Annotated in this window: 60 protein-coding genes (1 of these 60 cut by a window edge); 24 read left to right on the top strand and 36 right to left on the bottom strand. The window is 69.5% G+C overall.

Annotation, left to right across the window (positions count from 1 at the left end; genetic code table 11):
• The 9 genes from guaA to guaB all read right to left on the bottom strand — a co-directional run.
• Window positions 1-953, bottom strand: the 5' portion of a protein-coding gene (gene guaA / locus AB0O24_RS11430) for a glutamine-hydrolyzing GMP synthase (protein ID WP_363374961.1). 628 nt of this gene lie to the left of the window's left edge; the window shows 953 of its 1581 coding nt (coding positions 1-953); it begins with the start codon at window positions 951-953; its stop codon lies beyond the left edge, outside the window.
• A complete protein-coding gene (locus tag AB0O24_RS11425; RefSeq protein ID WP_058614267.1) occupies window positions 950-1471 on the bottom strand; it encodes a DUF3817 domain-containing protein in 522 nt (173 codons plus the stop codon). Before AB0O24_RS11425 ends, guaA begins: the two co-directional genes overlap by 4 nt.
• Before the next feature lie 9 nt (window positions 1472-1480).
• A complete protein-coding gene (locus AB0O24_RS11420; protein ID WP_363374957.1) occupies window positions 1481-2350 on the bottom strand; it encodes an SURF1 family cytochrome oxidase biogenesis protein in 870 nt (289 codons plus the stop codon).
• A 13-nt stretch (window positions 2351-2363) separates the two neighbouring features.
• Window positions 2364-3479, bottom strand: coding sequence for a GuaB3 family IMP dehydrogenase-related protein (locus AB0O24_RS11415; protein ID WP_058597889.1), 1116 nt, complete (start codon window positions 3477-3479; stop codon window positions 2364-2366).
• Between the two features lie 15 nt (window positions 3480-3494).
• Window positions 3495-4166: a TMEM175 family protein gene (locus AB0O24_RS11410; RefSeq protein ID WP_307382646.1), complete on the bottom strand. Its 672-nt coding sequence runs from the start codon at window positions 4164-4166 to the stop codon at window positions 3495-3497.
• Window positions 4167-4203: 37 nt separating this feature from the next.
• Window positions 4204-5892 (bottom strand): ATP-binding cassette domain-containing protein, encoded by a 1689-nt coding sequence (locus AB0O24_RS11405; RefSeq protein WP_363374954.1) that lies wholly within the window; start codon window positions 5890-5892, stop codon window positions 4204-4206.
• A 116-nt stretch (window positions 5893-6008) separates the two neighbouring features.
• Entirely contained in the window at window positions 6009-6221 is a 213-nt protein-coding gene (locus AB0O24_RS11400) for a hypothetical protein (protein ID WP_275797301.1), read from the bottom strand.
• Window positions 6222-6255: 34 nt separating this feature from the next.
• Window positions 6256-7323 carry a hypothetical protein gene (locus AB0O24_RS11395; RefSeq protein WP_363374952.1) on the bottom strand — a complete coding sequence of 356 codons (1068 nt, stop codon included), beginning with the start codon at window positions 7321-7323 and terminating at the stop codon, window positions 6256-6258.
• A gap of 162 nt (window positions 7324-7485) precedes the next feature.
• The gene (guaB, locus tag AB0O24_RS11390) at window positions 7486-8988 is read right to left on the bottom strand and encodes an IMP dehydrogenase (RefSeq protein ID WP_363374949.1); all 1503 of its coding nucleotides are present in this window, start codon (window positions 8986-8988) and stop codon (window positions 7486-7488) included.
• Window positions 8989-9261: 273 nt separating this feature from the next.
• Between guaB and AB0O24_RS11385 the strand changes: the two genes are divergently transcribed.
• The 5 genes from AB0O24_RS11385 to AB0O24_RS11365 all read left to right on the top strand — a co-directional run bounded on the left by AB0O24_RS11385 (window position 9262) and on the right by AB0O24_RS11365 (window position 14092).
• Window positions 9262-10560: a branched-chain amino acid ABC transporter permease gene (locus tag AB0O24_RS11385; RefSeq protein ID WP_307382652.1), complete on the top strand. Its 1299-nt coding sequence runs from the start codon at window positions 9262-9264 to the stop codon at window positions 10558-10560.
• Between the two features lie 11 nt (window positions 10561-10571).
• Window positions 10572-11552: a branched-chain amino acid ABC transporter permease gene (locus AB0O24_RS11380; protein WP_307382654.1), complete on the top strand. Its 981-nt coding sequence runs from the start codon at window positions 10572-10574 to the stop codon at window positions 11550-11552.
• A complete protein-coding gene (locus AB0O24_RS11375; RefSeq protein WP_275799018.1) occupies window positions 11545-12477 on the top strand; it encodes an ABC transporter ATP-binding protein in 933 nt (310 codons plus the stop codon). The genes AB0O24_RS11380 and AB0O24_RS11375 overlap by 8 nt, the downstream gene beginning before the upstream one ends.
• Window positions 12477-13259 carry an ABC transporter ATP-binding protein gene (locus tag AB0O24_RS11370; RefSeq protein ID WP_058597882.1) on the top strand — a complete coding sequence of 261 codons (783 nt, stop codon included), beginning with the start codon at window positions 12477-12479 and terminating at the stop codon, window positions 13257-13259. Before AB0O24_RS11375 ends, AB0O24_RS11370 begins: the two co-directional genes overlap by 1 nt.
• A gap of 146 nt (window positions 13260-13405) precedes the next feature.
• Entirely contained in the window at window positions 13406-14092 is a 687-nt protein-coding gene (locus tag AB0O24_RS11365) for a hypothetical protein (RefSeq protein ID WP_363374945.1), read from the top strand.
• 59 nt (window positions 14093-14151) lie between these two features.
• On the opposite strand, the gene AB0O24_RS11360 is transcribed toward AB0O24_RS11365, so the two are convergent.
• Together AB0O24_RS11360 and rarD are read right to left on the bottom strand one after the other, a co-directional pair.
• A complete protein-coding gene (locus AB0O24_RS11360; protein WP_275799012.1) occupies window positions 14152-15438 on the bottom strand; it encodes an ABC transporter substrate-binding protein in 1287 nt (428 codons plus the stop codon).
• Window positions 15439-15643: 205 nt separating this feature from the next.
• Window positions 15644-16585 carry an EamA family transporter RarD gene (rarD, locus tag AB0O24_RS11355; protein ID WP_275799010.1) on the bottom strand — a complete coding sequence of 314 codons (942 nt, stop codon included), beginning with the start codon at window positions 16583-16585 and terminating at the stop codon, window positions 15644-15646.
• Between the two features lie 288 nt (window positions 16586-16873).
• Between rarD and AB0O24_RS11350 the strand changes: the two genes are divergently transcribed.
• Genes AB0O24_RS11350 through AB0O24_RS11335 form a run of 4 tightly spaced genes read left to right on the top strand, consistent with a single transcriptional unit; the run spans window position 16874 to window position 20587 of the window.
• Window positions 16874-17719, top strand: a complete 846-nt coding sequence (locus AB0O24_RS11350) for a MetQ/NlpA family ABC transporter substrate-binding protein (RefSeq protein ID WP_363374941.1) — start codon at window positions 16874-16876, stop codon at window positions 17717-17719.
• Window positions 17716-18747 carry an ATP-binding cassette domain-containing protein gene (locus AB0O24_RS11345; RefSeq protein WP_363374938.1) on the top strand — a complete coding sequence of 344 codons (1032 nt, stop codon included), beginning with the start codon at window positions 17716-17718 and terminating at the stop codon, window positions 18745-18747. Before AB0O24_RS11350 ends, AB0O24_RS11345 begins: the two co-directional genes overlap by 4 nt.
• Entirely contained in the window at window positions 18744-19412 is a 669-nt protein-coding gene (locus AB0O24_RS11340) for a methionine ABC transporter permease (protein WP_363374935.1), read from the top strand. Before AB0O24_RS11345 ends, AB0O24_RS11340 begins: the two co-directional genes overlap by 4 nt.
• Window positions 19413-19414: 2 nt before the next feature.
• Window positions 19415-20587 (top strand): aminotransferase class I/II-fold pyridoxal phosphate-dependent enzyme, encoded by a 1173-nt coding sequence (locus AB0O24_RS11335; RefSeq protein ID WP_307382665.1) that lies wholly within the window; start codon window positions 19415-19417, stop codon window positions 20585-20587.
• 168 nt (window positions 20588-20755) lie between these two features.
• On the opposite strand, the gene groES is transcribed toward AB0O24_RS11335, so the two are convergent.
• Window positions 20756-21052 (bottom strand): co-chaperone GroES, encoded by a 297-nt coding sequence (groES, locus tag AB0O24_RS11330; RefSeq protein ID WP_013583903.1) that lies wholly within the window; start codon window positions 21050-21052, stop codon window positions 20756-20758.
• Window positions 21053-21184: 132 nt separating this feature from the next.
• Here groES and AB0O24_RS11325 point away from each other — a divergent pair, with 132 nt between their 5' ends.
• Complete coding sequence (locus tag AB0O24_RS11325) at window positions 21185-22372, top strand: class I SAM-dependent methyltransferase (RefSeq protein WP_275797373.1); 1188 nt, start codon at window positions 21185-21187, stop codon at window positions 22370-22372.
• Window positions 22373-22377: 5 nt separating this feature from the next.
• Here AB0O24_RS11325 and AB0O24_RS11320 read toward each other — a convergent pair whose 3' ends face one another.
• Genes AB0O24_RS11320 through tsaB form a run of 4 tightly spaced genes read right to left on the bottom strand, consistent with a single transcriptional unit; the run spans window position 22378 to window position 25236 of the window.
• Window positions 22378-22815 carry a hypothetical protein gene (locus tag AB0O24_RS11320; RefSeq protein WP_275797371.1) on the bottom strand — a complete coding sequence of 146 codons (438 nt, stop codon included), beginning with the start codon at window positions 22813-22815 and terminating at the stop codon, window positions 22378-22380.
• Entirely contained in the window at window positions 22812-23912 is a 1101-nt protein-coding gene (gene tsaD / locus AB0O24_RS11315; RefSeq protein WP_363374931.1) for a tRNA (adenosine(37)-N6)-threonylcarbamoyltransferase complex transferase subunit TsaD, read from the bottom strand. Before tsaD ends, AB0O24_RS11320 begins: the two co-directional genes overlap by 4 nt.
• A complete protein-coding gene (gene rimI / locus AB0O24_RS11310) occupies window positions 23912-24604 on the bottom strand; it encodes a ribosomal protein S18-alanine N-acetyltransferase (protein WP_363374929.1) in 693 nt (230 codons plus the stop codon). The genes tsaD and rimI overlap by 1 nt, the downstream gene beginning before the upstream one ends.
• Window positions 24601-25236, bottom strand: a complete 636-nt coding sequence (gene tsaB, locus AB0O24_RS11305; protein ID WP_363374927.1) for a tRNA (adenosine(37)-N6)-threonylcarbamoyltransferase complex dimerization subunit type 1 TsaB — start codon at window positions 25234-25236, stop codon at window positions 24601-24603. The genes rimI and tsaB overlap by 4 nt, the downstream gene beginning before the upstream one ends.
• A 63-nt stretch (window positions 25237-25299) precedes the next feature.
• Here tsaB and AB0O24_RS11300 point away from each other — a divergent pair, with 63 nt between their 5' ends.
• Entirely contained in the window at window positions 25300-26223 is a 924-nt protein-coding gene (locus tag AB0O24_RS11300; RefSeq protein WP_363374924.1) for an alpha/beta hydrolase, read from the top strand.
• On the opposite strand, the gene AB0O24_RS11295 is transcribed toward AB0O24_RS11300, so the two are convergent.
• The 10 genes from AB0O24_RS11295 to coaA all read right to left on the bottom strand — a co-directional run bounded on the left by AB0O24_RS11295 (window position 26198) and on the right by coaA (window position 34855).
• Window positions 26198-27115, bottom strand: coding sequence for a HAMP domain-containing sensor histidine kinase (locus tag AB0O24_RS11295; protein WP_363374922.1), 918 nt, complete (start codon window positions 27113-27115; stop codon window positions 26198-26200). The two genes, AB0O24_RS11300 and AB0O24_RS11295, sit on opposite strands and share 26 nt — an antisense overlap.
• A complete protein-coding gene (locus AB0O24_RS11290) occupies window positions 27112-27828 on the bottom strand; it encodes a response regulator transcription factor (protein ID WP_363374919.1) in 717 nt (238 codons plus the stop codon). Before AB0O24_RS11290 ends, AB0O24_RS11295 begins: the two co-directional genes overlap by 4 nt.
• The gene (locus AB0O24_RS11285) at window positions 27825-28106 is read right to left on the bottom strand and encodes a DUF4190 domain-containing protein (protein ID WP_363374916.1); all 282 of its coding nucleotides are present in this window, start codon (window positions 28104-28106) and stop codon (window positions 27825-27827) included. Before AB0O24_RS11285 ends, AB0O24_RS11290 begins: the two co-directional genes overlap by 4 nt.
• Window positions 28103-28624 carry a DUF3060 domain-containing protein gene (locus AB0O24_RS11280; RefSeq protein ID WP_363374914.1) on the bottom strand — a complete coding sequence of 174 codons (522 nt, stop codon included), beginning with the start codon at window positions 28622-28624 and terminating at the stop codon, window positions 28103-28105. The genes AB0O24_RS11285 and AB0O24_RS11280 overlap by 4 nt, the downstream gene beginning before the upstream one ends.
• Window position 28625: 1 nt before the next feature.
• Entirely contained in the window at window positions 28626-29831 is a 1206-nt protein-coding gene (locus AB0O24_RS11275; protein ID WP_363374911.1) for an OmpA family protein, read from the bottom strand.
• Between the two features lie 79 nt (window positions 29832-29910).
• Window positions 29911-30414, bottom strand: coding sequence for a tRNA (adenosine(37)-N6)-threonylcarbamoyltransferase complex ATPase subunit type 1 TsaE (gene tsaE, locus AB0O24_RS11270; protein ID WP_363374908.1), 504 nt, complete (start codon window positions 30412-30414; stop codon window positions 29911-29913).
• The gene (alr, locus tag AB0O24_RS11265; RefSeq protein WP_363374905.1) at window positions 30411-31532 is read right to left on the bottom strand and encodes an alanine racemase; all 1122 of its coding nucleotides are present in this window, start codon (window positions 31530-31532) and stop codon (window positions 30411-30413) included. Before alr ends, tsaE begins: the two co-directional genes overlap by 4 nt.
• On the bottom strand, window positions 31529-31909 hold the full coding sequence (locus tag AB0O24_RS11260) for a holo-ACP synthase (protein WP_363375119.1): 381 nt from the start codon (window positions 31907-31909) through the stop codon (window positions 31529-31531). Before AB0O24_RS11260 ends, alr begins: the two co-directional genes overlap by 4 nt.
• A gap of 96 nt (window positions 31910-32005) precedes the next feature.
• Window positions 32006-33856: a glutamine--fructose-6-phosphate transaminase (isomerizing) gene (glmS, locus tag AB0O24_RS11255; RefSeq protein WP_275796169.1), complete on the bottom strand. Its 1851-nt coding sequence runs from the start codon at window positions 33854-33856 to the stop codon at window positions 32006-32008.
• A 54-nt stretch (window positions 33857-33910) separates the two neighbouring features.
• A complete protein-coding gene (coaA, locus tag AB0O24_RS11250) occupies window positions 33911-34855 on the bottom strand; it encodes a type I pantothenate kinase (RefSeq protein ID WP_058597865.1) in 945 nt (314 codons plus the stop codon).
• 51 nt (window positions 34856-34906) lie between these two features.
• On the opposite strand from coaA, the gene AB0O24_RS11245 reads away from it, so the two are divergent.
• The gene (locus tag AB0O24_RS11245; protein WP_363374901.1) at window positions 34907-35836 is read left to right on the top strand and encodes a Ppx/GppA family phosphatase; all 930 of its coding nucleotides are present in this window, start codon (window positions 34907-34909) and stop codon (window positions 35834-35836) included.
• A gap of 100 nt (window positions 35837-35936) precedes the next feature.
• Here the strand turns inward: AB0O24_RS11245 and glmM are convergent, their stop codons facing one another.
• From glmM to AB0O24_RS11220, 5 genes are all read right to left on the bottom strand, one after another.
• Entirely contained in the window at window positions 35937-37292 is a 1356-nt protein-coding gene (glmM, locus tag AB0O24_RS11240; RefSeq protein WP_307382689.1) for a phosphoglucosamine mutase, read from the bottom strand.
• A 14-nt stretch (window positions 37293-37306) separates the two neighbouring features.
• Window positions 37307-37777 (bottom strand): 30S ribosomal protein S9, encoded by a 471-nt coding sequence (gene rpsI, locus AB0O24_RS11235; protein ID WP_058597862.1) that lies wholly within the window; start codon window positions 37775-37777, stop codon window positions 37307-37309.
• A 24-nt stretch (window positions 37778-37801) separates the two neighbouring features.
• A complete protein-coding gene (rplM, locus tag AB0O24_RS11230; protein ID WP_058597861.1) occupies window positions 37802-38248 on the bottom strand; it encodes a 50S ribosomal protein L13 in 447 nt (148 codons plus the stop codon).
• Between the two features lie 187 nt (window positions 38249-38435).
• Window positions 38436-39203, bottom strand: coding sequence for a type II CAAX endopeptidase family protein (locus AB0O24_RS11225; protein ID WP_363374898.1), 768 nt, complete (start codon window positions 39201-39203; stop codon window positions 38436-38438).
• A 148-nt stretch (window positions 39204-39351) separates the two neighbouring features.
• Window positions 39352-40188: an alpha/beta hydrolase gene (locus AB0O24_RS11220; protein WP_363374895.1), complete on the bottom strand. Its 837-nt coding sequence runs from the start codon at window positions 40186-40188 to the stop codon at window positions 39352-39354.
• A 143-nt stretch (window positions 40189-40331) separates the two neighbouring features.
• Between AB0O24_RS11220 and AB0O24_RS11215 the strand changes: the two genes are divergently transcribed.
• From AB0O24_RS11215 to AB0O24_RS11195, 5 genes are all read left to right on the top strand, one after another.
• Window positions 40332-40820 (top strand): hypothetical protein, encoded by a 489-nt coding sequence (locus AB0O24_RS11215; RefSeq protein WP_363374893.1) that lies wholly within the window; start codon window positions 40332-40334, stop codon window positions 40818-40820.
• Between the two features lie 48 nt (window positions 40821-40868).
• Window positions 40869-41348: a MarR family transcriptional regulator gene (locus tag AB0O24_RS11210; protein WP_363374890.1), complete on the top strand. Its 480-nt coding sequence runs from the start codon at window positions 40869-40871 to the stop codon at window positions 41346-41348.
• Between the two features lie 37 nt (window positions 41349-41385).
• On the top strand, window positions 41386-41805 hold the full coding sequence (locus tag AB0O24_RS11205) for an organic hydroperoxide resistance protein (protein WP_275796187.1): 420 nt from the start codon (window positions 41386-41388) through the stop codon (window positions 41803-41805).
• Between the two features lie 76 nt (window positions 41806-41881).
• A complete protein-coding gene (locus AB0O24_RS11200) occupies window positions 41882-42529 on the top strand; it encodes a response regulator transcription factor (protein WP_275796189.1) in 648 nt (215 codons plus the stop codon).
• Window positions 42526-43656: a histidine kinase gene (locus AB0O24_RS11195; protein WP_275796191.1), complete on the top strand. Its 1131-nt coding sequence runs from the start codon at window positions 42526-42528 to the stop codon at window positions 43654-43656. Before AB0O24_RS11200 ends, AB0O24_RS11195 begins: the two co-directional genes overlap by 4 nt.
• A 34-nt stretch (window positions 43657-43690) precedes the next feature.
• On the opposite strand, the gene AB0O24_RS11190 is transcribed toward AB0O24_RS11195, so the two are convergent.
• The gene (locus AB0O24_RS11190; RefSeq protein ID WP_363374887.1) at window positions 43691-44755 is read right to left on the bottom strand and encodes a PIG-L family deacetylase; all 1065 of its coding nucleotides are present in this window, start codon (window positions 44753-44755) and stop codon (window positions 43691-43693) included.
• A gap of 217 nt (window positions 44756-44972) precedes the next feature.
• Here AB0O24_RS11190 and AB0O24_RS11185 point away from each other — a divergent pair, with 217 nt between their 5' ends.
• Window positions 44973-45254, top strand: a complete 282-nt coding sequence (locus tag AB0O24_RS11185) for a hypothetical protein (RefSeq protein ID WP_363374884.1) — start codon at window positions 44973-44975, stop codon at window positions 45252-45254.
• A 15-nt stretch (window positions 45255-45269) separates the two neighbouring features.
• On the opposite strand, the gene AB0O24_RS11180 is transcribed toward AB0O24_RS11185, so the two are convergent.
• Window positions 45270-46349, bottom strand: coding sequence for a PIG-L family deacetylase (locus tag AB0O24_RS11180; RefSeq protein WP_363374882.1), 1080 nt, complete (start codon window positions 46347-46349; stop codon window positions 45270-45272).
• Between the two features lie 242 nt (window positions 46350-46591).
• On the opposite strand from AB0O24_RS11180, the gene AB0O24_RS11175 reads away from it, so the two are divergent.
• The 5 genes from AB0O24_RS11175 to AB0O24_RS11155 all read left to right on the top strand — a co-directional run bounded on the left by AB0O24_RS11175 (window position 46592) and on the right by AB0O24_RS11155 (window position 52696).
• Entirely contained in the window at window positions 46592-48151 is a 1560-nt protein-coding gene (locus AB0O24_RS11175) for a sugar transferase (protein WP_275796199.1), read from the top strand.
• A 74-nt stretch (window positions 48152-48225) separates the two neighbouring features.
• A complete protein-coding gene (locus AB0O24_RS11170) occupies window positions 48226-49551 on the top strand; it encodes a UDP-glucose/GDP-mannose dehydrogenase family protein (RefSeq protein WP_363374878.1) in 1326 nt (441 codons plus the stop codon).
• Window positions 49552-49890: 339 nt separating this feature from the next.
• A complete protein-coding gene (locus AB0O24_RS11165) occupies window positions 49891-51885 on the top strand; it encodes an AarF/UbiB family protein (protein WP_275798423.1) in 1995 nt (664 codons plus the stop codon).
• A 111-nt stretch (window positions 51886-51996) separates the two neighbouring features.
• Window positions 51997-52155, top strand: a complete 159-nt coding sequence (locus tag AB0O24_RS11160; protein ID WP_275798425.1) for a hypothetical protein — start codon at window positions 51997-51999, stop codon at window positions 52153-52155.
• Window positions 52156-52381: 226 nt separating this feature from the next.
• A complete protein-coding gene (locus AB0O24_RS11155) occupies window positions 52382-52696 on the top strand; it encodes a VanZ family protein (protein WP_363374876.1) in 315 nt (104 codons plus the stop codon).
• Window positions 52697-52718: 22 nt separating this feature from the next.
• On the opposite strand, the gene AB0O24_RS11150 is transcribed toward AB0O24_RS11155, so the two are convergent.
• From AB0O24_RS11150 to AB0O24_RS11140, 3 genes are all read right to left on the bottom strand, one after another.
• The gene (locus tag AB0O24_RS11150; RefSeq protein ID WP_275798429.1) at window positions 52719-53375 is read right to left on the bottom strand and encodes a hypothetical protein; all 657 of its coding nucleotides are present in this window, start codon (window positions 53373-53375) and stop codon (window positions 52719-52721) included.
• Between the two features lie 219 nt (window positions 53376-53594).
• Window positions 53595-53945: a hypothetical protein gene (locus tag AB0O24_RS11145; protein ID WP_275798431.1), complete on the bottom strand. Its 351-nt coding sequence runs from the start codon at window positions 53943-53945 to the stop codon at window positions 53595-53597.
• A gap of 83 nt (window positions 53946-54028) precedes the next feature.
• Window positions 54029-54304 (bottom strand): helix-turn-helix transcriptional regulator, encoded by a 276-nt coding sequence (locus AB0O24_RS11140; RefSeq protein ID WP_275798433.1) that lies wholly within the window; start codon window positions 54302-54304, stop codon window positions 54029-54031.
• Between the two features lie 345 nt (window positions 54305-54649).
• On the opposite strand from AB0O24_RS11140, the gene AB0O24_RS11135 reads away from it, so the two are divergent.
• On the top strand, window positions 54650-56122 hold the full coding sequence (locus tag AB0O24_RS11135) for a sugar transferase (protein ID WP_307382708.1): 1473 nt from the start codon (window positions 54650-54652) through the stop codon (window positions 56120-56122).
• Window positions 56123-56251 lie beyond the last annotated feature (129 nt).

Raw genomic sequence — 56251 nt, 5'->3', positions numbered from 1 at the left:
GCCTGCACCTTCTCGAACGCGCGGATGAACTCGCGACCGATGATCTTGCGCTTCTGCTCGGGGTCGCTCACGCCTGCGAGGGCGTTCAGGAAGGTCTCGCGCGCGTCGACCGTGATGAGCTTCACCCCGGTGGAGGCGACGTAGTCGTTCTCGACCTGTTCGCGCTCGCCCTGGCGGAGCAGCCCGTGGTCGACGAACACGGCGATGAGCTGGTCGCCGACGGCCTCGTGCACGAGGGCGGTCGACACGGCGGAGTCGACGCCGCCCGACAGTGCCGAGATGACGCGCGATGATCCGACCTGCTGGCGGATGCGCTCGACCTGCTCGGCGATCACGTTGCCGCTGTTCCAGTCGGCGGGGAGACCCGCAGCCTTGTGCAGGAAGTTCTCGAGCACGTGCTGGCCGTGGTCGGAGTGCTTGACCTCGGGATGCCACTGCACTCCGTACATACGACGTGCGTCGCTCGCGAAGGCGGCGACGGGCGTGTGCGCGGTGCGAGCGAGCACTTCGAAGCCCTCGGGAGCCCGCGACACCTGGTCACCGTGGCTCATCCACACGTTCTGCTCGACCGGCTGCCCCTCGAGCAGGGTGCCCTCGGTCACGATCGTGGCGTCCGTCGCCCCGTACTCGCGCAGGCCGGTGTTCGCGACCTCGCCGCCGAGGGCCTTGGCCATGACCTGGAAGCCGTAGCAGATGCCGAGCGTCGGCACGTCGAGATCGAAGACTCCGGCGTCGAGGCTCGGGGCTCCCTCTTCGTACACCGACGAGGGCCCGCCCGAGAGGATGATGCCCACGGGGTTCTTGGCCGCGATCTCTTCCGCCGAGGCGGTGTGCGGCACGATCTCGCTGTAGACGCCCGCTTCGCGGACGCGGCGGGCGATCAGCTGCGCGTACTGGGCGCCGAAGTCGACGACGAGGACGGGGCGCTGGGACGTTTCGGTCTGTTCGGTCACCGGTTGCCTTCCGGGGCGGGAACGGGAGCGGATGCCAGGGCGGCTTCGCGCTCGGCGAGGTAGGCGCGTACGCCGCGAGCGGTACGCACCTCGAGGATGAAGGAGAGGAACGGGACGACGCCACCGAGGGCCAGGAAGACGAACCGACGGAACGGCCAGCGCATCAGGCTCCACACGCGGAAGCACGAGATGAGGTACACGACGTAGAACCAGCCGTGCACCACCAGGATCGCCAACGAGATGTTGACGCCATCACCCGTGGAGATCATCTCGCACCCGTCGCCGCCGGGGATGAAGAGGGAGAACCACTGGCATCCGGGGCCGGCGATGGCATCCGCGAACCACAGGAACCCCCCGGATCCGCCCAGGAACAGCTCCACGTGGATGGGCGTGTACTTCAGGATCATCTCGGTGACCAGCAGCAGAAGGCCGATACCGGTGATGATCGAGCAGATCTGGTAGAAGGTCAGGGCTCCGCGGATCGCCGGGAAAGAGGCGAGTTTCGGGGGACGCGGCATGCGCCAAGTCTAGTCGCGAGGAACCGGCGGCCCCGCCGCCTGCGCCTCTTCCTGGGCGTCTTCGAGGTCTTCGACCTCTTTCTCCCACGCGTCGCGGGCCAGGCGGTACCAGAGGTACAGCGCGAAGCCCGCGAAGATCGCCCACTCGGCCGCGTAGAAGATGTTCAACCAGTTCACGCGGGAACGCTCGTCCGGAGCCGGCGACGAGATCGCTTCGAGCGGCCCGATCGCCGTCTGCGAGGCGACGTACTGGCGGTACACCGCGACGCCGTCGACGTCGTGCCAGCGCCCGAGCAGCATCGCGGGCGACATCCGCGTGAGCGTCTGAGGATCGACCCCGGCGGAGGGACGCGCCGGCCCCTCGTCGGAGATCAGGCGCCCCGTGACCTCGACCTCGGCGGTGGGATCCGCCTCAACCCCGGTGCGCAGGTCGTCTGCGGCGGCCTGGGCCGCCTCGAGCGTCGGAGCCCAACCGAGAGCGACGGCGAGGGATGCCGGCTTCCCTGCGCCGTCGACCCGCAGCTGACCCGTGACCCAGTACCCTTCGACGTCGTCGTTGAAACGCGACGAGACGACGATGAAGTCCGAGGGGATCCACCGCCCGCTCGTCTCGACGCGTTGGCCGACGAGGGGCTCGGCGAGATAGGCGCCCGGCTGCACGACCTCGTCGAGGGGGCGCACCACCTCGGTCATCCCGGGCTCGGAGGGCGCGGTGTCGACCGCGCGCCCCAGCTGCCACTGTCCGAGCCATGCGAGGACCCCGGCGACCACCAGCGAGAACGCCAGCAGCGCGAGCCATCGCGGACGCAGCATCACCTCGCGCAGCGTCGGCGGGAAGACCTCGGGGATCTCCGGAGCAATGGCGGGCGACGAGGTCACGCAGACTCCGGCATCAGTGTCCGTACGGGGCCACGACGACCTCGACGCGCTGGAACTCCTTGAGGTCGGAGTAGCCGGTCGTGGCCATCGACTTCTTCAGAGCGCCGATCAGGTTCGCGGTGCCGTCCGCGACGGGCGCCGGCCCGTAGAGCACCTGCTCGAGCGGGCCGACGCGGTCGACCGCGACGCGACGCCCGCGGGGCAGCTTGGCGTGGTGCGCCTCGGGCCCCCAGTGGAAACCGCGGCCGGGAGCGTCCGTGGCGCGCGCCAGGGCGACGCCGAGCATGACGGCATCCGCGCCCATGGCGAGGGCCTTCACGATGTCACCGGAGGTGCCGACACCGCCGTCGGCGATGACGTGCACGTAGCGTCCTCCCGACTCATCGAGGTAGTCGCGGCGAGCGCCGGCGACATCGGCGACGGCGGTCGCCATCGGCGCGTGCAGGCCGAGCGTGGCGCGCGTCGTGGACGCCGCTCCCCCACCGAAGCCGACGAGCACGCCGGCCGCTCCCGTGCGCATGAGGTGCAGGGCCGCGGTGTAGGTGGCGGCGCCGCCGACGATGACGGGAACGTCGAGGTCGTAGATGAACTTCTTCAGATTGAGCGGCTCGGCCACGCTCGATACGTGCTCGGCCGACACCGTGGTCCCACGGATGACGAAGAGGTCGACGCCGGCGGCCACGACCGTCTCGTACAGGTCGTGGGTACGCTGCGGCGTCAGGGCTCCGGCCACGGTCACGCCCGCGGCGCGGATCTCGGCGAGACGATCGCGCACGAGTTCGGGTTTGATCGGCTCGGAGTAGAGCTGCTGCATGCGGCGGGTGGCATCGGCATCCGGCAGCCCGGCGATCTCGGCGAGGAGCGGCTCGGGGTCGTCGTACCGCGTCCAGAGACCCTCGAGGTCGAGCACGCCCAGACCGCCCAGACGACCGAGCTCGATGGCCGTGCGGGGGCTGACGACCGAGTCCATGGGGGCGCCGAGCACCGGGATCTCGAACGAGAAGGCGTCGATCGTCCACGCCGTGGACACGTCTTCGGGGTTGCGCGTCCGTCGCGACGGCACGACGGCGATGTCGTCGAAGGTGTAGGCGCGGCGGGCGCGCTTGGCGCGGCCGAGGTCGATCTCCATGGTCACCCGCCCAGCCTACCCGCGACCTCCGACCTCGCCGCCGGTCGCCGGTGGACCGTCGGCCGAAAGCGGGGCATCGGCTCCGCGCAGGAGGCGCGTCAACAGTCCGTCGACGGCGAAGAGGAGGAAGGCGAGCGATCCGATCCAGGGGCTGAGCGCCACGGCCGCGGCACTGATGATCACCGCGCTGAGGCCGGCCCTGCCCAGTCGCCGCGCGTCGTCCTCCGACAGATCGGCGACAGCCCCCGACCGCACGGCCCAGGCCCACTGCAGCCAGCCGACCACGATCGCGAGGAAGAAGTTGACGGGCAGCAGGATCCGACCGAGCAGGAGGTCTTCGTAGGACGTGTTCAGCGACGAGGTGAAGGGGACCAGCACGATCAGGAGGAGGCGGATGTTGTTCAGCCACATCCCCGTGTCGTCGATCCGGACGATCCACTCGAACTGCCGCACGTGCGTCATCCACATCACGCACAGGATGAGGAAGCTGATGACGAACGAGAACACCGGATGCGAGAGCGCGAGGAGACTCTGCGCGAGGTCGTCGTTGGTGCGCACCGTGCCGAGGGACTGGTCGGTGAGACCCAGGACGAGGAGGGTCGCCGCGATCGCGAACACCCCGTCGGTGAACGCCTCGGTGCGCCGGGCCGAGACGGACGTCTCCGGGTGAATCCTCCGCCGGATCATTCGCACAGCGTAGCCGTGCCGACCACCGGTGCAACGGTCATCGCGCCCGCACCACGCGCTGCTCGTCCCACACCGGCTCGGGCGACTCGTACACCTCGCCGTCCGATCCGAACACGAGGAATCGGTCGAAGGACCGCGCGAACCACCGGTCGTGAGTCACCGCGAGCACCGTCCCCTCGAATCGCGCGAGGGCGTCTTCGAGGGCCTCGGCTGACGCGAGGTCGAGGTTGTCCGTCGGTTCGTCGAGCAGCAGCAGGGTCGTTCCCGACAGTTCGAGGAGCAGCACCTGGAACCGAGCCTGCTGCCCACCGCTCAGCGTGTCGAAGGCCTGTTCCGCCTGCGCGACGAGACCGTACCGGTCGAGGGCCGAGCTCGCGGCATCCCGTGGCATCCCCCTTCTGTTGTCATCACCGCGGTGAAGCAGATCGAGGAGCGTTCGCCCGATGAACTCCGGATGCCGATGGGTCTGGGCGAACCATCCGGGCACGACGCGCGCCCCGAGGATCGCTCTGCCGGTGTGGGCGACCCGGTCGAGTCCGGATCCGACGGTGGTCACGTGCCCCAGACGCGTGTCGGGATCGGTGCCGCCGCCGGCCAAGAGCCGGAGGAAGTGCGACTTGCCCGAGCCGTTGGATCCGAGGACCGCGACGCGATCACCGAACCAGACCTCCAGGTCGAACGGCTTCATGAGCCCGATCAGTTCGAGCTTCTCGGCGATGACAGCGCGCTTACCCGTGCGTGCGCCCCGCAGGCGCAGCTGCAGATCCTGCTCGGGCGGGCGCTCCTGGGGCGGACCGGCCGTCTCGAATTTCGTCAGTCGGGTCACCGCGGCGTGGTAGCGCGAAGCGAAACCGTCGTTGGCGGCGGCGGCGATCTTCATGCGCGCGACGAGGGCTCGGAGCTTCTCGTGCTCCTCATCCCATCGGCGGCGCAGCTCGTCGAGCCGCGCCATGCGGTCCTCGCGGGCCTCCGCGTACGTCGCGAAGCTGCCACCGTGCACCCACGCGGTGCTGCCGGCGCTGCCCATCTCGAGGGTCACGATGCGGTCGGCCGCGCGAGCGAGGAGCTCGCGATCGTGAGAGACGAGGAGAACGGTCTTCGCGGTGGCGCGCAACTGGTCCTCGAGCCAGCGCTTGCCGGGGACGTCGAGGTAGTTGTCGGGCTCGTCGAGCAGCAGCACGTCGTCGGGGCCGCGCAGCAGCGCCTCGAGAGCGAGTCTCTTCTGCTCCCCGCCCGACAGTGTGGAGAGCTCGCGGAACCGCGCGCGCTCATACGGCACTCCGAGCGCGGCGATCGTGCAGGTGTCCCACACCGTCTCGTGCTCGTACCCGCCCGCGTCGGCGTAGTCGGCGAGCGCCGCCGCGTACCGCATCTGCGTGTCGAGATCGTCGCGTTCGATGAGGGCGTTCTCGGATGCCTCGAGCTCGAGCGCCGCGTGACGGATGTGCGCGGGCGACACCGCGACGAGGAGGTCGTGGACGGTCTCGCCGACCTTCCCGTGGCCGATGAACTGATCCATCACCCCGAGGGACCCACCGATCGCGATCGCACCGCCGTGAGCCTTCTCGTCGCCGCGCACGATGCGAAGCAGCGTCGACTTGCCCGCCCCGTTCGGGCCGACGAGCGCGGTCGTCACCCCTTCCCCCACGCGGAAAGTCACCTCGTCGAGGAGGGGCCGCCCGTCGGGGAGGGTGAACGAGATGGCGGTGAGGTCGAGGTAGCCCATGGGGAGATTCCGGTCGACCGCTCGTGGCGGTGGCGTCGACCTTCGAACGCGCGTGCGCCGTTCGCCGGTCGGCTCGCCGACAAGCGAGCCGACCAGCTTAGCGGCAACTCCGCCCGTCAATGACGACGCGGCCTGGGAACCGCGACGAAAGCCGCTGCGATCATGCCGAGCGATCCCGTTCCGAGCAGGACGAGTCCCGCCGGCCATACGGCTAGCCGGTCACGAGGCTCACCGGAGAACGGACCCGGGTCGTAGACCAAGACCGAGTTGAGCACGAGCAGCACGACTCCCGCCATGACGCAGGCCGCCGCGACAATCGCCGGGATCACGCGCCACGCCCACGTCGCCGCGTTGACTACCGGCTCACTGCCCAACGGCGAACCCGACTCGAGGGTCGAAAGCCGACAGCGTTCGCGATGTCGCCTCGAGAGTCCATACCGGGTACCTCATCCCGAGGGTCTTACGACCCACCCATTTCTGGATCTTATACGTCACCAAAGTTCCGACCGCCCACGCCTTGTAGGAGCTCCCGGCGGGGGCTGAGGGCGACGTCCAACTCACGCTCCCCTTCACGGTCCGCGACTCGTGGACCCCAATCGTGGCGCCGATGCCGCTTTTGCTCGCGCCCAACGTCGCGTCGATCGCGGACTCCACCTCGTAGCTCGCCGACATCGCGCATTTCCCGCGGGCCGCACCATTATGCACTTTGCAGATCGCGAGCTGAACACCGCGGTTCGTCCAGTTCATCGTGCGACGCACGTCGATGACGTCATACCGGTAGTAGGTGACCGATACCCCGGGATCGGCCACGACCGGATACGTCACCTTCGCCGCGGCCGCGGTATCGATGACCTGCGTGAGTCGATCGCCGTCGATCTCATAGTGCGTCGGGACACTCCGCCCGTCGGCGTCCAACGCCCACGGCGGAGCGACCGTCGCCGCTTCCTGCCCGTCGCGATCGAGGACACTCGCTCCACCGTCGGGCTGAGCGACGAGCGAGCCTCCGTCCCCCGCGGCTACCTCGTAGGTGAAGGTCGTCGGCGCCGCCGCATCGCTCGTCACGGACATCACCTGTAGCACGCCGTTGCTGCGCACAGCGGGGATGATGCTCGACCCGTCTCCGAGTTCGTGCTCGACGGCCCCGTCTCCGACCCGCTTCGTCGCTGTGGTCCCTCCATCCGACGGCAGCGTCACGCTCACCTCCTGCCCTCCGGGTGTCGACAACGTCACGGGTTGCTCGACATCTGCGGGCAGCACAGCGGTGACGTCGCCTGTCCGGGCGACCACATCGTCACCCTCGAGGCGCGCGGGCGCCGTATCGTCGAGAATCTGCTCCAGGACGTCTGGCTCGGGTGCCTCCGCAAAGGCGGGTGTCACCCCGCCGATCGCGATGAGCGCGACGGCGACGACGCCGGTCAGCAGACGTTTCATGATCTCTCCCTGTCTCGATGCGCATGTGTACATGCTTCTTCAGGGATGCTATGGATCGACGAGCGGATTCAAATGTCTACATGATCATTCTCATCTTCTCTCTCACCCGCGCACGAGAAAGGGCCGGGCAGTCACCTGCCCGGCCCCCCTCGAAACGACACGTTACTTCTTGTAGTTCGGCGCCTCGACGACGATCTGCACGTCGTGCGGGTGCGACTCCTTCAGGCCAGCCGAGGTGATGCGGACGAACTTGCCCTTGGTCTTGAGCTCTTCGACGGTGCGCGCGCCGACGTAGAACATCGACTGACGCAGACCACCGATGAGCTGGTAGGCGACCGCCGACACGGGGCCGCGGTAGGGCACCTGGCCCTCGATGCCCTCGGGGATGAGCTTGTCGTCGCTGGGGACGTCGGCCTGGAAGTAGCGGTCCTTCGAGTACGACGTCTTCTTGCCGCGCGTCTGCAGCGCACCGAGCGAGCCCATGCCGCGGTACTGCTTGAACTGCTTGCCACCCTGGAAGACGATCTCGCCTGGCGACTCGTCGGTGCCCGCGAGCAGCGAGCCGAGCATGACGGTGTCGGCACCGGCGACGAGCGCCTTGGCGATGTCGCCCGAGTACTGCAGCCCGCCGTCGGCGATGACCGGCACTCCCGCGGGGATCGCGACCTGCGCGGCCTCGTAGATCGCGGTGACCTGCGGCACACCGACACCGGCGACGACGCGGGTCGTGCAGATCGAGCCCGGTCCGACGCCGACCTTGACGGCATCCACGCCCGCGTCGATGAGCGCCTGAGCGCCTTCGCGGGTCGCGACGTTGCCGCCGATGACGTCGATGTGCGCGAACGACTCGTCGGCCTTGAGGCGCGTCACGATGTCGATGACACCCGCGGACTGCCCGTTAGCGGTGTCGACCACGAGAACGTCGACGCCGGCATCGCGGAGCGCCTCGGCACGCTGCCACGCGTCGCCGAAGAAGCCGATGGCGGCACCGACGCGCAGGCGACCGTGGTCGTCCTTGGTCGCGAGGGGGTACTTCTCGCTCTTGTCGAAGTCCTTGATGGTGATGAGGCCGGCGAGCTTGCCCTCGTCGTCGACGAGCGGCAGCTTCTCGACGCGGTGCTTGGCGAACGTCGCGATGACGTCGTTGGCGTGGATGCCGACGGGGCCGGTGATGAGGCCCTCTTTCGTCATCACGTCTTTGACGAGGGTCGTCTGGCGCTCGAAGCCCGAGACGAAGCGCATGTCGCGGTTGGTGATGATGCCGACCAGCACGCCGTCGGGGTCGACGACGGGCAGACCCGAGATGCGGTACTGCGCGCACATCGCGTCGACTTCGGCCACGGTGGCATCCGGAGTCGTCGTGATGGGGTTCGACACCATTCCCGACTCGCTGCGCTTGACCTGATCGACGATGCCCGCCTGGTCTTCGATCGAGAGGTTGCGGTGCACGATTCCGATGCCGCCCTGGCGAGCGATCGCGATCGCCATGCGCGCCTCGGTCACGGTGTCCATGGCGGACGAAAGAAGAGGCGTGGCGACGGTGATGCGACGGGTGAGGCGCGACGACGTGTCCGCTTCGCTCGGGATGACATCGGTGTGCCCGGGAAGGAGCAACACGTCGTCATACGTCAGTCCGATGAAACCGAAGGGGTCGTGCTGCTCCATGGATCCTCCTGCGCCGTAGCGCCTGTGTGAAAGGGACGTCCGATGGAATTCTAAGCGTCGGGAGCCTGGGAATTGTTCCCGAGCGCTCTGGCCGCCGTGCGCACTCGTGATGACACGGTTCGCTAACGAGGCAGTCGGGGAAACACCCTCGACACATTACGCTCGTAGCGTCGACCGTCGAAGCTGACGGGACGACTTCGTCAGCGTTGCCGAACTGGAGACTCCGTGGGTTATCCCTCCCCCACCGCGACACGATCGCGCACCATATCCCGCATGGCCATCCTCGTGGCGTTCCTCGCGAGCGCCGTCGCCGTCCTGAGCATGTTCCTCGCGTCACCCGCGAGCGCCCAGACGACGACCGCCCCGACCCCGGTCGCTTCGACCGGAACCGGCGACGTTTCGACTCAGTACACGATCGGCGGCATCATCCGTGCCGGCGACGACCCCCTCGAAGGCGTCGAGGTGGCCGTCGAGGGCTCGGGCTTCTCCGAGGTGGGCACCACCGGCGCCGACGGCCGCTGGTCGGTCTCGGTCCCCGGGCCCGGCACTTACACCGCCGAGCTCAAGGTCGACACGCTCCCGGACGGCGTCGTCCCGCGCGACCCCGACAACGTCACCCGCGACGTGACGATCGGCACGACCAACACGGTCAACGTCCTATTCCCGACGGGCGAGGGGACGGCGGCATCCGGATCGATCTGGGACACGCTGTTCTCGCGCTTCTTCTACGGCCTCAACTTCGGCCTCCTGCTGGCCCTGGCCGCGATCGGCATCTCCCTGATCTTCGGGACGACGGGCGTCAACAACTTCGCCCACGGTGAGATGCTCACCTTCGGCGCGATCATCTTCTACGTCTTCACCGCGATGGGCTGGAACCTCCTGCTGGCGGTGGTGCTGACCGTCGCCCTCTCGGCCGCGCTCGGCTGGACACAGGATGCCGTGCTCTTCAAACCCCTGCGCAAACGCGGGGTCGGCCTGGTCCAGGTGCTGATCGTGACGATCGGTCTCTCGATCGTCCTGCGCTACCTGTACCTCTACTTCTTCGACGGCGGCACCCGGAACATCACGACCGGCATCACCGACAACGTCACGATCGGCCCCGTCACCGTGACCCTGACCTCGATCATCAGCATGGGTGTCAGCATCGTGATGCTCGCCGCTGTGGGGTACTTCCTCACCCGCACGCGAATCGGCAAGGCCACGCGCGCCGTGAGCGACAACGCCTCGCTCGCCGCAGCCTCCGGCATCAACGTCGACCGCGTGATCCGCATCGTCTGGGTCATGGCGGGTGCTCTCACGGGCCTGTCGGGCGTGCTCTACGGCCTCTACCGCGGCGTCACGTGGGACATGGGCTTCGCGATCCTGCTGCTCCTGTTCGCCGCGGTGACCCTCGGCGGTCTCGGCAGTGCTTTCGGAGCCCTCGTGGGATCGCTGATCATCGGCATCATCACGGAACTGTCCACCATCGTCATCCCACCCGACCTGCGGTACGCGGTGGCCCTGATCGTGCTCATCGGCGTGCTGCTCTTCCGGCCGCAAGGTGTGCTCGGTCGTAAAGAGCGGATCGGCTGAGGAAAGACGACATGGACTGGCTTTCGATCTTCAACAACGCCGCGGGCGAGCTCATCAGCCCGACCACCGCGGCCTACGCCCTCGCCGCCATCGGCCTCAGCGTGCACTTCGGCTATGCCGGACTGCTCAACTTCGGTCAGGCGGGCTTCATGGCCGTCGGTGCCTATGCCTTCGCCATCGCGACCCTCTCGCTCTCGGCCCCCGTGTGGCTCGCGATCCTCATCGCGATCGCCGCATCGGTGCTGTTCGCCTTCATCCTCGGCATCCCGACGCTGCGACTGCGCGCCGACTACCTCGCGATCGTCACGATCGCGGCGGCCGAGATCGTGCGCTACGTCGTCTCGACGGTCGGTCTGACCGACATCACCGGCGGATCGCAGGGTCTGAACGGCTACAACCGCGAGTTCCAGGCGCTCAACCCCCTGCCGGGCGGCACCTACGGCATCGGGCCGTGGACCTACTCGGCGAACGACTGGTGGGTGCGTCTGTTCGGCTGGGGCCTCGTCATCGTCGCGACGCTCCTCGTCTTCCTGCTCATGCGCAGCCCGTGGGGTCGCGTCGTGAAGGGCATCCGTGAAGACGAGGATGCCGTGCGCAGCCTCGGCAAGAACGTCTACGCCTACAAGATGCAGGCGCTCGTGCTCGGCGGCGTCATGGGCGGCCTCGCGGGCGTGGTGTTCATCCTCCCCCGCGCAGTGCAGCCCGGTAACTACGGCACGGCGCTGACGTTCTTCATCTGGACCGCTCTCCTCCTCGGAGGCGCGGCCACCCTGCTCGGGCCGATCGTCGGCGCGATGCTGTTCTGGGTTCTGCTGTCGCTGTCCAACGGCATCATCGTGGGACTGCGCGACGTCGGCATCCTGGGGTTCATGTCCAGCACCCAGACGGGCCAGGTGCGCTTCATCCTCGTCGGCATCGGACTGATGCTCCTCGTGATCTTCCGGCCACAGGGCATCTTCGGCAACAAGAAGGAGCTGTCGTTCAATGTCTGACACGACCGTCACCCACCCGCTCGTCAAGGGCGAGGTCGGACCCGGCTGCGCCAAGGTCGACCCGATCGTCGTCGCCGACAACGTCACTCGTCAGTTCGGCGGCCTGAAGGCCGTCGACGTCGACCACCTCGAGATCCCGCGCGGACAGATCACCGCCCTCATCGGCCCGAACGGGGCCGGGAAGACGACGCTGTTCAATCTGCTCACGGGCTTCGACAAGCCCAACACGGGCAGCTGGAGCTTCGAGGGGTCGAACCTCGCCGGTGTGCCGGCGTTCAAGGTGTCTCGTAAGGGCATGGTGCGCACGTTCCAGCTCACCAAGTCGCTCGGGCGCCTCTCGGTGCTGCAGAACATGCTGCTCGGCGCCCGCGGGCAGAAGGGCGAGAACATCTTCCGCGCCCTGATCCCGGGGATCTGGCGCTCGCAGGAGTCCGAGAACACCACGCGAGCCGACGACCTGCTGCGTCGGTTCAAGCTCGACGCCAAGCGCGAGGACTTCGCCGCATCGCTCTCGGGCGGCCAGCGAAAGCTCCTCGAGATGGCGCGCGCGCTCATGAGCGACCCGAAGCTCGTCATGCTCGACGAGCCCATGGCGGGCGTCAACCCGGCGCTCACGCAGAGCCTGCTCGGGCACATCCTCGACCTGAAGAAGGAGGGGATGAGCGTGCTGTTCGTCGAGCACGACATGCACATGGTCCGTCACATCTCCGACTGGGTCGTCGTCATGGCCGAGGGCCGCGTCGTGGCGGAGGGGCCGCCCGAGACCGTCATGAGCGACCAGGCCGTGATCGACGCCTACCTCGGCGCCCACCACGACACCGATCTCGGCGACATGACCACGTCGCAGCTCGAGACCATCCAGGCCGAGGCCGCCGCCGAGGCGGAAGCGGAGCTCATCGCCGACGAAAAGGACGGGAAGCTCTGATGACCGACACCGCCACCACCACCCGCACCGCGGTGCTGCGCACCGACGACCTCGTGGCCGGCTACCTGCCGGGCGTGAACATCCTGAACGGGTGCACGGTCGACGCGTACCAGGGCGATCTCATCGGGATCATCGGCCCGAACGGCGCCGGCAAGTCGACGCTGCTGAAGGCCATCTTCGGCCAGGTGAAGATCCGCGGCGGCGCCGTGCTGCTCAACGGCGAGGACATCACCTCGCTCAAGGCCGACAAGCTCGTCGGCAAGGGCGTCGGCATGGTCCCGCAGAACAACAACGTGTTCCCGAGCCTGTCGATCGAAGAGAACCTGCAGATGGGACTCTTCCAACGGCCCAAGGTCTTCGCGGAGAGGTTCGAGTTCGTCAGCGGCCTGTTCCCCGAGCTCGCGAAGCGGCGCCGTCAGCGTGCGGGCTCGCTCTCGGGCGGCGAGCGGCAGATGGTCGCCATGGGTCGCGCACTGATGATGGACCCGTCGGTGCTCTTGCTCGACGAGCCGTCTGCGGGTCTGTCGCCCGTGCGCCAGGACGAGACGTTCCTCCGGGTCGCCGAGATCAACCGTGCCGGAGTGACGATCATCATGGTCGAGCAGAACGCTCGCCGCTGCCTGCAGATCTGCCACCGCGCCTACGTGCTCGACCAGGGCAAGGACGCGTACACCGGTACCGGCCGCGAGCTGCTCACCGACCCCCGTGTCATCGAGCTGTACCTGGGCACCCTCGCCGCCGATGAGGATGCGAAGCGCGACAACCGGGAGTCTCCCGCCTGATCCGACGCCGATATGCCGCGAGCGCGGCGCTCACCCTCGTGGGCGTCGCGCTCTCGTCATGCGCGAGCAGTGCCCCGCCGACACCCGTCTCGGTCGCCCTCGTACAGCAACGCGGCGATATCGCTCCGGGGCGCGTGCAGCTGCGCGTGACGAACGACGGCGACTCCCCTGTCGTCGTGACGTCTGCGACGCTCACCTCCCCCGTCCTCGCGGAGGCGGGCGGCGGCGAGACGAAGCGACCTGTGCCGCTCTCCCCGGGCCGGACGGTGGACCTCCCGGTGGCGCTGCCCGCTCTGCGGTGCGTCACGGAAGATCCGTCCGTCCGGGCGGTACTGCGCCTCGAAGAAGACGGGGAAAGCCGTGACGCGACGCTGGACGTCACGGACGAGCTCGGAGTGCTCACTCGTCTGGCTGAGACCGAATGCGGCCAGGAGGCCGTGGCATCCGTCGCCCGGATCTCGGCCGCGTCGGCGGCAGTGGGTGAAGGCGGAACCATCGATCTCGAGGTCTCGATCGAGCCGACCGGCGATGCCGGGGCGGGGACCGCCGAACTCCGCGCCCTGCGAGGCACTCCCCTGCTGCGCTTCCCCGCCGGCACCGAGACGCCGCTGGACGTGACCGTGCGCCCGGACGACCCTCCCTCGACGGTGACGATCGCTCTGACGCCGCAGCGCTGCGATGCGCACGCGATCGCCGAAGACAAGGTCGGCACCCTGTTCGACCTCGTGGTCCGGGTCGAGGATCGCGACGTGGTCATCCCGCTCGAACGATCGCCGTCGGTCGCCGCCGCGATCCTGTCGGCCACAGCCGCCGTCTGCGGCCTCACCCCGTAGTCACGACATGCGAAAGGGCCCGGATCCTTTCGGATCCGAGCCCCTCGCGTGGTGTCAGGTCACTCGTTGAGCGAGCCGAACTCCGTGTTCAGCAGGGTGTACTTGTTGTCGGCACCGTACTGGTAGATGCCGATGTACGCCTCGGTCGGGTCACCGTTCGCGTCGAACGTGATCGGGCCGGAAACACCGTCGTAGTCGATGTCCTTGCCCTCGTTGATGAGCTTCAGGCAGTCGGCGAAGGTCGTGCACTTCTCGCCATCCTCGGAGACCGACTGCAGGTTGTCACGGATCGCCGTGCCCGAGTCGTCCTTGGCCTGTGCCGCAGCGAGAGCCGCGACGATGACCGCGTCGTAGGACTCCGGCGCGTAGCTGAAGTCGGTGAGGGCGGGGTCGACCTCCTTCAGGCGAGCCTGGAAGTCGGTGTCGGCCGGGTTGCCGGGGAGGGTTCCCTTGGCGCCCTGCAGAGTGCCCGCCGGGAACTCGTACGAATTCGACAGGTTGCCGTCGACGAAGTAGACCTTCGACGCCGGGTAGCCCTGGGTGCTGACGAGCTGCGGGATGATCGACGACGTCTCTTCGAAGGCGATGACCGCGACAGCGTCGGGCTTGGCCTGCAGCAGCTGGTCGACCTGCGAGGTGAAGACCGTGTCACCCGGGTTGTAGGGGACCGCGACCGAGACCTCGCCACCGGCGGCCTCGACGGCCTTGGTCGCGTTGTCCTTGAGGCCGATGCCGTAGGGGTCGTTGATGTAGATGATGCCGACGTTGGCGGCGCCGTCACCGGTCATCAGGTTGCCGAGCACGCGGCCCTGCAGCACGTCGGAGGGAGCGGTACGCCAGTAGTAGCCGTCGTCCGCGTAGGTCGTGAAGTCGGGCGACGTGTTGGCCGGCGAGATCTGGACGATGCCTGCGTTGACGAGCTGGTCGATGAAAGTGAACGAGACACCCGAGGATGCCGCACCGATGACCACGTCCGCACCGGCGTCGACGAGCTCGGTGGCGGACTGGGTCGCGATGTCGGTCGTGGTGTCACCCGAGTCGCGCTCGGTGAGCTCGACCTTGAAGGGGAACTCGGAGCCCGTGGCCTCGATGTCCTTGATCGCGAGCTTGACACCGGCGACCTCGGGCGGGCCGAGGAACGCGAGGTTACCCGTGGCGGGGAGGATGGTTCCGACGTGGAACGTGCCGTCGGCCGTGGACACGGCGCCGCCGCCGGAGGAGGCGCTGGGCGCCGCGGCGTCGTTGCCGCCGCCACCCGAACAACCGGCGAGGACGAGCGCACTGGCACCAACCAGGGCGATACCGCCCAGGACCTTGCCTGCGCGGCTACGCGTGAAGACGTTCATAGTGCTCCTTGCTGTGAATGAACGTTGGGCGACACAAGAGGTCGCCTGGTGACCCAAACCTAACCGGACGCACGTTTTCGTCGTGTTGCCGTTCGTTAACGATGTGCGTCGTCGCGGTCACAGCCCCATAACGACCCTGGCGCTCTCATCCGCGATGGCGTAGGCGCCTCGTGCGGTCGGGCCGGATAGCGCAGAAAGTGGCCGGTCAGACCGGTTCTGCGACGTCGGAGACCGAGCGACGGTGGCGACGCGACATCACGATCGAGTCCACGCTCAGCACGATGAGCGCGACCCAGACGAGACCGAAGCCGATCCACCGCTCGAGCGTCATCGGCTCCCCCAGCACCCACACGCCGATGGCGAACTGGATGATGGGTGCCACGAACTGCAGCAGGCCGATCACCGTGAGCGGGACGCGCCGGGCACCCGAGGCGAACAGCAGCAGGGGAATCGCGGTGACCGCTCCCGCGAGCAGCAGGAGGACGGTGTGCAGCGCGCCCGCCGTACCGAGCGTGATGCCGGTCAGGTTCGCGACGAACACCAGCTGGACCGCCGCGACCGGGAGGAGCCAGAGCGATTCGAGGGTCAGACCGCTCACGGCATCCACGGCCGGGCCGATCTGCTTCTTCACGAGCCCGTAGAAGCCGAACGAGAACGCGAGCGTCAGGGCGATCCACGGGAACGCCCCGTAACCGATGACGATCACCGCGACGGCGACGACCGCGAGGCCGATCGCGATCCACGGCACGAGCCGCAGGCGCTCGCGCAGCACGATGACGCCGAGCAGCACCGTCACGATCGGGTTGATGAAGTACCCGAGACTGGTCTCGATGACGTGGTTCGTCAGGGCGCCGTACAGGTACGTCTGCCAGTTGATGTAGATGAGCACGCCCGCGACAGCGGTGAGGCCCATCAGGCGGGGCTGCCGGACGATCGCGAGGAACGGCCGCCACGCGCGGAGGACGGTCAGCAGGATCAGGCAGAAGAGGAAGGCGAGGATGATCCGCCACGCGACGACCTCGAACGGGCCGGTGGGCTTGAGCTGCAGGAAGTAGATCGGCAGGACGCCCCAGAGCAGGTAGGCGCTTAGGGCGTACACGGCACCGCGGGTGCTCCCCCCGGTCGGGGCGGAAGGAGCGGCAGTCACCGACCCAGCCTACGCGTGCCGTCGTACACCGGACGGCCGAACGCCGTCCGTTGCCTGCCACGCGGAGTCGGGGAGGACGACGGTCGTCCCCGAGACGGAACTCGAGCTCCGGGTGCCACCGCCGCTGCCTCACCGTCCAGCGGGTGAACTGTTGCCGCGTGTGACACAGCGTTTCGTGATCGACGAAGACCTCTCGCTACCGTCCCCGAGGGGCTCGGCGCCTGACAGCCGGCCCCTCGCACAGCACGCGATCCACTGCCACGCACCATCCGAGCACCCGGAGAGTCCATGAGTTTCGCACGTACCGCCGCCGCCGTCCTGGCCGCCACCGCCCTCGCCGTCTCACTGACCGCGTGCGGCGCATCGTCGTCCCCGGCATCGACCGAGGCGTCCACCGACAAGACCGACATCAAGATCGGCTTCAACCCCGGCCCGTACAAGGAGATGTTCCAGGGTGGCATCCAGCCCATCCTCGAGTCCGAGGGCTACACGGTCGAGCCGGTCGACTTCACCGACGGCATCGTCGTCAATGTCGCGGTGAACACGGGCGAGATCGACGCGAACATCATGCAGCACCCCGTCTACCTCTCCTTCGTCAACGCGAAGGAAGGGATCGACAACGCCCCGCTCGTACAGATCCCGACGCCGCGCATGGGGCTGTTCGGCGGGAAGAAGAAGAGCCTCGCCGAGGTCGCGGACGGCTCGACCGTCACCGTGCCGAACTCGCCGTCGAACCTCTACCGCGGTCTGTTGATCCTTCGCGACGTGGGGTGGATCGACTTCGCCGACGTCGACGACCCCAACACCGCCGACCTGTCGATCATCACGTCGAACCCGAAGAACCTGAACATCACGCCGATCGACAACGCCCAGCAGGTTCCGGCCCTGCAGGACGTCGACTTCGCCACCATCCAGGGCAACTTCATCGTCTCGGGCGGCCTGAACTACGACGATGCCCTCGCGGTCGAGAACCAGCCGGTGCAGTTCTCCAACGTCGTCGCGGTCCGTTCGGTCGACGTCGACACTCCGTGGGCCCAGGCGATCAAGTCGGCCTACGAATCGCAGGAGTTCATCGACTACATCAAGGCGAACCCGCAGTACTCCGGCTACCAGCTCCCGGCCTGGTTCCAGTGAGCGGCACCGCGGGCGGAGGCGTCGTCTTCGACGCGGTGACCAAGAGCTACACCCGGAGGGCCGTCACCACGACGGCCCTCCGGGACGTCTCGCTCGAGGTCGCCCCGGGGACGATCTTCGGCGTCATCGGATACAGCGGCGCGGGGAAGTCCACCCTGATCCGCACCGTCAACGGACTCGAGAAGCCCACCTCGGGCCGGGTGCTGGTCGACGGCGTCGACATCTCGTCTCTGCGGGGGCGTGACCTGCGCGCGGCACAGAAGAACACCGGCATGATCTTCCAGCAGTTCAACCTGCTGGAGACCCTGTCGGCGCGCGACAACGTCGCGCTCCCCCTGCGCCTCGACGGAGTCTCCCCCGCCGAAGCCCGCCGACGCGCCGACGAGGTGCTCGCCTTCGTCGGGCTGGGCGGCAAAGCCGGAAACCACCCCGGCGACCTGTCGGGCGGGCAGAAGCAGCGCGTCGGCATCGCGCGCGCCCTCGCCCGCAACCCGAAGATCCTGCTGTCGGACGAGTCCACGAGCGCGCTCGACCCCTCCACGACCGCGCAGATCCTCGATCTCCTCCGCCGGATCAACCGCGAATACGGCACGACGATCCTCGTCGTCACGCATGAAATGGACGTCATCAAAGACCTCGCGCACGAGGTGGCCGTGATGGCCGAGGGAGAAGTCGTCGAGCACGGGAGCGTGCTCGACACCTTCATCCGTCCTCGCGCCGCCGCGACGCGCGATTTCGTGGACACCATCGTCCCGCGCGGGCTCCCGCGGCGCGTCGTTGAGCACCTGGGCGGCGACGGACTCTGGCGCATGCTGCTCCTGGATGCCGAGGTCGAGCAGCCTCTCATCACGGGCCTGATCCGCCATGTCGGCGTCGACGTCAACATGCTGCACGCCGACATGACGCAGATCCAGGATCACACCGTCGGGCAGCTGATCGTGAAGGTCACCGGCTCCCCGGAGAAGGTCCGCGAAGCGCACGGCTATCTCGCCGCGCGCGTGGTCGAGCTCGAGGAGGTGGCCGGATGAACGGCGACAAGTGGACGCTCGTCACCCCCGACATGTACTTCCGTGCCCTCGGCGAGACGCTGCAGATGCTGGGCGTCTCGCTCGTGCTCGGATCGATCCTGGGCGTCGTCCTCGGAGCGATCCTCGCGCTCACACGCCGAGGCGGGGTTCTCCAGAACACCGCCGTCAACGTGGTTCTCGCGACCGTCGTCAATCTCATCCGATCGCTGCCGTTCATCATCCTGCTCGTGGCGATCCTGCCGTTCACCCGGCTGCTGGTGGGCACGAGCATCGGCGTCTGGGCCGCGATCGTCCCTCTCACCGTGATGGTCGCGCCCTACATCGGACGCCTGGTCGAGAACTCTCTGCTCGAGGTTCCCGCGGGGGTCGTGGAGGCGGCGCGGTCGATGGGCGCCTCTCCGCTGCAGATCTTCTGGCGGTTCCTCCTCCCAGAGGCGCGCGGCTCCCTCATCCTCGCCATCACCATCGCCACCGTCGGCCTCATCGACGCCACCGCGATGGCGGGCGTCGTCGGCGCCGGCGGCATCGGCGACCTCGCGCTGTCGTACGGTTACGAGCGGTACGACGGATTCGCGATGGTGATCACCTGCGTGACCCTGATCGTGCTCGTCCAGGGCATCCAGGCGCTGGGCTCCGCGCTCGCTCGGCGCTACCGGCGGCGCTGACGGTGGTGGACTTCGAACCCGCAGCCCGGGTCGACGCCCTCCCTCCGAACTTCTGGGGGGCGATGGATGCCGAGAACGCCCGGATCGCGGCTCTCCCGGGGCCGCGGTTCATCGACGTGTCCAAGGGCAACCCCGATCTGCCGACGCCCGAGCGCATCGTCGAGGCGATGCAACGGTTCGTCGCCGATCCCGTCAACCACCGCTACCCGTCGTACGCAGCGCGCCCGTCGCTGCGGGAGGGCGTGGTGCAGCGGTACCGGGAGGACCACGGGCTCGATCTCGACCCCGACTCCCAGGTGGCGGTCTTCCACGGTTCGCACGAGGCGCTCATGGCTGCGGTGCTCGGACTCGCCGATCCCGGGTCGACGGTCGTGCTTCCCGACCCGGGCTATCCGATGTACACGTCGGCGGTGGACCTCGCTCAGGCGCGGGCGGCGACGCTCCCGCTCGTCGGGCCGGATCATCAGCCCGACTTCGCGGCGCTCGCGCACCTCGACCGTGCGCGCGTGCTGCTGCTGAACTACCCGAACAACCCGACCGGGGCGGTGGCGACCCCGGCGACATTCGAGGCGGCGATCGCCTTCGCCGACCGCGTGGGAGCCGCCTTCGTGCACGACTTCGCGTACTCGTCGCTGGGCTTCGAGGCGCGGCCGCTCTCGGCGCTGGAAGTCGACGGCGCCGACGGGCGCACCGTCGAGGTGCAGACGCTGTCGAAGACCTACAGTATGGCGGGATGGCGGGTCGGTTTCGCCGCCGGCAATGCCACGATCATCGCGGCCATGCGCCGCTACCAGGCCCACGCCTTCAGTACGATGTTCGGCGCGACGCAGGAGGCCGCGGCCGCGGCGCTGCGCGGCGATCAGTCGGCCGCCGCCGACCTGGTCGAGGTCTATCGTCGTCGGCGCGACCTCGTCGTCGCGGGTCTGCGCGCGATCGGGTGGGACGTCATCGAGCCGCGGGGGACGTTCTTCGTGTGGGTGCGCCTTCCCGCGCGCACCGACGCCGTCGCGTTCGCCCGCCGCCTGCGGGAAGAGGCCCGCGTCGCGGTGGCACCCGGCGACGGCTTCGGTCCGCGCGGACGCGGGCATGTGCGGCTCGGTCTCGTCGTCGACGACGCCACGCTGCACGAGCTCGTGGAGCGCCTCGCCTCGTTCTCGGCCGATCCGTCCGCGTAGAGCTTGCGCACGTCTTCCCGATGCAGGGGGTCGACAGGCCATACCCCGACAGCGCATCGCAGATCAGTGACGCGAAAAGCGCCGAGCGCCATCGTGTGACGGTGCTCGGAAACGACGAAGGTCCCGGATGCCGTGGCATCCGGGACCTTCAGACGATCTCGCTCGGGATCAGCGGACGACGACCGCCAGCACGTCGCGAGCCGAGAGCACGAGGTACTCCTCAGCGCCGAACTTGACCTCGGTGCCGCCGTACTTGCTGTAGAGCACGCGGTCGCCGACGGCGACGTCGAGGGGGACGCGGTTGCCGTTGTCGTCGATGCGGCCGGGGCCGACGGCGACGACTTCGCCCTCCTGCGGCTTCTCCTTGGCGGTGTCGGGGATGACGAGACCACTCGCGGTGGTCTGCTCAGCCTCGACCTGCTTGATGACGATGCGGTCCTCGAGCGGCTTGATGGAAACCGACACGGTCTACCTCTTCTTTCTCGTTACAGAAGACTTGTCAGCACTCACGCGGGGAGAGTGCTAATCCGAGTGTAGAGAAGCGCTGGCACTCACGCAACGCGAGTGCCAACACAATCGCACACCTAGGCTGAATCGGTGGATACCCGCGAGCTGACCGCCCTCCTCACGCCCGAAGGCCTGCGCCTGCTCGACGAGGTGGGCCGGATCGAGTCCACCGACGACGCGGCGCGGGCGGTGTCGCGACTGCGTGCCGCCGGCCACTCCCCCGACCTCGTGTCGGCGGTCGTCGGTCAGGCGCGGCTGAGGGCGCGCGCGACGACGAAGTTCGGACCCTTCGCCGAGCGGATGCTGTTCACCCGGGCGGGCCTCGAACAGGCCACGCGCCTGTCGATCGCCGCGCGCCACGCCGGTCGGTTCCGTGCCGCGGGGATCACCCGCGTCGCCGATCTGGGATGCGGCATCGGCGGGGACGCTCTCGGGATGGCGGGTCTCGGCATCCGGGTCCGGGCCGTCGACGCCGATGAGGTGACGGCCGCGATCGCCGCGTACAACCTCGCCCCCTTCGACGACGCCGTGACCGTCGCGCACGCGCGCGCCGAGGACGTCGACCTCGAGGGAACGGATGCCGTGTGGCTCGATCCCGCGCGACGGACCGCCGGGCATTCCGAGACGCGACGGGTGTCGTCGGCCGAGTGGTCCCCTTCACTCGATTGGGTTTTCGCGCTGGTGAAGGAACGGTCCGGCGGGGTCAAGCTCGGACCCGGGTTCGACCGGGCGCAGATCCCCGACGACCTCGAGGCACAGTGGATCAGCGCGGACGGCTCGACCATCGAGCTCGTCCTCTGGTCGGGAGCGCTCGCGCGCGAGAACGTGCGCCGCGCGGCGCTGGTCGTGCGCGGAGACGATGCGTGGGAGCTCACGGCTCCGGCCGACTCCCCCGACGTCGAGCCTCGCGAACTGGGAGCCTTCGTCCACGAACCCGACGGAGCGGTCATCCGCGCGCGGCTCATCGGCGAGGTCGCCCGCGCGCTCGAGGCGGGAATGCTCGCTCCCGGCATCGCCTACCTGACCTCGGACGCGCCGCTCACGAGCCCGTTCGTGTCATCGTTCCGCGTGCGCGAGCAGCTCCCGGCGGACCCGAAGAAGCTCGCGCAGGCGCTGCGGACGCGCGGCATCGGGACGCTCGAGATCAAGAAGCGCGGCGTCGACCTTGATCCCGCGGTGCTGCGCAAGAAGCTGTCCCTGCGCGGCGACGAGGCGGCGACGCTCATCCTCACGCGCATCGGCTCGAAGCGGCTGGCCCTCTTGGCCGATCGGGTCTGAGCCCGTCACGCGGCGAGCTGCGAGAAGCCCCAGACAAGCCACCCGGCGCTGAAGACCCCCGACACCAGCGACAGCACCAGCGCCCATGTCGCCGCGCGTCGACCATCGTGGGCGCGACGCAACGACATCGTCGCGACGATCGCGGCCACCGCGCTGAGCGGGAGCAGCCACCCCCAGAAGAACGACGACGCCAACGACGCGATCGCGAGCAGCAGGGCCCACGGGGCGAGCGAGGGCGGCGGCTTCGGTGTCGGGAGAACGTAGGGGATGACGTGGTCGCCGAAGGCCGCCATCTCGAGTTGCGCCGTGGCGAGGCGGCCCTCCTCCGCGCCCGAATCGACGGACTCGGCCTCGGCGGACTCGGTCACGACGGGTTCGGGGAGGACGGGCTGACCCTCGACCGCCTTGCGCGCGCGCCGGGTCGGCGGCGACGCCTCGCTCACGCGGGCGCTCCGGAGCGGGATGCCGAAGGCTCGGCATCCGAATCCTCCGCCACCTGGATCTCGGTGACGGGGAGCGTGGAGTCGGCGCCGAAGGCGAGGGTCGAGGGACGGCGGCCCGAGGCGATGAGCTCGGCGGCGAGGGCGGCGATCATCGCGCCGTTGTCGGTGCACAGCCGAAGGGGAGGGATCCGGACGGCCACGCCCGCGGCGGCGGCCCGTTCGAGGGCGACGTCGCGCAGGCGCTTGTTGGCGATCACACCGCCGCCGAGGAGCAGACGCGGCACGCCGTAGCGCTCGCAGGCGTCGAGGGCCTTGGTGACGAGCACGTCGACCACGGCTTCGCGGAACGAGGCTGCGACATCGGCGACCGGGACGGGCTCGCCCGCCGCCTCGTGCTGCTCGACCCACCGGGCGACGGCGGTCTTGAGGCCCGAGAACGAGAAGTCGTAGCGGTGGGATGCCATGTCGGAGGCGCGCGAGAGCCCGCGCGGGAAGCGGATGGCGGTCGGATCGCCGGAAGCCGCAGCGCGATCGATCTCGGGACCGCCGGGGTAGGGCAGCTTCAGCAGGCGCGCGACCTTGTCGAAAGCCTCGCCCGCGGCGTCGTCCATCGTCTCGCCGAGCAGTTCGACGTCGCTCGTGAGGTCGCGGACGAGGAGCAGCGACGTGTGCCCGCCGCTCACGAGGAGGGCGACCGTGGGGTACTCCAGCTCGCCGGCATCGGCGTCGAGGATGTCGGCGGCGATGTGACCGACGAGATGGTTGACGGCGTAGAGCGGCTTGTCGAGGGCCACCGCGAGACCCTTGGCCGCGCCGACACCGACCATCAGGGCCCCGGCGAGACCGGGGCCGCTCGTGACGGCGACGGCATCGAGGTCGGCGAGCGTCACTCCGGCTTCGGCGAGCGCCGCATCGATCGAGGGCTGCAGCGCCTCGAGGTGAGCGCGCGCCGCGACCTCGGGGACGACGCCGCCGTAGCGCGCGTGCTCGTCCATGCTCGACGCGATCGTGTTGCTCAGGAGCTGTCGACCTCGGACGATCCCGATGCCGGTCTCGTCGCAGCTGGTCTCGATGCCGAGTACGAGGGGGGCGTGCATCAGCACCAGCCCTTTCCGGTCGGAGCGGTGGGGGTACCGGTCCCTTCGACAGGCTCAGGGACCTCGGGGCGGGCAGGGACCTCGGGGCGGGCAGGGACCTCGGGGCGGGCAGGGACCTCGGGGCGGGCAGGGACCTCGGGGCGGGCAGGGACCTCGGGCCGGGCAGGGACCTCGGGCCGGGCAGGGACCTCGAGCCGGGCAGGGACCTCGGGCCGGGCAGAGGTCTCGGCGCGCCGCGCCGCCCAGCCGCGCAGGTCGAGCTGCATCACGATCGCGTCGACGTCGTCGGGCTGGTAGTACCGCGGGCGACGCCCCACCTCGACGAACCCCTCGGACGCGTACAACGTCTGCGCGACGGGGTTGTCGGCGCGGACCTCGAGGAACACGTCGTGCACTTCCCGACGCCCGGCCTCCTCGAGCAGGGCCGTGAGCAGCGCTCGCCCCCGCCCGCGACCGCGCGCGGCCTCGGAGATCGTGATGGTCTGGACGTCGGCATCCCGAGCCCCGCGCACTGCACGCAGCCCCGCGTACCCGATCACGCGGCCCGCTTCTTCGACGACGACGTACCATCCGTGGGGCGAGGCGAGCTCCTCGCGCATCATCGCCGCGCTCCAGGCGTCGGTCGGGAACGAGGCGTGCTCGAGCGCCATGATCGCGTCGAGGTCGTCGAGGGTGGCCGCGCGCGTCGTCATCCGCTCACCCGCTTCGGGGCGTGCGCGGCGACGACGTCGGGGCTGCGAAGGTAGAGCGGTTCGGGACCCGCGAGGGTGCGCCCGGCGTCGAGGGCTCGGGCTGCGGCGAGGGCGATCATCGCGGCCGACACGCTCGTCGCGTCGACGCGGGCCGCACCGAGCTCGGCCAGGCGGACATCGAGGTCGTCGCGCGGGCTGAGCGCGGCATCCGAGACGCGGACGGGAAGGCCGTCGTCGTCGATGCCGTCGTAGAGGCTGTAGGCGAACTCCCGTCGGCGTGCGTCGGTCACGACCGCGAAGCGCGGCGTCTCGACGTCGATCAGCGCGTCGGCGAGCAGGATCCCCAGCGCGATGCCGTCGTGGCTGGGCACGGGCACGACCGGGACACCGCGTCCCAGCGCGTACACCCGCGCGGTCGCGATCCCGACCCGCAGTCCCGTGAAGGGGCCCGGTCCCATCCCGATCGCCACGTGCGTCGGGGCCGGGGCCGCGGACGTCGCGCGCCGCAACAGATCACCGATGACCTCCGCGTGACCGAGGGGATTCGCGCTCTGTTCGTCCGCGAGCACTTCACCGTCGCGCGTGATCGCCGCGACGGCGGTGCCGAGCGAGGTGTCGATGCCGAGGATCACCGTTCCAGGGTATCCGCCGCAGGTCGTGGCATCCGATCGGGCCCCGTGTTCCGAAGAAGGATCATGGATGCCACCGAGCTCGGCCTGCGAAGGCTCGTCGTTCCCACCGCGGTGGGACCGATCGTCGTCCACGCGGGCCGAGCGTCGGGGAGCCCGGTCGCCACCGTGCTGCTGCACGGCGCAGCCGGATCGTGGCGGACGTGGATTCCGCTGATCGCGGCGTCGGACGAGATGCGGCGCCCCCTGTCGGACATCGTGGCGATCGATCTGCCCGGTTGGGGCGAGTCGGCCGGACCCGTTCCCGACGCGGGAGACCTCGCCGTGGCCATGGCGGCCGTCGCGCGCGCACTCGGGTACCCGCGCTGGCGCGTGGTCGGGCACTCGCTCGGGGCGGTGGTCGCGCTGGATGTCGCCGCGCGCTTCCCCGCGGCGACGGTCGCCGTCGGCGTGGTCTCGCCGAGCGGACGGGGGGCGCGGATCGTGGCACGGCACCCGGTCCGCGGCATCCTGACCCTGCCCGGGCTCAGCGGCATGATCCTGGCGATGCGCGTGCTCCGCGGCCTCGGGCCCCTGTCGCGACCGCTGCTCTCCCTGCTGGCGCGAACGGGCCTGCTGCGCGTGCTGGCGCGGCCGCTGTTCCGGCATCCCACGCGCGTCAACCGTGCGGTGAGCGACGCCCTCGCGTCCGACATCCGCCCCGCCTCGTTCCTCGCCGCCGCTCGCGGGGGGCGCACTCACGACGACGCCGTCTGGAGACGTGTCGCGTGCCCGGTCCGCGTGGTGAGAGGGCGCCACGACGTGTTCGTCGCGGCGCGCGATGGTCAGCGATGGCGGCGGCTGATCCGCGATCTCGACGAGGTCGTCCTCGACGACAGCGGTCATTTCGCACACGTCGAGCAGCCGGTCCTCACGCTGCTGGCGCTCCGCGAGGTCTGGGTCGCCGACCGTGTGCCGGCGCCGGTCAGGCGGTCGGCAACCGCAGCGTGACGACGGTCCCCGCGCCCTCGCGCGAGCGGAGCTCCACGCCCCCGCCGTGGCGGTGCAGGATCGTCCGCACCAGCGAGAGACCGATCCCCGAACCGGGCACGTCGCGGGCGTTCGCCGCGCGCGCGAGGTCGTCGAAGACGAGCCCCTGGGCGTCGGCCGGAACACCGCGTCCGGTGTCGGCGACCTCGATGACGGCGCCTCCGGCGTCCTCGCGCAGGCGGACCTCGATGGGTCCGGATGCCGAGAACTTGACCGCGTTGGCGAGGACGTTGTCGAGCGCCAGAGCGAGCAGATCGGGGTCTCCCGGCAGCACGGGAACCGACCACGGCACCCGCTCGGCGATGACGCTGATGCGTCCGCGCGCCTCGGGGCGCTGCTGTTCGATCGCGTGCACCGCGTCGCGAGCGAGCGCCTCGAGGTCGACCGGCTCGGTCTCGAGCGGTCGCGTCTCGATCTCGGAGAGCTTGCGGAGGTCGCCGACGAGGGCTGCGAGCCGCCGCGCCTGCGCGTCGATGACCTCGACGTGCGCGGGGGCGGCCGCGGGATCGACTCCCGCCAGAGTCGCCCGGATCGCCGTGATCGGGTTCTTCAGCTCGTGATCCAGCCGCGCGAGGAAGCGTCGATGCGCATCGCGCTCTTCATCGCGCCCCGCGCGGTATCCCTCGTCCCGCGCGATGGCGCGCGCTGCTTCTGCCCGGCCTCGCCGCGCCACGCCGATCACGATGACCGCAGCGACGATCGCGAGACCCGCGCCGACGTACACCACGACGAGGGGCAGGGCCGTGCTCACCGTCAGCGCTCTGCGCTCCCCGGCGACGAACAGCACCAGCGCCGCGATCGCCGCGAGAGACACGGGCAGCGCAATCGCGAGCGCCGCCGTCCGCCGGCTCACGCGGCACCGACCGGGTGCACGAAGCGGTATCCCGCGCTCTGCACGGTCTCGATGTAGCGGGGCGCACCGGGGTCGTCCCCGAGCACGCGCCGCAGCTCCGCGATGCGGTGATCGATCGCGCGGGTCGAGGTGACGAAATCGAAGCCCCACAGCGCCGTCAAGAGCCGATCGCGCGTGTGCACCTCCCCGGGATGGGCCATGAGGTAGTCCAGGAGCATCACGGCCTTGGGCGTCAGGGTCACCTCGGCGCCGTCGCGCCAGACGCGGCGAGCGGACCGGTCGAGCTCGAGGGATCCCGCCCGCAGTCGCGGTGCCGCGCTCAGCGGACGCTCACCCGGCACGCTGCGCCGCAGCACCGCCCGGACGCGCGAGAGCAGCTCCTGCGGGTCGAACGGTTTGTTCAGGTAGTCGTCGGCACCCTCGTCGAGGGCGGCGCTGCGCTCGTACGACTCGCCCACCTGGGTCAGCAGGATGATGGGCAACCACCGCCCCTCAGCACGCACGCGCCGGACGAACTCGCGCCCGTCGATGCGCGGCATGATGACGTCGCACACGGCGAGCGCGATATCTCCGGTAGGCAGCACATCGAGCGCCTCCTGCCCGTCCGCGGCGACGACGATGCGATAGCCGCTGCGTTCGAGGAAGGCGCCGAGGCCGGCGCGGATCGTCTCGTCGTCGTCGACGAGCAGGATGCCGGGACGTTCGTCGCTCACGACGACACCCACGTGGCGAACACGGGGACGCCGACCGCGACGGCGATCAAGAGCCCCACGCCGATGATCGTCGCGGCGAGCGCGAGGTAACCCAGCACGAGACCGACGATCGCGAGCGTCGCGCCGCGGTCGCCGGTGCGACGGATCTGTCCGAGGGCGATGTGCCCGAAGATCACCGGCAGGATGCCGAATCCGCACAGGCCCAGGACGAGGGAGGCGATCGCGAGACCGTTCGTCCGCGGCGCTGCCGGCGCCCACGCGGGGACCGGCGCGCTCATCGCTCGTCCCGCACGGAGGTCGTCGCCACGCCCGTGTCGTCGAGGCGCGGCGCGCTCCCCCGCCAGAGGATCGTGTTCACGTCACCGCTGACGACGAGATCGCCCACCTGCTGGGCGTACACGACGATGCCGTCGCCACTCACGGTGAGCGTCGAGACGTCGTCGAGCACGACCACCGTCGCGAATCCCGACACGGTCACGTCGTCGCACGCTCCCTCGACCCGGACGACCTTGCCGTCGTCGGCGATGACGAGACCGGGGGTGCAGGCGACGGTGGTGCCCGCGAGCGAGATCGCCTCGTCGCGGGTACGGAGGTTCGACGGCGCCTCGGGCGCGTCGGAGGCGGGCGGCGCGATCACCTCGGGCCGCGGATCGTCCGTGGCCATTTCGAGAGTCGAGGCGTCGGTGGGCGAGGCGACGGGGCCGGCGGCATCCTTGTCCGTGATGCTCACGGCGCAGCCGGTGAGAGCGGTCAGGGCGAGGCCCAAGGCCAGGGCGGATGTTGTGATTCTGCGCATGTCAGCCTCCGAGAGTGGGGACGAGGATCTCGACCCGGCGGTTGAGTTGGCGACCGGCGGGGTTGTCGACCCCGCCGATCTCGTTCGCGGCGACGGGCCGGGATTCTCCGTACCCTTCCGCCGTCCAGCTGGTGGGCGTTCCCCGTTGGCGGAACGCCTCGACGACGGCCTGCGCCCGGCGCTCCGACAGCACCTGATTCTCGGCGTCGGTGCCGATGGCATCCGTGTGTCCCGAAACCGTCGCCGCCGGGACGGCCGCTCGGGTGAGGACGGTCGCGAGCGCGTCGAGTACGGATGCCGCGTCGGGACGGATCTCCGCCGAATCGAAGTCGAAAAGCACCGCGTCGGACAGGGTCAGGGTGGTGCCGCAGCTGGCCACCGGCGCGAGCGCCGTGAGAGGCGGGAACACGCCCAGCTTCGGGACGGGCGGCAGCGGGTCGACCGCAACCGCCATCCCGTCGACCGTGCCCGTGCCGTCGCCGAAGTTCTGGATCTCCACGACGCCGTCGCGGTACGACCCGGAACCGTCGCCGGAGTTCTGGATCTCGACCGCTCCGGCGCGGTAGGTCCCCGAACCGTCGCCGAAGTTCTGGATGCTCTCGTCGCCGCGGGTGCTCGTGCCCGACCCGTCGCCGAAGATCTGCACGTCGCGGGTCGCGTCGCGATACGTTCCCGAGCCGTCCCCGAAGTTCTGGATCGCCACGTCACCCGAGGTGTACGACCCCGAACCGTCGCCGAAGTTCTGGATCTCGACGCCCCCGATGGTCGTGGCGCCCGACCCGTCGCCGAAGTTGCGCACGGTTCCGTCGGCCGCGGTGTAGGCGCCAGAGCCGTCGCCGTACAGCACCGCCGTGCCGGCTCCCGCGCTCACGCTCTGCCCGGCGTCGCACGGCGCGGAACCGACCGTCACGCCGGGCAGCGACGCGAGCGACGACGACGCCTCGATCGTGAAGGCCGAGGCCGAGTCGTCCAGCAACGCCAGGTCGGGCAGGGTGAACAGGGGCACCGGTGGGAACTCGCCCACGTCGTATCCGGCGACCCGGGCGACGTCCGGCTCGGGCGTCGGTGTCCCCGCATCGATCGACGGCGAAGGGGCGGAGACGGATGCCACCGGCTCCGCGCTGCACCCGACGAGAGCCAGCGCGGCGAGAGCGGCGGAAACGCCGAGGGCCCGCCGGGCCGAGAGAGAGCGGGGGGATGGACTCATGGCATCCACCGTATTGACCCGGTGTCGCAGGCGTATCGCCGAGGTGTCGCGGTTTCGCGACAACCTTCGCGCCGCCGGCTCACGGGCGGCGCGAGATCGTCACCGTCCGCGGAGCGTCCGCGTCGAGGTCGAGCGTGTGCGGCGCGATCTCGCCGCAGGCGTTGTCGACACCGCGACCGCCCACCTCGCGGTCGATCTCGATCTCCCACCAGGAGTCGGCGAGGTGCTCGGCGACGCCGCGTCCCCACTCGACGATCACCGCGGACCCCGCCACGTCGATGTCGAGGTCGTCGAGTTCGACCGCGGCTCCCAGGCGATACGCGTCGACGTGAACGAGAGGCGTCCCCCCGACCAGCGAGGGGTGCGTGCGCGCGATCACGAAGGTCGGGCTCTGGACGGGACCCCGGATGCCGAGCCCCTCGCCGATCCCCCGGGTCAGGGTCGTCTTCCCGGCGCCGAGCGGTCCGGTCAGCACGACGACATCGCCCGGCTCCAGCGCGCGACCGAGGGCGCGGCCGAGCTCCTCCATGTCGCCCGGACCGTCGATCCGCCGTTCCCCGAGCAGGTCGTCGGGCACGCTCATGCGCCGACCTCCCTGCGCGGCACCCGGGCGCCGATGCGCGTGACGATCTCGTAATCGATCGTGTCGGCGGCGTCGGCCCAGTCGCGAGCCGCCGGGACGCCCAGCGTCGGGTCGCCGAACAGCACGACCTCGTCGCCGACCGACACCGGGTGGTCGCCGACGTCGACGACGAACTGGTCCATCGCGATGCGTCCGGCGACCGTGAAGCGGCGCCCTCCGATCACGACGGGACCTCGGTCCGAAGCCTGTCGGGGCACACCGTCCGCATACCCGAGGGGCACGAGCGCGAGGGTCGTGTCGCGCTCCGTGCGGTAGGCGTAGCCGTACGACACCCCTGTCCCCGCTGGAACGCGGCGAACGGCCGACACCGCTCCGCGCAGGGTCATGGCCGGGCGCAGGCCCAGATCCGCCGACGTGCGGTCGTGGAACGGCGAGATGCCGTAGATGCCGATGCCGATGCGCACGGCGTTCAGACGCGTCTGCGGGAGCGCGATGGCGGCGTGCGTCGCGGCGATGTGCCGGAGCGGCGGATGCAGACCCGCGGATGCCGCGAGAACGACGCCCTCCTCGAAGCGAGCGAGCGCGGCGAGATCGTCCGCCTCGCTCGTGTTCGACAGGTGCGAGAACAGCCCGACCACGCGCAGCCGTCCGATGCGCTCGAGGCGCGCAGCCTCGGCGAAAACGGTTCGCCAGTCGGCGGGCGCGACGCCGTTACGCGAGAGGCCCGTCTCGATCTTGAGGTGCACCGCCGCGGGGCGGTCGCCCTGAGCCGACTCGGCCGCACGCAGCAACTGGTCGATGTCGGAGATCCCGAGCTCGATGTCGTGGCGCACCGCCTCGACGAACGACGCCCCCGGCGCGTGCAGCCACGCGAACAGCGGCGCGTGGATCCCGGACCGGCGCAGAGCGAGAGCCTCGTCGATGTCGGACACACCGATCCGCGTCGCTCCTCCGCGCAGGGCAGCCGCCGCCGCGCGGTGCGCCCCGTGCCCGTACCCCTCGGCTTTGACGACCGCGATGACCTCGACCCCGGTGAGACGTCGGAGGTGTCGGACGTTCTCCGCGATCGCGTCCACGTCGATGAGGGCTTCGCGGAGCACTCCCGGTGCCATTCTCATGCGGTGTCTCCTGGAGGGGTCTGCGTTCCGGCTTCGGCGATCACGTAGGCGGTGGCGAGCCCCGCGTCGTGCGACATCGAGAGGTGCAGCGCGGTGATCCCCCGCGCGGCGACGGTGCGCGCGGTCTCGCCGCGCAGGGCGAAGACCGGACGACCCGAAGGCTCGGACGCCACCTCGATGTCGGTCCAGTGCACGCCGTCCGACCCGCCGAGCGCCTTGATGAGCGCTTCCTTCGCCGCGTAGCGCGCGGCCAGCGAGCGGGGCTTGAGCAGGCGTTCCGCCGGACCGAACAGGCGGAGCAGCAGCCGCGGAGTCCGCGCGAGGTGCTCCTCGAAGCGCGGCACGTCGACCAGGTCGACGCCGATTCCGACGATCATGCGTCCTCCCCTCCTGGCATCCTGTCCATTCTGCCCGGTGACGCGGAGCAGGAAGGGGCCGGATGCCACGGCATCCGACCCCTTTCCCGATCCGGCTTACTCGACCGTGACGGACTTCGCGAGGTTGCGCGGCTGGTCGACGTCGAGGCCCTTGGCCTCGGCCAGGCCCATCGCGAAGATGTGCAGCGGCACGACGGCCAGCAGCGGCTCGAAGAGGGGAGCGGCGAGCGGGATGCGAAGGACCTCGTCGGCGGCGGGGAGAACGGCCACATCGCCCTCTTCCGCGATCGCGATCACGCGAGCGCCGCGAGCGCGGATCTCCTCGATGTTCGAGACGACCTTCTTGTGCATCTCACCCGACCCACGCGGCGAGGGCACGACGACGAACACGGGCTGCCCGGGCTCGATCAGGGCGATGGGGCCGTGCTTGAGCTCGCCGGCAGCGAAGCCCTCGGCGTGGATGTACGCCAGCTCCTTGAGCTTCAGCGCACCCTCGAGCGCGATGGGGTATCCGACGTTCCGCCCGAGGAAGAGGACCGAGCGGGTGTCGGCCATCCAGTGGGCGAGCTGCTCGATGCGCGCCTGCTCGGTCTCCAGCACGCGGGCGATCTTGCCCGGCACCGCCTCGAGCTCGGTGACGGCCTCGACGGCGACCATGGGGTCGATCGCCCCGCGAACCCGACCGACGTGCAGGGCCAGCAGGTACAGCGCGGTGATCTGCGCGACGAAGGCCTTGGTGGAGGCCACGGCGACCTCGGGGCCGGCGTGCGTGTAGACGATGGCATCCGACTCGCGCGGGATGGTGGCACCCTGCGTGTTGCAGATCGACAGGGTCTTCGCGCCGCGCGAGCGCGCGTACTTCACGGCCATGAGGGTGTCCATCGTCTCGCCGGACTGGCTGATCGAGACGACGAGGGTGCGCGGGGAGAGCACCGGATCGCGGTAGCGGAACTCGTGCGCGAGCTCGACGTCGACGGGAACACGCGTCCAGGTCTCGAGCGCGTACTTGCCGACCATGCCGGCGTACGCGGCGGTGCCGCAGGCGATGACGAGGATCCGGTCGATGTCGGCGAGGAACTCGTCCATACCCTCGAGCTCGGGGATCTCGACACGGCCCTCGTGGATACGACCGCGCAGCGTGTTGGCGACGGCCTCGGGCTCTTCCGAGACCTCCTTGGCCATGAACGACGACCAGCCGCCCTTCTCTGCCGCGGACGCGTCCCAGGTGACCTCGAACGCCTCGACCTCGACGGGAGCGCCCGAGAAGTCGGTGACCTCGACGCCGTCGGGGGTGATGGCGACGATCTCGTCCTGCCCGATCGCGAGGGCGTTGCGGGTGTGCTCGACGAAGGCGGCGACGTCGGAGCCGAGGAAGTTCTCGCCCTCGCCGAGGCCAATGACGAGCGGCGAGTTGCGCCGGGCGCCGACGACGAGACCCGGGTGGTCCTCGTGCATCGCGAGGAGCGTGTACGCCCCCTCGAGGCGCGACACGACGGAGCGGAACGCCTGTACCAGGTCCTTGGTCCGGGCGTACTCCCGGCCGATCATGACCGCGGCGACCTCGGTGTCGGTCTCGCTGCGAAACGCGAAGCCGTCGCCCACGAGCTCGCTCTTGAGCTCGGCGAAGTTCTCGATGATGCCGTTGTGGATGACGGCGAGCTTGTCATCGTCGGCCAGGTGCGGGTGCGCGTTTGCGTCCGTCGGGCCGCCGTGGGTGGCCCAGCGGGTGTGACCGATACCGGTCGTGCCATTCGGCATCGGCGAGGCTTCCAGGTCGTCGCGCAGCACGGCGAGCTTTCCCGCGCGCTTGCGCATGCCGAGGCCCCCGTCGCCGTCGATCACGGCGATGCCCGCGGAGTCGTAGCCCCGGTATTCCAGCCGCGACAGACCCGCGAGAAGGATGTCCTGGCTCTGCCGAGGACCCACGTAACCGATGATTCCGCACATAGCTTCCGAGTCTACGGGGCCGCGCCTGAACGAACTCCCGTCGGGCGGGAGGGGTCAGAGCTTGCGCAGCAGCACCGACTCGACCGTGTGGTCGGCACCCTTCTGCAGGACGAGCTTCGCGCGGTGCCGCGTGGGCAGGACGTTCTCCTCGAGGTTGGGGAGGTTGATCTCGCGCCAGAAACCGAGCGCCCGCTCGACCGCCTCTTCGTCGCTGATGTCCGCGAAGACGCGGAAGAACGATGACGGGTTCGTGAAGGCGTTGTCGCGCAGCGCCAGGAAGCGGTCGACGTACCAGCGCTCGATGTGGGCGGCATCGGCGTCGACGTAGATCGAGAAGTCGAACAGGTCGCTGACCGCGACCTCGTTCGGCGAGGGCGGCGGCTGCAGCACGTTGAGCCCCTCCACGATGACGACGTCCGGGCGGTGCACGGTGACGTGCGCATCGGGCATGATGTCGTACCGCACGTGGGAGTAGAACGGAGCGCGCGCCTCCTCGGCCCCCGACTTCACCTCGCTGAGGAACTCGACGAGAGCTCGCCGATCGTAAGACTCCGGGAATCCCTTCCGATCCATGAGGCCCCGCCGCTCGAGCTCGGCGTTCGGGTAGAGGAAGCCGTCCGTGGTCACCAACTCGACCCGCGGGGTGTCGGGCCAGCGACTCATCAGCTCGCGCAGCAGGCGCGCGATGGTGGACTTGCCCACCGCCACGGATCCGGCGACCCCGATGACGAACGGGGTCGTGGCATCCGGTTCTCCCAGGAAGGCGCTCGTGTCGGCCCCCAGCCGCCGCGTGGCGCGCGCGTAGAGGCTCAGCAGGCGACTCAGCGGCAGATAGACCTCGGCGACCTCACGCTGGTCGAGCCGGTCGCCGATGCCGCGCAACTGCACGACCTCGGTCTCGGTGAGCGGCTGTTCGATCCCCCCGGCCATGCGGGCCCACTCGGCTCGATCGATCTGTCGATAGGGGCTCAGCGACGGTGCGGCGGCGGTCTCGGACACGCGGCAATGCTACTCGCGGGCCGATCGGTGCCTTCCCACTACGCTCGGACCGTGCGTCTCGGAGTCCTCGACATCGGCTCGAACACGGTCCACCTGCTCGTCGCCAACGCGCGCGCCGGGGGCCGTCCCACAGCCACCACGTCCCATCGCTCGGTACTGCGCCTCATGCGCTACCTGCAGCCCGACGGGTCGATCTCGCCCGAGGGCGTGAAGGGGCTGGTGGATGCCGTCGCCGCGGCGCGCGCGACGGCTGAGGCCGAGGGCGTCGACGAACTCCTCGCGACGGCGACGTCGGCGGTCCGCGAGGCGACCAACGGCGATGCCGTGATCGCGCGGATCGAGGAAGCCCTCGGCCAGCCGCTGCAGGTGCTCGGCGGCGAGACCGAGGCGCGCTTCACCTATCTCGCGGTGCGGCGCTGGTTCGGGTGGTCGGCGGGACAGATCCTGCTGTTCGACATCGGCGGCGGATCGCTCGAGATCGCCGGCGGTGCCGACGAGCTGCCCGATCTCGCGGAGTCGGTCCCGCTCGGCGCGGGACGCTCGACCGTGCAGTTCCTCCCCCACGATCCGCCCAGCGCCGACGAGATCGACGCGCTGCGCCAGCACGCCATGTCGGTCTTGGCACCGGTGGCCGAACGTTTCGCCGCGCTCCCCCGACCCGACCACGTGGTGGGGTCGTCGAAGGCGATCCGCTCTCTCGCGAAGCTCGCGGGGTACCCGGTGCCGGGCTGGTCGGGGATCGACCGCATGGTCCTGCCCCGCCGGCAGCTGAAGGACTGGATCCCGCGTCTCGCGCAGATTCCCGCCGACGCGCGCGAGGCACTGCCCGGCATCACCGCGGATCGGACGTTCCAGATCGTCGCCGCCGCGATCGTGGTTGAGCGCGCGATGAAGGCCATGGACGTCGAAGAGCTCGAGGTCTCACCCTGGGCTCTGCGCGAGGGCGTGCTGCTGCGCTACATCGAGTCGCTGGAGTACTGAACGACGAAGGCTCAGCGACTCCGATGAATCGAGGTCCCTGAGCCTGTCGAAGGGACCGGACGCGCGCGGAGGTTCTCGAACTCGTCGAGGGGACGAGCGCCTACAGCGCGAGGCGCTCCCGCACGACGTCGGCGAGCCGGTCGGCGTGGGCCCGAGCGACATCCTCCGACGCCGCCTCCACCATCACGCGGACCAGCGGTTCGGTCCCCGAGGCGCGCAGCAGCACGCGCCCGGAGTCGCCGAGCTCGGCCGTCGACGCGGCGACCGCCGCTTGCACGCCCTCATCGCCGACACCGTCGCGGTCGACACCGCGGACGTTCACGAGCACCTGCGGGTACACCGTCATCAGCGACGCCAGTTCGGCGAGGGTCTTCCCCTGCCGCGCCATCTCGGCGACGACGTGCAGACCCGTCAGCAGTCCGTCGCCGGTCGTGGCGAAGTCGCTCATGATGACGTGCCCCGACTGCTCGCCGCCGAGGGAGTATCCGCCCTCGTTCATGGCCTCGAGCACGTAGCGGTCTCCGACGCCGGTCTGGAGGACCCGGATGCCATGGGCCTCCATCGCCCGGTGGAGACCGAGGTTGCTCATGACGGTTGCGACGAGCGTGTCGTCGACGAGCGTCCCACGCTCCTTCATCGCGACCGCGAGGATCGCCATGATCTGGTCGCCGTCGACGACGTTGCCCTGCGCGTCCACGGCGAGGCAGCGGTCGGCGTCCCCGTCGTGGGCGATGCCGACGTCGGCGCCGAGGCGCACGACGGTCTCGGCGAGCACGTCGAGGTGCGTCGAGCCGACGCCGTCGTTGATGTTCAGTCCGTCGGGGTCGGCGCCGATCACGGTGACCGTCGCGCCGGCGTCCTTGAACGTCTCGGGAGAGACACCGGCGGCTGCTCCGTGCGCGCAGTCGAGGACGACATGGATGCCGTCGAGCGGGTGCGGCAGCGAGCCCAGCAGGTGCAGCACATACCTGTCCTCGGCATCCGCGAAGCGACGGATACGGCCGACACCGGCGCCCGTGGGCTGCAGACGCTCCCCCTCGAGAGCGCGCTCGATGCGCTGCTCGACGATGTCGGGGAGCTTGGTGCCGCCACGGGCGAAGATCTTGATCCCGTTGTCGGGAGCGGGGTTGTGCGAGGCCGAGACCATCACGCCGAAGTCGGCGTCACGGTCGGCGATGAGGAACGCGGTAGCGGGGGTCGGGATGACGCCGGCGTCGAGGACGTCGACACCGGAGGAAGCCAGCCCTGCGGAGACCGCGGCTGCGAGGAACTCCCCCGAGACGCGAGGATCGCGCGCGACGACGGCCGTGAGGCGACGCCCCTCGGCCTTGCGCGCCTCCGCAGAACGGCCCTGGCCCAGGACGACGGCAGTCGCCTGGGCCAGGTGCAACGCGAGCTCGGCGGTGAGGAGGCCGTTGGCCAGCCCCCGCACCCCGTCCGTGCCAAAAAGAGGCATACGGAGTTTCGAACTCAGCGCTTGGAGTACTGAGGCGCCTTGCGGGCCTTCTTGAGACCGGCCTTCTTGCGCTCCTTGACGCGAGCGTCGCGCGAGAGGAAGCCGGCCTTCTTCAGGGTCGGGCGGTTGTTCTCGGCGTCGATCTCGTTGAGCGCACGGGCGATACCCAGGCGCAGTGCGCCGGCCTGGCCCGAGGGGCCGCCGCCGGAGATGCGCGCGATCACGTCGTACGAGCCCGCGAGCTCGAGCACCGTGAACGGGTCGTTGATCAGCTGCTGGTGCAGCTTGTTCGGGAAGTAGTCCTCGATCGTGCGGCCGTTGACCGTGATCGTGCCCGAGCCGGGAACCAGGCGCACGCGGGCGATGGCCTGCTTGCGGCGGCCGACGGCTGCGCCGGGGACCGAGAGCACGGGGCGCTCGGCGGCGACGACGGACTGCTCGGCCGGCGTCTCGGTGCTGTAGTTGCTGGAGTCGATGTTCGACACTGTTTCGTCCTTATCCGGCGGCGCTTACTGGGCGACCTGGTCGAAGGTGTATGCCGTGGGCTGCTGGGCACCGTGGGGGTGCTCCGCGCCGCGGTAGACCTTGAGCTTCTTGAGCTGCGCCGCGCCGAGGCTGTTCTTGGGCAGCATGCCGCGGATGGCCTTCTCGACCGCGCGGACAGGGTTCTTCTCGAGGAGTTCGTCGTAGGTGACGGACTTCAGACCGCCCGGGTAGCCCGAGTGGCGGTACGCCTTCTTGTTCTGGAGCTTCTGACCCGTGAGCGCCACCTTCTCGGCGTTGATCACGATGACGAAGTCGCCGGAGTCGATGTGGTTGGCGAAGGTCGGCTTGTGCTTGCCGCGGAGGAGGACCGCCGCGTGCGAGGCCAGGCGGCCGAGAACGACGTCGGTGGCGTCGATAACGACCCACTCGCGCGTGACCTCAGCGGCCTTGGGGGTGAAAGTGCGCGTCACAGTAGTGCTGCTTTCTTGATCGAACGGAGGAGTTCGTGAATCCCGCTCCGGTGGTCCGTTCCCGTGTCGAAGACCGGGGAACAGGGCCGGTGGAGGGCTCACGTTCGGGCAACCTGCTCGCAGAGAGGCAGGCACCAAAGATCAAGACTACGACATTCGGATGCCGAGACCAAACGCGGGCGATCCGTCACCCCCAGAGGGTCCCGACGGCGACGAGGACGATCCCGGTGGCGTTGAACACGATGTGCGTGGCGACCGCCCCCCACAGCCTGCCGGTACCGAGCACGAGCACGGCCGTGACGACCCCGACCAGCGCGAGAGCCCACACATCCGGAACGGACAGCGTCGCCGCGAGAAGGTGCGCGGAGACGAACAGCGCCGCGGATATCGCCGTCGCCGCGATCCCTCCGGCGACGCGCCCCGCCCACCGGCGGACAATCGTGTAGGCACACACGAGCACGACACCGCGGAAGAGGAGTTCTTCGAGCACGGGGGCGACGACGACAGCGGAGATCGCGTCGACGACGAAACCGTCGGGGAGGGCCCCATCGACGCTGGGGGTCGACGGCCACGGCAGCGGTCCGCTCTCGGCTTGCGCCAGGGCTCCCTGGACGAATCGCAGGGTGACCCCGAGGACCGCCCCGTACAGGACGTCGACGGCGCGGAAGGCGAGAAGACCGCGAGGGCGAGAGCGGCTCCACGCCCAGACCACGGGGACAGCGAGGCTGACCCAGATGACCGCCTGCGAGACGATCGCAGAGCTCAAAGCGGGCAGGACGGGTGCGAGAGCCCGCGCGACCAGGGCACCCGCACCCGCGGCGGCCGTCGCCCACCCCAGCAGCTCCAGCCCCCACGGCGCCGTCGTCGCCCCGCCCTCACGCCAGGCGCGGTGGGGACGACGACGTCGTCGTCGCATCGGGGCGCCGTCGAGGGATTCGGCATCGCGGGCGCTCATGATCGCCACCGTAGAGGCGTGATTCCGCGGCATCCCGGGAACGTCCGACACCGCCGGGGCGTCTCGCGTCGTGCCCGCCCACCGCGTCACCCGATGAAGGTGAGGGATTCACCTGCGCGGCCGGGCGCGCATCCGGCCGCGCAGGAGATCAGCGCTGCAGGAAGCCGATGAGCACGCGGTTGAACTCGTCGACGTGGCTGACATTGACGCCGTGCGGAGCACCGGCGACGACGTGCAGCTCGCTGCCCGCGATCGCGGCGTGCGTGCGCGCACCCGACCCTTCGAAGGGAACCGTCGCGTCACTGTCGCCGTGGATGACGAGCGTCGGGACGGTGACGTTAGGCAGGTCCTCGCGGAAGTCGGTTGTCGCGAACGCCTCCATCGCCTTCAGCGCCGCATGGTGGTCGGCCTGGTTCGCGAGCCGCTCCGCCTCGGCGCGGTCCGCCTCGGAGACGACGAGCGTGCCGTCGACCGAGAAGAAGTCGGTCGTGAACTGGTGGTAGAACGCCTTCTCGTCGTCCTTCAGGCCCTGCTTCATGCCGTCGGCGGTCTCGTCGTCGAGCGGACCCTCGGGGTTGTCGTCGGTCTTCGCGAGATACGGCGGCACCGCCGCGGCGAAGACGACGCTGCGCACGCGGTCGGCGCCGTGCCGCGTGAGGTAGCGGGCGACCTCGCCACCTCCCATCGAGAAACCGACGAGAGTCGCGTCGCGCAGATCCAGGGCGGTCAGAACCGCTTCGAGGTCGTCTGCGAACGTGTCGTAGTCGTATCCCGTGCGGGGCTTGTCGCTGCGACCGAAGCCGCGGCGGTCGTAGGTGACGACGCGGTAGCCGGCCTCCTCGAGCGCCGGAACCTGGTGGGCCCAGGACTCCCCCGAGAGGGGCCAGCCGTGGATGAGGACGACGGGACGACCCGTGCCGCCGGTGTCGTCGACGTGGAGGTCGATGTCGGTCAAGAGTCCGTGGTGTGCAGTGATCTCGCTCATGCCGACCATCGTTCGACTCGAATCTGGACGGACGGGGACGGTTGACGTCATGCCGACGAGTTGATACCTCCGCGCATGAACACGAACGTCGTCCCGAGCGCAACGCCGGGCGTGCGCGGCGAGCCTGTCACTAGCCTCCCGGCATGACTTCTCTTCGTCTCCCGTTCGCGATCCTCACGGCCGCGCCTCTCGCCCTGGCACTGACGGGCTGCGCCCCCTCCACGACGGGCGCGGGCACCTCGGAGACGGTCGTCGCGGCCGTCGTGCGCGCGGAGTCGGACAGCGGCGGGCGCGCCGTCGATCTCGAGCGCGAGGACGACGGCTCGTGGGAGGTCCGCGTGGCCATGAGCGGGCGAGCCGAGGATCTGCGGATCAGCGCGGACGGAGGGCAGGTGCTCTCGCGGGGCGAGGCGGACACCCTCGACGCCGAGGATCGCGCCGCGCTCGAGAGCGCGGGGACGACGATGGCGGATGCCGTGCGGACCGCCGTCGCGGCCCACGGCGACGGCAGCGTCGAAGAGGTCGGGATCGAACGCGCCGAGGGCGGCTCGGTATGGCGGGTGTCCTTCGACACGGGTGCGGACGTCACCATCTCGCTCGCGGACGGGAGCGTCGTGCCGTCCGCCCCGTGACGAGTAGGTTAAGTTGTGCACAATTAAATTGTGTGCAACCCTTATCGCATGCCCGCTGTCGATGCCCTCGTCTGCTTCGCGCTTTACGCCGCGAACCGCACGACGACCCAGGCCTACCGCGCTCTGCTCGAGCCCTGGAACCTCACGTATCCGCAGTACATCGCGCTCGTGACCCTCTGGAACGACGGCGACCAGACCGTGAGCAGCCTGGGCGACGCGCTCCAGCTCGACTCGGGAACACTGTCGCCGATGCTCGCGCGCCTGCAGACCGCCGGGTACGTGACGCGAACGCGCGACGGCCGCGACGAGCGCGTGGTCACCGTCTCCCTCACCCCGAGAGGTCACGAGCTGCGCACCGAACTCGCGCACGTGCCGCGGTGCATCGCGCAGGGCTCGGGACTCCCCGACGCCGACAGCGCTCGAGACCTCATCGATGCACTGCACCAGCTGACGGCCGCGATGCGCGACCTGCGCGACCACCCGGATGACGCCGTCGCCGCCGAACGCGCGACGCGCGACGCCTCCTGAACCGCCCGACACCCCGTCCCCAGAAAGGAACACACTCATGGACGTTCTCTACACCGCAGAAGCGCTGTCCACCGGTCAGGGCCGCCTCGGCCACGTCTCGGCCGGCGAGTACATCGACCTCGAGGTCGCACCGCCCAAGGAGCTCGGCGGATCCGGCCAGGGCACCAACCCCGAGCAGCTCTTCGCCGCGGGTTACGCGGCCTGCTTCCACAGCGCGCTGCACTCCGTCGCGCGCGCACAGAAGGTCACGATCGAGGACTCCTCGGTCGGCGGCCGCGTGCAGATCGGGCCCAACGGCCAGGGCGGCTACCAGCTCGCCGTGCTCCTCGAGGTCGTTCTGCCCGGCATCGAGCACGAACTCGCTCAGCAGCTCGCCGACGCGGCACACCAGGTGTGCCCGTACTCCAACGCCACGCGCGGCAATATCGACGTCACCGTCACCGTCTCGGACGACTGATGACCACGGGCGGGGGCGCTCGTCACCAACGCCCCCGCCCTTCGCGTCGCCCGGCGGGCGTCGTAGGGTGTGAGTCGTGATCCGGGTCGTAGTCGTCGATGATGAAGCCCTCGTACGCTCCGGTTTCGAGTTGATCCTGGGCGCTGCGCCCGACATCCGGGTCGTCGCGGCCGTAGACGGAGACGTCGCCGTCGACACCATCCGCCGCGAACGCCCGGACGTCGTCCTCCTCGACATCCGAATGCCGGAACGCAGCGGCCTCGACATCCTGGGCGACCTGCGACACGACGCCCACCGCCCGGTCATCGGCATCCTGACGACCTTCGACACGGACGAGTACATCGCTCGCGCACTGTACGACGGTGCGGCGGGGTTCCTCGTCAAAGACACCGCGCCGGAGAACCTCGCGGCCATGGTGCGCACACTCGCCGCCGGCGGAGTGGTGCTGTCACCGCAGGTCTCGCGCACCCTGGTCGACGGCTACACCGGCGCACCCGACCACGACGCCGTGCGGCGGATCGCCCTCCTGACGGATCGCGAGCGCGACGTCCTGGCCTGCCTCCCCACGGGTGAATCCAACGCCGAGATCGGCCGAAGACTGCACCTCAGCGGCGCGACCGTGAAGGACCATGTCAGCGCGATCCTGTCGAAGCTGTCCGTGTCGACGCGGCTCGAAGCGGCTCTCATCTCGGAGCGGGCACGCCCCCGTCGGCGCCGCGCATGACGCGCTTCGTCCCGCGGGCCGTCGAACGACTCAGCGGAACGCGCGGCTTCGCCGTCGTCGTCGACCTCACGCTCGCCGCGGCGGCCTTCATCGACGTCGCCGTCTCGATTCCCTCGTGGTCGACGATCGAGACCGCTCTCGCTCTCGTCGCGGTGGCGGGGCTCCTCGTGCGCCGCCGCCTGCCCTGGGTGTCGTTCGCACTCGTGCTTCCCGGCCTCGTCGTGGATTCCATGACGATCGCCGCCCCGATCGCGCTGTACTCGGTCGCGGTGCGGACCCGTCGCATCCCTCTCCTGGTCGCTGCGGGAGCGGTGACCTTCGGCTGCTTCCTCCTGCCCGACTGGCAGCTGCCCGAGATGGACTTCCTCGCGCCCGCCTTGCTCTACGCCCTGATGTACGCCGCGACGCCCATCGCCCTCGGCGCCCTCGTCCGCACGCACCGCGAACTCTCCGACCGTGTCGCAGAGTTGTCGCTCGCGCGCGAGGCGGGGCGCGAGAGAGAGAGGGAGGACGTCCTCCGGCGCGAGCGCGTCCGCATCTCACGCGAGATGCACGACGTCGTCTCTCATCAGGTCAGCCTCGTCGCCGTCCAGGCCGGGGCCCTCCAGGTCTCGTCTCCCGATCCCGAGTCGCGACGGATCGCCGGGGTCATCCGCTCCCTCGCGGTCCGGACGCTCGATGAGCTCCGCCAGATGGTGGGGGTCCTGCGCGCCGACGGAGCGCGCACCGATTCCGCCGAACCGCAGCCCACGGTCGACGACCTCCCCCGACTCGTGCGCGAGAGCGGCCTCGAGGCGGAGCTGGACATCTCTCTCCCCGCCGATCTCGCTCCTCCCCTCCAACGCGCGGTCTACCGCACCGTCCAGGAAGGCCTGACGAACGCCCGCAAGCACGCGCCCGGAGCGCGCGTCCAGGTCACCGCGACCGCGGACACCGCCGCGATCGACGTCGTCATCGAGAACGACGCCGCGACCGAGCACGGTATCCACCTCCCCTCGAGCGGGACGGGCCTGCTCGGTCTTCGCGAGCGCGCCGAGCTGCTCGGCGGCCACCTCGACGCCGCGGCGCGCAGCGGCGGAGGCTATCGACTGCGCGTCACGATCCCCCGGCGTGACAGCGAGCACTGACACCGCTGCCGCCGCCGACCACGGCCGGGGGCCCTCAGCTCACGCGGAGCTCGGACTCGCCCTTCGGGTACGAGCGGCGCAACCACGCCCCGAACCCCGGCTGCGAGAGGCATGCCGAGGCATCGGCGCAGGTCACGACGGGGTCGTCCGCGGCGTACGTCTCGTAGATCCGCACCTTCGTGTCGAGCACCGCGCCGTCGACGTTGGCGGGCTCGTCCTGCGAGGGGTACCCGATGTAATAGGACATCGCCTCCGGTCCGATGCCCGCCTGCGGCGCGAGGGCTCGCACGAGCGAACCCACCGCCGAGTGATCGGGGTGATCGCCGCGCGCGAAAGCGCTCTCGTGAGGGATGTTTGTGGTCACGTGGGTCGGCTGCGCCGCAGCCAGGAGCTCGACGATCGTCGCCGATAGGCGCGCGCGGTCGTAGACGGTCGAGCCGTCCACCGATGTCAGCGTCGCCGCGGAACCGTTGATGAGCCGCGTCAGGCACACGTTGCCCGTCGCGACGAAGCCCTCGGCATCCAGACCTCCATCCGGCAGCCGCATCATCGTGAGTGAGAGGCGCGGCTCGTCCGAGGGGGTGAACCGCATGACCTGTGCGCCCGAAAGCAGCGTGAGCTTCTCCTCCTGCCACGGCGCGGTGCTGCCGCGCATCTCGTCGTACGCGGCGCGGATACCGGCCTCCCGCTGTTCCGCGTACTCGAGGCCCTTGCCCGCGTCACCCGCTGTGACGAACACGGCACGAACGGTACGCCCCGAGGCGATCTCCTCCGACAGCGCCGGGTTGGCGAAGATGATGTCGTCGTCCGCGTGGGCCCAGATCGCCATCGCGGTGTCGGTGCCGGCAGCCTGCGCGGCCGGAGAGGGCGGCAACGGGGAGGGGAGGGATGCCGGCAGGATCGGCGCGAGCGAGACCCAGGTGCCGACAGGGCCGGAACTCCGTCGGACGTTGCGGTAGACCAGCGCACCCGCCCCGAGTCCGACGACCGCGATCCCACCGATGAGCAGTCCGCGCCGGGTCAACCGGGCGCGGCGCGCGCGATCGACAGCGGAATCGTCGGGTGCCGTGTCGGGCGAGGGATCGTCGTCAGTGCGCACGGCGGTTCCGTCCTCTTCTCCTGCACCGCGCCGGTCGGGCCGCGTGACCCCCGGTTCGGTTCTTCGTCTTCCGTCTCGACGCTATCGCGGCGACCCCGGGTATCCCTGTCAGCGCCCGAGAGTTCCCCCACTCGGCGGGGTTGAGCACCTACGGCGACTCATCCGGTCCATCGACAACGCTCAGCCGAAACCGAGGGAGCGCGGCCACACTCGCCCCATGCAGACGTCCTCACCGCCGCGGTCGCTGTCGCCGGCTGCTCTGCGCGTACGCGCCGTCCTCTGGGAGTGGGACCCGATCGGGGTCCGCGACATCGGCGACGGGTGGCCCGACGACGAGTACGACGACCTCATCGTGCCGATCCTCGAGGCCCTGGCATCCGAGCCCACCGCCGAAGAGCTCGCGGCCGACCTGCGTTCGGTGGTCGAGATCGACTACGGCCTGCCCACGCCGGACGGATGCCACGAGGTCGCGGTGTCTCTGCTCCGCATCCGGGACTGAGCCGTACCGGCCGACTCAGGGCATCTGCAGTTCGGCCTCGGTCTTGGGATAGGACCGCCGGAGCCACTCGCCGAACTTGCGCGTCTTGAGGCACCCATCGCGGTCGGCGCACCGGATGACGTCGTCCTGTTGGCTATAGACCCGGTAGATCTCCACCTTGGCGTCGAGGGCCGCCCCCTCGATGTTGCGGGGCAGGTTTTCCGACGGGTAGCCGACGAAGTAGCGCAGCCCCGGGCCGGCATCCGCGATCGGTCCGATCGCGTCGCGCACGAGTGTGCCGACGACCGAGTGGTCAGGATGATCGCCGGGCGCGAACGCGCTCCCCCGCGGAATGTGGGTCAGCGTCTGGGAGGGGTGGAACGCCTCGGCGAGCTCCGCGAGACTCGCGGTGAGCTGAGCGCTGCTCAGCGCGGGGCCGCCGTCGATGGGAGCGAGCGAGGCGATCGACCCGTCAAGCAGTTTGCTCAGCGTCGCGTACCCGGTCGCCGCGAACCCTCCGTCGGTGATGTTGCCGTCGGGAAGACGGACGAAGAGGACGGACACACGGGGGTCCCCCTGCGGCGTCAGACGATCGACGCGCATTCCCGCGTCCAGGGTGATCTCGGTCTCGTCCCAGAGCCCCTCTTCTCCTCGCATCACGTTGTAGGCGCGCAGGATGCCGAGCTCTCGCGATCGGGTGTAATCCATGCCACGGCCGGCGTCGCCCGCGGTGACGAAGACCGTGCGGACGCAGTCGCCCGCCGCGATCGCCTCGGAGATCGTCGGGTTGGCGAAGATGATGTCGTCATCCGGGTGCGCCCAGATCGTGAGAAGGGTGTCCTCACCGACACAGGGCTGGGCGACCGGCGACGTCGGGGTCGGGGTCGGGGTAGGGGGCGGGGTCGGAGTCGGGGTCGGAGAATCAGTCGGGCGCGGCGACTCGGCCCGAGAGGAGGGCGTCGAGACCGCCGCGGGGGCGGGAGATGCGAAGCGATCGAGCACGATCGGCACGGCGATGGCGGCCGCCGCGACGGCGACGACCGCGGCGACCGCGACGAGGAGGGCGGCGCGGCGGCGTCTTCTCGCGCGAGCGGAGCGCGTTCGCGTGCGCGTCATCGATGGTCCTTTCGGCCGCGGCGCATCGGTCGAGGGCCGGCGATCATCCGTCGCCCGAGTGTAACGACACCGCTTCCCGGCGCCGCGGGACGCCTCCCGCACGGGCGGAAAGTGACCGGATCGCGCGTGTCCCCGAAACATCGCATTCACCCGAGGGTGATTCACTGGGTGAGATCCGCCTGTTATCGTTCAGCGGGGAGAAAGTGAATTTTCAGGCACCCTGGGGGAAAGGCCTAAGCACTGTGACGTCTGACCTGAGAGTCGACGCGACATCGGCGTCGCAGGACAGCTACGGCGGCATCGCCGACGCCGATGAGCAGATCCCTGTTGCCCCGGCGCCGACGACCGTGGCCGCACACCCGCGAGATCGCTGGCGCCTGCGCTATCGCCGCAATCTCTTCCTCACCGACCTCGCCGCGCTGGTCTGGGTCGTCTACGGAACCCAGCTGATCTGGTTCGGTACCGGCAACGTCGCCGTCGCCGCCAACAAGGACGGTCGCATCACCGACCTGTCGTACTGGATCTTCTCCGCGATCCTGATCGTCGCCTGGATGTGGGCGTTGTCGTTCGTCGACTCGCGCAGCGACCGCGTCATCGGCACCGGCTCCCAGGAATACGTGCGGATCATCGACTCGAGCTTCCGTGTGTTCGGCGCCGTCGCGATCCTCGCCTTCCTGACGCAGATCGACGTCGCTCGCGGTTACCTGCTCATCTCGCTCCCCGCCGGGATCGCCGTCCTCATCTTCACGCGGTGGCTCTGGCGCCAGTGGCTCATCGTGCAGCGGTCGCAGGGCAAGTACTCCGCCAACGTGCTCCTGGTCGGATCGTTGACGTCCGTCACCCAGCTGGCGCGCGAGTTCGCGCGCACCCCGAGTGCCGGTTACCGCGTCGTCGGGGCGTGCGTGCCCAACGGGAAGATCGCCGACGTGATCCCCGGGACGACCATCCCCGTCATGGGTCACGTCGGTGACATCGGACGGGCTCTGTCCGTCACGGGCGCCGATACCGTCGCCGTCACGAGCGCCGACGAGCTCCCCGCCGACAAGGTGAAGCAGATCTCGTGGAGTCTGGAAGCCGGGCGTCAGCACCTCGTGCTGGCCCCCAGCATCATCGACATCGCCGGTCCGCGCCTGCACACCCGACCGGTCGCGGGTCTCCCCCTCATCCACGTGGAGACCCCGCGCTTCTCGCGCGGGCAGGTGTTCCTCAAGCGGACCGTCGACCTGGTCGCGAGCGTGACGGGCGTCATCCTGCTCAGCCCGGTCCTCGCCTTCCTCGCCATTGCCGTGCGCCTCTCCAGCACAGGGCCGGTGTTCTTCCGCCAGACGCGCGTCGGGTATCACGGCAACGAGTTCACGATGATCAAGTTCCGCTCGATGGTCGTCAACGCCGAGGACCTTCTGCACGATCTCGCCGCGCAACAACGCGACTCCGGCAACGAGGTCCTGTTCAAGATGAAGAACGACCCCCGCGTGACGCCGATCGGCCGGGTGATGCGCAAGTTCAGCCTCGATGAGCTGCCCCAGCTGTTCAACGTGATCGGCGGCTCGATGTCGCTGGTGGGCCCCCGACCGCCGCTGCCGTCCGAGGTGGCCCAGTACGCGGACCACGTACACCGTCGCTTCCTTGCGAAGCCCGGGATCACCGGGCTCTGGCAGGTCAGCGGCCGCTCGTCGCTCTCCTGGGAAGAGTCCGTCCGTCTCGACCTGTCGTACGTTGAGAACTGGACGCTCCTCGGCGACTTCGTCATTCTCGGCAAGACCGCTCGCGCCGCCCTGGCGCCGGGCGATACCGCCGCGTGAAATCCCCGCGTGTCCGCGGGTCCGCGACAGGATGCCTCCGCGTCGCGTCGACAAGAATCTGAAAGGCTTTCATCGTGCGTTTGTCTGTAGTGGGGTGCGGTTACCTGGGTGCGGTGCACGCGGCGGCGATGGCATCCATCGGCCATGAGGTCGTGGGCATCGATGTCGACGAGCGCAAGATCGCCGCGCTGAGCAAGGGCGAGGCGCCCTTCTTCGAGCCCGGGCTGCAAGAGATCCTGACCGAAGGCATCGCGTCGGGCCGACTCTCCTTCACGACGGACATGTCCGCCGCGCAGGGGGCCAAGGTGCACTTCATCGGCGTGGGCACTCCGCAGCAGGCGGGTGGGTACGCGGCCGACCTCACCTACGTGAACGCCGCGGTCGACGGACTGCTTCCCTACCTGTCCGAGGGCGATCTCGTGGCCGGAAAGTCGACCGTGCCGGTCGGCACCGCTGCGACGCTCGCCCCGCGGGTGACCGAGACGGGCGCGACCCTGGTGTGGAACCCGGAGTTCCTCCGGGAGGGATGGGCCGTTCAGGACACGATCGACCCCGACCGCCTGGTGGCCGGCGTCCCGTTCTCAGAGGGCGTCGCGACCGCGGAGGGCGAGCGAGCCGCGCAGATCCTCCGCGAGGTCTATCACCCCTCGATCGCGAAGGGCACGCCGTTCATCGTCACGGACTACGCCACCGCCGAGCTCGTGAAGGTCTCCGCCAACGCCTTCCTGGCGACGAAGATCAGCTTCATCAACGCCATCGCCGAGATCGCCGAGGTGACCGGTGCCGACGTGACGACCCTTGCCGACGCGATCGGGCACGACGCCCGTATTGGCCGCCGCTTCCTCGGGGCCGGCATCGGTTTCGGTGGCGGCTGCCTGCCGAAGGACATCCGTGCTTTCTCGGCGCGCGCCGAAGAACTCGGCCGCGGCGAGTCCGTCGCCTTCCTGCGCGAGATCGACGCCATCAACCTGCGTCGACGCGACCGTGCGGTCGAACTGACGAGCGAGGCACTGGGCGGCTCGGTCTACCAGAAGAAGGTCACCGTGCTCGGCGCCGCGTTCAAGCCGCACAGCGACGACATCCGGGACTCCCCCGCCCTCGACGTCGCGGTTCGCCTGCACGGTCTGGGCGCCGATGTCACTCTGACCGACCCCGCGGCCATCGAGAACGCGCAGCGCATCCACCCGCAGCTGACCTACGTGCACGACCGCGACGCGGCACTTCAGGACGCGGATGCCGTCATCGTCGTCACCGAATGGGACGAGTACCGTCACCAGCTCGATCCGGCGCACGCGGCCACGCTCACGCGGGGACACATCGTGATCGACGGTCGCAACTGCCTCGACGCGTCCGCCTGGCGGGCTGCGGGCTGGACGTACCACGGCATGGGTCGCCCCTGATCTCAGCGCTCCCGTCGAACGCCTCGGCCTCGGCCGGGGCGTTCGGCGTCTCCTCGGGGCTCCTGTCGCGGGCCACGGACGAATCCTGTGGACAACACTCCTCCCCCTGCATGCGCATGTAAGAATGCATACCCGCCACAAAGGACACGCATGCTCCCGACACTTCGCCTCTCCGTTCCGTCGGCGTCGTCAGACGACGACAGCGACCGGGGATTCGCTCCTCGATGCCCGTCCTGCCTCACGGCCATGGTCGAGACCTGTTCCGGTCGCCTCGCGCACTGGTCCTGCGCGCACTGCGGACATATCCGCATCTCGTGATGCTGCCGCTACGCTGACCCCGTGGTCGTCAGCCTCCTCATCTCCGTCGCCGCCGTCGTCTCGGCGGTGCTCGTGGGGTTCGTCGCCCGCCGCATCCTCGGAACCGCCGTCGGGTGGCCGCGAAGCATCGTCGTCGGGCTGCTCGTCTTCTTCGTCGGCGTCCCCTTCGCGGAATGGACCCTCCGGCAGACGGGCACATCTCCGGACGCCTCGGGAAACGTCGGTCTGTGGCTCGCCCTGATCGCCCTCGCCATCGCCTGGGCCTTCGCGATCGGCGTGGCGGCACTGGTGGCGAGCGAAGCGATCTTCCCCACACGTCCCCTTCCCAACCCCGTCGATCTCGTCCGGGCCGCACTGCGGCAACGCAAGCGCACGCGGCGCTATCTCGAGATCCTGGCGATCGCTTCCCGACACGGCGTGGGCTGGCTGTTCCACGGCGGTCACGCACGAGTGGAACAGGAGCTGAGCACCGCGGAGGAGCGCGCCAACGCGATCGTCGCGACCATCAACGACGCCGGCGTCAGCTTCGTCAAGCTCGGTCAGGTGCTCTCGACTCGCCGCGACCTCATCCCCGAGCCGTACCTCAGCGCACTGTCGACCCTGCAGACCAAGGCGACGACCCTGCCCTGGGAGACGGTGCGCGAGGTGATCGAGACCGACCTCGGCACCTCGATCGACGAGGTCTACGCCGAAGTCGATCGTGCGCCGCTCGCGGCCGCCTCGGTGGCTCAGGTCCACCGAGCACGGCTGCTCGACGGGACGGAAGTGGTGGTGAAAGTGCAACGTCCCGCCGCGCGTGCGCAGGTGGAAGCGGATGCCGACATCATCGGGAGACTCGCGCATCGCGCCGAGGTCCGCACGCGGGTGGGGAAAGACCTTCACATCGCGTCGGTCGCGCGGGGCTTCACCGCGACGCTCCTGGAGGAGCTCGACTATCGCATCGAGGCGCGCAACACCGACATGATCCGTTCCACCCTCGAGCGCATCGACAAGGCGGAGCCCGATCGCCGGGGTCTCGTCTCGGTGCCACGGGTCTTTCCCGACGCGAGCGGGCCGCGGGTTCTGACGATGGACCTGGTCGACGGCGCCGCGTTGAGTGATTCCGCCGAGGCTCTCGCGACGCTGGGACCGGAGCAACGGGATCGGCTCGCCCAGGTGCTCATGTCCACGGTCATCGAGCAGATCCTCGTGTACGGCGTGTTCCACGCCGACCTCCACCCGGGCAACGTCCTCCTGAAGGGCGACGGCACCCTCGGACTCATCGACTTCGGCGCGGTGGGGATCATCGAACGCAGCCGACGCGAGCACATGACGGCCCTGCTCCTGGCCGCGCTGAGCGAGAACGACGTGGCGGCGACCGATGCTCTGCTCCTCATCGTCGACGCCCCCGACGACGTCGATCTCGAAGCATTCCGGCACGACGTGGGAATCGTGCTCACAACCGAACACCTGCGAACGGGCGGCCAGGGGTCGATCTTCACGCGCATGGTCGACGTCATCCGTCAGCATCGCATCGCCCTGCCCGGCGAACTCGCGTCGGCCTTTCGCAGCTTCGCGACCCTCGAGGGGTGCCTGCGCGTGATCGTCGATGACTTCGACATGGTGGGGCGCGCGTTGCCGCTGATGCCGACGCTGCTGCGGCGAACCCTGTCCGTGACGCGACTGGCGACGGACCTCCAAGCTGCGACCGTGATCTCGATGGCGCGCATCCAGCGCATGCCTCGGCGCCTCGAGGCTCTCCTCACGGGAATCGAGAAGGGCTCGATCGGCGTCACCCTCCGCTCCGAGGAGGGGAAGGATGCCGGCGGCATCCTGAACCGGGTCACGGCCGAGGCCGCATCGACTCTGGTTTCCATCGCGGCGGTGGTGATCGCCGTCGTCCTCATCATTTCCGGCGGAGGTCCGGTCCTCGGCGGATCCGTGACCCTCTTCGCGGTCCTCGGCGCCGTGATCGGGTTGTTCGGCTTCCTCGGGCTGCTCCGCATCGTGCGACGGACATTCGGCGGGCGCGGCTGAAGAATCGACGATCTTTCGTCGCGCCGATGCGCCCACAGGACACCGGGCGCCGCTACTGTGAGCAGCAGTCACCTCGTCGTTGCACCACCCGGACTCCAAAGGAGAAGTCCCATGGTCGTCACATTCCTGGTCGCCCTGCTCGCGTGGATCGTCATCTCACTCGGCGCCGGCATCGGCCTCGGCCGCATGATGGCGCGCGCCGAGACGGAGGACGGCCGCGTGCCGCCCCTGGCCGGTCGAACGGCCGGCACCACCGCCGCGCGACTCTGATCTCACCCGCTCCCTCCACGAAGGAGGGGCTCGGGCTTCGGGCCTACCGTGAGGCATGCCCATTGCCCGTGCGGTCGCTCGTCGCCGCCGAACAGCCATGACGACCGCGGCAGCCTACCTCATCGCCCTGGCGACGATCGTGTTCTGGCCCGAGCATGTGGATGCCTGGGCGGCCAGGTGGTATCCCGAACTGATCTGATCCGCGCCGTCCCTCTTCCCATTCGGAGTGGATGCCACGCTCAACGTGATTCTATTCCTCCCGTTCGGCGGCCTCTTGAACAGCGTTCTCCCACGGCGCCCTCTCAGCGCGATCGGACTCGCTTGGGTGACGTCGTTGCTCATCGAGATCGCGCAAGGGCTCTTCCTGCCCGGCCGCACGTCCAGCGCCATCGATGTAGCGGCCAACACCCTCGGCGCGGCTCTGGGGTACGCAGCAACGGCGCTCGTCAGGTGGCAGCGGCGAGAACGTTCGAAACGCCGACTGACGACGACGGCGACCGCCGATTCCGCCGACACAACGAGCGCGAGCCCCGCGGCGTGACGCTCCGTCGATCCGCCGGCGCTCAGCCGGGGGTACGGGTCGATTCTCGATACTCTCTGCGTGTCAGCGGCCGAACGGGGCCATGGCCTGTCCCGCCCGAGCCGAGCAGATCAGACGCGGCCTCGGCGATCGCATCAACGGCACTCGTGGCGCTTCTCTCGAAGTCGGCCCACACCGCGGGTCCCTGTCCGATCGGGTCGACGATGTCGTCTTCGCTTCGATCGACGTGACGCTCCACGGCGCGAACGCGGGCGACGGCGGAGAGCAGCGCCGGCCATGTGGCCGGAGCGTCCGTCGAGCGTGCCGCGCCGACGAGTCGCGCGAACTCGCGAACGGTGAAGACCGTCGCCATCAGGTCGGGCCGCATTCCCAGGACCACCCGCCGGTGTGTGCGCTCCGCACACAGCACCGTGGTTCCCGGGCGGAGCATCTGCTCATTCAAGAGCCGCGTGCGATGCTCCTCGAGCGAAAAGCCCTTCGCCAGCGCGAGGCTGCGTGCGCCCGCCTCAGCGCGGAGACCCGATCGGGCCGCGGTTCCCGCGCTCTCGAGGTCGACCCTGCCGGACCCCTTCTCCGCGAGCCGCTGACGTAGGAGGTTCTCGATGAACGGCGACCGGATCGCATTCGCCGTGCAGACGACGATCACGTGCGGCGCGAGCAAGGAACGTGGCGAGGACATCGAGGGTCTCCTTCCGCGTGGCGCCTCCACGCTCCCCCAGTCAAACGCAGGTTGCTCACGGCGGACCGCCACCGCCGTCCTCCCCACGAAGGACGAATTCTGGGGTGAAATCAGTGCGGCGTGACGCGTGACCATCCCGTCGTCGACCGCTTCGCGCGCGCATCGTCGAAGCGCGACAGCGGCGCCCTTCCCGACGCCACGCGACTGCCCTGTGCCCCCTCACCCCGCGTCATTCCGAAGCGCCGCGGCGATATCGCGATCCTCACGCAGAAGCCTGCCGAGAACACGCGCCGCCGCGGCGTCGATCGCAACGGTGCGTCCGGCTCCGAATTCGAGGGCGACCCACGTTTCGCGGTCGTCGGGGCCGCGGACGAGGCCCACTTCGATGTCGGTCACCGTGCCACCGCCGACGAACCCCTCCCGAACGCGCGCCGGAAAGCCCGTACCGGCGCTTCGATGCACCTCATCGTCCGGGTGGACGGTGTGACCATGCTCTGTCGTGCACCACACGAAGGCGCACTTCTCCGATCCCGGAGAATGCGCCGCGGGGATTGAGTTCATGCCTGACACCTCTCTCGCTGAGTCGTCGCTGCGCGACGACCCGATCATCGGTGGGCACGCACAAAGTGAACCACGACCCTCCGACATCGAGGTCAACGCCCGGGCGCAACCCCTCCTGGCCGCTCGGGAATCAGCTCATCCAGAGACAGATCGAGCACTTCCGCCAGCACGACGAGCGTCCTCAGACGGGGATTGGCGGGAGTCCCCGGATTGGACTCGCCTTTCTCGAGCTTGCGGTACGTGAAGGTGGCAAGGCCCGCCGCGTGGGCGACGTGCTCTTGGGAGAGTCCGCGCGTCGCGCGGGCGCGAAGAAGTCGCTTTCCCAGTTCCTGGGCGAAGTCGTTCCACGGGTCCGGCGCATCGTTCATCTCCCCAGCTTGATCCGCAGGCTACGCGCACATGAACATGTTTACATGTTGTAGCGACCATCAGCCTCGACGGGTCGTCACGCGAGGCGCGGGTGAAGGATCCCGAGAGTCGGGTGAGCGTTCAGGGGATCAGTGTCGAGCGCCGTCGGCGGGCTGAGCAGGACGCGAGAGTTCGCGCGGTCGGCCCCGGGAATCCGTCGACACCGGCGACTTCACCCGGACTCGGGCCCGTTCGAGCCGATCGAGACCGCGCCCGGCGAATGGCACAGTTCCGAGGCCCGCCGCATTCCTCCCGACCCCGCGGCGGCCCCTTCTCGGCCCTCGGCCGCCGTCAGTGGAGCGTTCATGAACTTCGCCGTCTCAACCGTGACTTCACCACCTCCCGCGTCACCCTCGCTCCCACGGCGTGCTCCGGGAACGTCGTGGGAGCGCCGGTACGCCACGATCCTCGTCCTCGTCGACACGGCCGTCGTGCTGGCCGCGGTCTTCGGGGCACAGCTGCTCTGGCTCGGACCTCATCCGATCGAGGTCAGCGCACTACCCGTGAGCTACACGGCCGTTTCCGTTCTCCTCTCCGCAGCGTGGCTCATCGCACTCGCGCTGAGCGGGAGCAGGCATCGTCGGGTTGTCGGACACGGCATCGCCGAGCATCGACTGATCATCGGGGCGTCGCTACAGCTGTTCGGCCTGATCGCGATCGGGGTCTACTTGGGAGGTATTGACCTGTCGCGCGGGTACTTCCTCCTCAGCCTGCCGGTCGGGACGGCCGTCCTGGTCGGTATGCGAACGGCCTGCCGGTCATGGCTCGTACGCCGGCGACGACACGGCGCGATGACGACGCGAGTGATTCTGGTGGGCGGGCAGCAGGAGAACTCCCGCGTCGCCGCCGAACTCCGACGTCGACCGGAGGTCGGGTTCGTCGTCGTCGGCGTTCACACCCTCACCGACGACGCGACCGACGGCGGGTGGGACGGGGATCAGTCACGCCTCCTGCGCGAACGGCTCCAGGATCTCGACGCCGACAGCGTCCTGATCACCGGCAGCGCACATCTCGAACCGCAGGACATCCGTCGGATCGGGTGGGGCCTGGAGCCGGGACGCGAGCACCTCATCGTCGCCCTCAATCTGGTCGACGTGGCAGGACCGCGCATCCACACGCGACCGATCGCCGGTCTTCCTCTCGTACACATCGAGACACCTCAGTACTCCGTCGCGCAACGAGTCCTGAAACGCGCGTTCGACATCGTCGGCTCGGCGACGTTGATCCTGCTCCTCTCACCCGTCCTGCTCACCGTGGCCGCCCTCGTGCGGATGTCGGGCCCCGGGCGCGTCCTCTTCCGCCAGCAGCGGGTCGGCCAAGGCGGAGCGCACTTCGGAATGCTCAAGTTCCGCTCGATGGTCGACGGTGCCGACGCGCGCCTGCGTGAGCTGCTGATCGAACAGGGAAGAGACGGGACGCCCCTGTTCAAAGTCGAGAACGACCCGCGCGTGACACCGATCGGACGGTGGCTGCGTAAGTACTCCCTCGACGAACTGCCCCAGTTGTTCAACGTCCTCCGCGGTCACATGAGCCTGGTCGGGCCCCGCCCGCAGCGCGATGCGGAAGTCGCGTTCTACGACGACGACGCTCGCCGGCGCCTCATCGTCCGACCGGGGATGAGCGGACTGTGGCAAGTGAGCGGTCGGTCGGCACTCGCGTGGGACGACGCCATCCGACTCGATTTGTTCTACGTCGAGAACTGGTCGCTCGTCGGCGACATCGTCATCCTGGCGCGAACCTTCAAGGCGGTGGTCGCTCCGGGGGCGACGGCGCACTGACGAGAGCATGAAGGGGGCGCCGATCCGATATCGGATCGGCGCCCCCCCGAAAACCCGGGGCGAGTAGAACAGCCGCGCCCGCGCCGCTAAGCCCCACCCCCCGCCGGGGATCGGGATAGCGGAGGGGAG

The sequence above is a fragment of the Microbacterium sp. NPDC086615 genome, from assembly GCF_040686055.1.
Classification (GTDB): domain Bacteria; phylum Actinomycetota; class Actinomycetes; order Actinomycetales; family Microbacteriaceae; genus Microbacterium.
Note: the sequence above shows the minus strand (reverse complement) of the source record. Positions and strands in the feature narration are given on the sequence as shown.

Bases quoted from the DNA above. Each gene is read 5' to 3' on its own strand.
- glmM (WP_307382689.1), bottom strand. From the start codon at position 37,292: ATGCCTCTTTTTGGCACGGACGGGGTGCGGGGGCTGGCCAACGGCCTC.
- AB0O24_RS11225 (WP_363374898.1), bottom strand. From the start codon at position 39,203: ATGAGCGCCCGCGATGCCGAATCCCTCGACGGCGCCCCGATGCGACGA.
- AB0O24_RS11340 (WP_363374935.1), top strand. From the start codon at position 18,744: ATGAACGGCGACAAGTGGACGCTCGTCACCCCCGACATGTACTTCCGT.
- rimI (WP_363374929.1), bottom strand. From the start codon at position 24,604: ATGACGACGCGCGCGGCCACCCTCGACGACCTCGACGCGATCATGGCG.
- AB0O24_RS11260 (WP_363375119.1), bottom strand. From the start codon at position 31,909: ATGATCGTCGGAATCGGCGTCGACCTGGTCGACGTGCCGCGCTTCGAG.
- AB0O24_RS11220 (WP_363374895.1), bottom strand. From the start codon at position 40,188: ATGAGCGAGATCACTGCACACCACGGACTCTTGACCGACATCGACCTC.
- AB0O24_RS11205 (WP_275796187.1), top strand. From the start codon at position 41,386: ATGGACGTTCTCTACACCGCAGAAGCGCTGTCCACCGGTCAGGGCCGC.
- AB0O24_RS11150 (WP_275798429.1), bottom strand. From the start codon at position 53,375: ATGTCCTCGCCACGTTCCTTGCTCGCGCCGCACGTGATCGTCGTCTGC.
- AB0O24_RS11370 (WP_058597882.1), top strand. From the start codon at position 12,477: ATGACCGACACCGCCACCACCACCCGCACCGCGGTGCTGCGCACCGAC.
- AB0O24_RS11380 (WP_307382654.1), top strand. From the start codon at position 10,572: ATGGACTGGCTTTCGATCTTCAACAACGCCGCGGGCGAGCTCATCAGC.
- AB0O24_RS11160 (WP_275798425.1), top strand. From the start codon at position 51,997: ATGGTCGTCACATTCCTGGTCGCCCTGCTCGCGTGGATCGTCATCTCA.
- AB0O24_RS11350 (WP_363374941.1), top strand. From the start codon at position 16,874: ATGAGTTTCGCACGTACCGCCGCCGCCGTCCTGGCCGCCACCGCCCTC.
- AB0O24_RS11285 (WP_363374916.1), bottom strand. From the start codon at position 28,106: ATGAGCGCGCCGGTCCCCGCGTGGGCGCCGGCAGCGCCGCGGACGAAC.
- guaB (WP_363374949.1), bottom strand. From the start codon at position 8,988: ATGGAGCAGCACGACCCCTTCGGTTTCATCGGACTGACGTATGACGAC.
- AB0O24_RS11185 (WP_363374884.1), top strand. From the start codon at position 44,973: ATGCAGACGTCCTCACCGCCGCGGTCGCTGTCGCCGGCTGCTCTGCGC.
- AB0O24_RS11180 (WP_363374882.1), bottom strand. From the start codon at position 46,349: ATGACGCGCACGCGAACGCGCTCCGCTCGCGCGAGAAGACGCCGCCGC.
- AB0O24_RS11375 (WP_275799018.1), top strand. From the start codon at position 11,545: ATGTCTGACACGACCGTCACCCACCCGCTCGTCAAGGGCGAGGTCGGA.
- AB0O24_RS11215 (WP_363374893.1), top strand. From the start codon at position 40,332: ATGACTTCTCTTCGTCTCCCGTTCGCGATCCTCACGGCCGCGCCTCTC.
- AB0O24_RS11425 (WP_058614267.1), bottom strand. From the start codon at position 1,471: ATGCCGCGTCCCCCGAAACTCGCCTCTTTCCCGGCGATCCGCGGAGCC.
- AB0O24_RS11275 (WP_363374911.1), bottom strand. From the start codon at position 29,831: ATGAGTCCATCCCCCCGCTCTCTCTCGGCCCGGCGGGCCCTCGGCGTT.
- AB0O24_RS11410 (WP_307382646.1), bottom strand. From the start codon at position 4,166: ATGATCCGGCGGAGGATTCACCCGGAGACGTCCGTCTCGGCCCGGCGC.
- AB0O24_RS11405 (WP_363374954.1), bottom strand. From the start codon at position 5,892: ATGGGCTACCTCGACCTCACCGCCATCTCGTTCACCCTCCCCGACGGG.
- AB0O24_RS11140 (WP_275798433.1), bottom strand. From the start codon at position 54,304: ATGAACGATGCGCCGGACCCGTGGAACGACTTCGCCCAGGAACTGGGA.
- AB0O24_RS11195 (WP_275796191.1), top strand. From the start codon at position 42,526: ATGACGCGCTTCGTCCCGCGGGCCGTCGAACGACTCAGCGGAACGCGC.
- alr (WP_363374905.1), bottom strand. From the start codon at position 31,532: ATGAGAATGGCACCGGGAGTGCTCCGCGAAGCCCTCATCGACGTGGAC.
- AB0O24_RS11300 (WP_363374924.1), top strand. From the start codon at position 25,300: ATGGATGCCACCGAGCTCGGCCTGCGAAGGCTCGTCGTTCCCACCGCG.
- tsaE (WP_363374908.1), bottom strand. From the start codon at position 30,414: ATGAGCGTGCCCGACGACCTGCTCGGGGAACGGCGGATCGACGGTCCG.
- AB0O24_RS11360 (WP_275799012.1), bottom strand. From the start codon at position 15,438: ATGAACGTCTTCACGCGTAGCCGCGCAGGCAAGGTCCTGGGCGGTATC.
- AB0O24_RS11210 (WP_363374890.1), top strand. From the start codon at position 40,869: ATGCCCGCTGTCGATGCCCTCGTCTGCTTCGCGCTTTACGCCGCGAAC.
- glmS (WP_275796169.1), bottom strand. From the start codon at position 33,856: ATGTGCGGAATCATCGGTTACGTGGGTCCTCGGCAGAGCCAGGACATC.
- AB0O24_RS11280 (WP_363374914.1), bottom strand. From the start codon at position 28,624: ATGCGCAGAATCACAACATCCGCCCTGGCCTTGGGCCTCGCCCTGACC.
- AB0O24_RS11385 (WP_307382652.1), top strand. From the start codon at position 9,262: ATGGCCATCCTCGTGGCGTTCCTCGCGAGCGCCGTCGCCGTCCTGAGC.
- AB0O24_RS11415 (WP_058597889.1), bottom strand. From the start codon at position 3,479: ATGGAGATCGACCTCGGCCGCGCCAAGCGCGCCCGCCGCGCCTACACC.
- AB0O24_RS11135 (WP_307382708.1), top strand. From the start codon at position 54,650: ATGAACTTCGCCGTCTCAACCGTGACTTCACCACCTCCCGCGTCACCC.
- AB0O24_RS11395 (WP_363374952.1), bottom strand. From the start codon at position 7,323: ATGAAACGTCTGCTGACCGGCGTCGTCGCCGTCGCGCTCATCGCGATC.
- tsaD (WP_363374931.1), bottom strand. From the start codon at position 23,912: ATGCACGCCCCCCTCGTACTCGGCATCGAGACCAGCTGCGACGAGACC.